This is a genomic window from Streptomyces sp. NPDC019396, assembly GCF_040632375.1.
GTDB lineage: Bacteria > Actinomycetota > Actinomycetes > Streptomycetales > Streptomycetaceae > Streptomyces.
In genome coordinates this window covers 113,878-169,057 of record NZ_JBEYBS010000012.1, presented here as the reverse complement: position 1 = coordinate 169,057, position 55,180 = coordinate 113,878, and the positions used below count along the sequence as shown (strand labels likewise).

The following is a 55,180-nucleotide window of genomic DNA, read 5'->3' as shown; positions in this document are numbered from 1 at the left end:
TCTCTCTCGTGGATGACGGCGAGACGGTGTGGGCGCACGTGGAGCCGGGCACCCAGGACGCCCTCATCGCCTACCTGGAGTCGATGAAGTTCTTCTACCGGGTGGAGGTGGCCGACCGTACGGACGAGTTCGCCGTCGTCCATCTGCCGGCCGGTTCGATCGCCGAGGCCCCCGAGGGGGCCGTCGTACGGGAGACCCCGCAGGGCCGCGACCTGTTCCTGCCGCGGCGGGACCTGGAGGCGTACGCGGCGGCCAACGGGCCCGCGGCCGGGGTGCTGGCGTACGAGGCGCTGCGCGTGGAGGCGCACCGCCCGCGGCTCGGCTTCGAGACGGACCACCGGACGATCCCGCACGAGATCGGGTTGATCGGGAGCGCCGTGCACCTTCAGAAGGGCTGCTACCGGGGTCAGGAGACCGTGGCACGCGTCCACAACCTGGGGAAGCCGCCGCGGCGGCTGGTGTTCCTGCACCTGGACGGCAGCGAGGTGCACCTGCCGGGGCACGGCGCGCCGGTGCGGCTGGCCGCGGACGGGGACGAGGGCCGTCAGCTGGGCTTCGTCACGACATCGGCCCGCCACCACGAGCTGGGCCCGATCGCCCTGGCGCTGGTGAAGCGGAACGTACCCGTGGACGCCGAGCTGCTGGCAGGGAACACGGCGGCGGCGCAGGAGACCGTCGTCGAGCCGTAGATCGCTGCTCGACCGAGACTCCACTCGACCAGAACCCGAACGGGAATCGATCAGATCCCGGTCAAAGCACGATCAGACCTCGATCAGAACCGTGAACGGGCCCTGGTTCGTGAGCGAGACCCGCATGCTCGCTCCGAACCTGCCCGTCTCCACCCGTGCCCCGAGAGCCCGCAGCTGTGCCACCACCTCGTCCACGAGCGGCTCGGCGACCTCGCCGGGCGCGGCGGCGTTCCAGGTGGGGCGGCGGCCCTTGCGGGCATCGCCGTAGAGGGTGAACTGCGAGATCACCAGCAGCGGTGCGTCGATGTCCGAGCAGGACTTCTCGCCCTCCAGGATCCGCACCGACCACAGCTTCCGGGCCAGCTGCGCCGCCTTCTCCGGGGTGTCCTCGTGGGTGACCCCCACCAGCACACACAGCCCCTCGCCGACGATCTCGCCCACCGTCTCGCCGGCCACCACGACGCCCGCGCCGTCGACCCGCTGTACCACCGCTCGCATGAGGACCAATCTACTGGCGGGCCTCTGTCCGGGCGTATCCATGTGTATCCGGGGCTGAACGGGTGCAGAGCACCTGCGTACGAACCGCCCGCAATGGCACCATGCACGGAGTCGGTGCTTCCCCACTGCCCTCCGGGCCGGGGGAGACCCCATGCACCGGTCGAGGGGATCAGGCAATGAGCACATCAGGCGCCGGGCAGTCGTCCGGCCCCGTTCCGACGACCATCCGTAGTGGTGCGAGCGCGGTACGTCCGCCCGTGCAGCGCACCGCCGACACGCTTCACGAGCTGAAGGAACCCGACCTCGGCGCGCTCGGGCTGCCGGAGCTGCGGGCGCTGCGCCGTGATTCGCAGCGCGACGAGGCGGATCTGAGTTACGTACGGCGTCTGCTGCACGGCCGCATCGACATCCTGCGAGCCGAGCTGTCACGGCGCAGCGAGTCGCCGGTCGCCGCACCGGAGGACCCGGCCGCGCCGACGGAAGGCGGTCCGAACACGCAGGCGTCCTCGCATGCGGGCCACGCGGGTCCGGACGCCGCCGTCGTGGACCGGCTCTCGGCGATCCTCACCGACCCGCCGTCGCGGCGGGGCAATTCGGCCCGTCATGTGACGATGTCCGCCCCGCGCGGCGAGGCGTACGGGCAGTTCGCCGCGGCGATGCTGGCCGAGGTGGAGCTGTCCGACCTTGACGCCCGCACGGACGAGGAACTCCACTCCGCCATGGGTCGCCTGGCGCGGTACGAGCAGGAGGTGTCCCGGCAGCGGGTCGAGCTCCAGCGGACCGTGGACGAGTGCAGCACCGAGATCGCCCGCCGATACCGCGAGGGAGAGGCACAGGTGGACGACCTGCTCGTCTGAGGACGCCCGCGCCGAGGCGTTCCTTCCGGACGGGCCCGTGTCACGAAGGAATGCCTCCCGCAGCGGGCGGGTCGGACGATGCCCCCTGCCCTCACATGCGGAGCCCGGGCGGGAATCCGGTCCAGCGGAGCTCAGCCGGAAGGTGCCCCATGGCGTTGGAGAACACCACGGACGCGGGCCGGTCGGGTGCGTACCGGATCACCGTCAGGGCGGCATTGCCGAAGTTGAGGCCCAGCCAGCGCCAGCGGGGGGCGTCGACGGCGGCCCGGACGAGCCAGCCGATCAGGAAGTTGTGGGTGACCACCAGCTCATGGCGCGGCTCATCGCCTTCGACGGGCCCGGTGAACCTGTCGAGCGCGGCCTGCGCCAGTGCGGGGCCCTGCTCCCGCGCCCGGGCCGGGAACCGGGCGATGAACTCGATCATGCCGTCCGCGTACGCGGCGGAGGGTTCCTCGGGGAGCTCATCGCGCCCGGGGACGTACGGGATGTAGTCCCCGGCTGGTTCGCACGCGTGCAGGGGCACACCCGGGAGGCGGTCGCCGATGAGCCGGGCCGTCTGCGCGGCCCTCGGCAGTGGCCCGTGGTGGATCGCCGAGAGCGGGGTGCTCCGCAGCCGCTCACCGAGCAGTCCGGCCTGGCGCCTGCCGTTTTCCGTCAGTGCGCTCTCGTCCGCTGTCGCCTCGCCGTGCCGGGCCAGGTAGAGATACCGGGCGGCTGTGGTGGTCACGTGGGTCCTCCTGGCGGCGTTCATGATCGTGCCGATGGCATGCCGGGAGGGACGCGTCGGTGTGCGGGGCGGTTCCGTGACTGCCCGCGCCGCCGTGACGGGGGCTCAGTCCAGCCAGATGAGCATGCCGTCCCCGCCCCGTGCAGCCGCGTCGAAGAACGGCACCAGGGCCTCGTAGTGCTCGCGCACCCAGTCCAGTGACTCCCCCCGCTCCCAGACGATGACCGGGTAGATGTCCGCCGCCGCCAGCTCATCGGGGCCGACGCCGGCGACGAGATCGTCCCCGCTGATCCGTATGAGCCCTTCGGCGGCCACCTTGACCCGCTCGGGCGTGAGATAGCGGGGTGGACCGTACCCCCAGTCGTCGGCGCCGGGTATCTCCTCCTCGCCGTGGACGACGTCGACGGGGAAACCCACCCGGCGCAGGAGGAAGCCAAGCGCGTCCCACGCCTTGTCGGTGTCGAGGCAGCGGCTGCCGCCCCCGCCGTCGCCCCCGTCGAGCTCTGCCTCCACCAACTCGTCGACGAAGCCCAGCGCCCACTCCGGATCGCGGATGACCCGCGCCAGCTCGGCCGGGCTGACCCGTGCGTACTCACCGATCATGCTCATGAGTGGATCGTAGAAGCGGCCACTGACAACGCCGTGGGCGGCCTCATGCAGCCGGCGGATCCGGCGGTCGGCTCATCGGGGCACAGGCCGTGCCCGGCGTGGCCGTTGCGGGCCTCAGCGGAGACGGCCCGCTTCGGTCACGGCGCCCAGTCCTGCCCTCCGCAACTGCGGGCGACGACACCGGCGAAGACCCGGGCGAGCGGACTGAGCGCATCCCAGCGGCGGACCGCCCAGCCGACCGGCAGCGGGGGCAGGTCGGGAATGGGGACGAGGCGCAGGGGCCCCCCACCGGGACCGTGACCGGAACCGTCACCGGACAACCGCCAGCCGGGCATCACCGGCACCACCGCGTGGCCGAGGCCGAGCTCCGCCAGCAGGAGTGCGGTGTCCCAGTCGGCGACGCTGGTGTCGGGGCTGCTTCGCACACCGAGCTCGGCGAAGGCAGCGTCGAGGCGGGCGCCCGAGGTGGAGTTCTGGGGCAGCCGGATGAGACTGATGTCGGTGAGGTCCGCCGTGCCGACCTGGGCTCGGGCCGCGAGGGGATCATCGGGGCTGACGGCCAGTACCCAGGGCAGGAACACGACCGGCCGCTGCTCGATGCCGCGCACCGGGCCCCCGATGGTGACCCAGGCCAGGTCGAGGTTGCCGGAGGTGAGAGCGTCGAAGCAGTTGCGGCTCGAGGTCTCCGTCTGGAACTCCAGGCTGACCTTCGGGTAGCGCCGCCGGAAGGTGACTATGGCCTCGGACATGAAGTGCCGCACCGTCGTGCCGCCCGTGGTGACGCGTACGGAGCCGCTGTCGCCGCTGACCAGGTCCCCGAGGCGGCGCAGGGCCTGATCAAGCCCGTCGATGCTGATCGACGCGGCATCCAGCAGGACTCGTCCCGCGTGAGTGGGGACGACCCCTCGCGGCTGGCGCTCCAGGAGGCTCATACCGGCCTCCCGCTCCAGCCGTTTCACACGCTGGCTCACCGCTGACTGTGTGCAGTCGAGTTCGCGTGCCACCGCGCTGAGGCTTCCGGCCCTGCACACGGCGACGAAGACGCGGAGGTCGTCCAGAGTCATGAAACCCAAGTTAGCGCTTGGGGCTGGAGCAAAGTGCCGCGGATCGGCTGGGGTTCACCGTCCCATGCCGGTCAAGTGCGTGTTGCTGCCACCAGGTCGGACCACGAGGCCGTGCTCACCCCTCGCGCACGGCGGCGTCAGTGAGGATCGCCTGAAGCCGTGCCCGGCATTCGGCCACGAAGGCGGGGAAGGTGCTCCAGTAGTACGAGACCCCGCTGACGCCCACCGCGATCGCCCAGGCGCGGGCGCGGGCCCATGTCGCATCGCCAAGGCTCAGAGCGTCCCAGTAGGCCTGTCGTGCCCGGGGCGGCAGATCCCAGACCGGGGCGTGCTCTGCGTCGGGGAAACCGATCGAGAGTCCGCCGAAGTCGATCACCGCGTGCAGCCTGCCATCTCTGACCAGGATATTGCTCGGCTTCAGGTCGCCGTGCAGCCACACCTCCCGGCCTGCGGGCTCGGGCAGCGCGAGCGCAGCTCGCCACAGCCGTTCCAGTGCGTCCACGTCGATGTCGGCACCTAGTCGGCGGCAGTCGTCGAAGCATCCACGGACCCACTGGTCGCACGGCCCCAGGCTGCCCCCGCGGTACCAACCGAGCCCGTCGTCCGCGCGAGTCGCCCCCATGAGGCCGGCTCCGTGCAGTTCCCGTACGACCGCCGCCAGGTCCGCCCCGAAGGCCGCCCAGTCCCGGACGGTGCCCGGGCCCGGTTCGGCACCGTCGATCCAGCGGTAGACGGACCAGGGGAGAGGGAACACGTCGTCGGGTGCTCCTGCATGGACGGGTTCGGGAATCCGGCATGGGAGGTGCGGCGCCAGGCGCGGAAGCCACTCCCGCTCCTTCCGTACGGACTCCCCGTTGCCGGCGGTCCGCGGCAGCCGCACGAGCAGCTCATCGCCCAGCCGGTACATGGTGTTGTCCGTGCCCGCACCCGCGGGTGACAGCGAGAGGCCCGCCCACTCCGGGCGCTGCGCCTTCAGCAGGGCGCGGACGACGGTCTCGTCGGCGGGGATCTCGTTCTCGTGAAGGGCCACACCGGGAGTCTCACCGCTGGACGGCCCGCGAGCCAGCGACTTTCGGCGGCACCCGGCGCAAAGCGCCGCACCGCCGAATTCGAAGACCCGGTGGACGTGTTCACGGCGTGCGCCCGCGCGCTGGCGGCCGCCGCAGCCGCCGCAGTGGCCACTGAGGGCGCTCAATCGTGGTCGAGCAGCGGTGCGACCTCGTCCCGGAGCTGCTCGAAGCACTGGTAGTGCAGGCCGCTCAGCCCCGCCGCCCTGGCTGCCTCGACGTTGGGCAGGGTGTCGTCGACCAGCAGGCAGCGTGTCATGTCGGCCCCGGCCTGCCGGGCAGCTATGGCGAAGACACGCGGGTCAGGCTTGGCGACCCCGATCCGAGCGGTGTTGATCACCGCGTCGAAGGCGTCGGTCAGCCCCATCGAGGCCAGAGAGGACTCGAGCCGGGTGGTGGCGTTGGAGACCAGGACCACCGGCACCCTGCTGCGTAGCGCGGCGAGCAGATGGACGACATCGGTGTCGATCCGTCCCGTGAGCGCACTCCACGACCCGACCAGGTCCAGGGCTCGGGCGGGGGACCCGCAGTCGGGTGTCAGAGCCTCCGCGACCTTGCGCCGCCACTGTTCGTCGCTGAGCCGTCCCGTGATGGCCGCGTGCAGCAGCGGGCCGTTGAACGCCGCACCGGCCAGGGTGCCTTCGGTCAGTCCCCAGGCGCGGTCCAGTGCGCTCATCCCGTCGGGGTCCCACAGGTGTACGACTCCGTCGAAGTCGCACAGAACAGCGTCGAACGGCAGTCCATTCATGGGGTGTGATCATGCCACTGGACTGTCTGCCGCGGCACGGGCTCGCCCCGCTCCACCCCCGTGGTCGAGGGCGGCGTGCACATCGCCCGGTACCTGATCGGCATCGCCGACAGGGCGCCCGGGCTGACGCTCCTGGAACGGACGGTCAACGGCCGGCCGGGCCTGGTCGCCCAGCACTCAGGTGTCACCGTGACCGTGGCGGCGTTCGACCTCCCCGGCGGCCGCATCAGCCGCATCTGGGCGGTCCGCAACCCGGAGAAGCTTCGCCCGTGGACCGGGAACTGAGTGAGGACCGAGAGCCCTGGCCCCGATGACGGCCGTCTGTGGGGCGGCGGCAGGTCCGACGCGTCGTGGCGTCATATGACGCCAAGGCTGGCTCCGAATGGCGCCATGCGGCATCACCCGGTGCCATTTGGGTGCCATTCCCTGCTCCTGAATCTGCCTGAGCGTATCTGGGGCCAATATGGCTCAGCTTGTCATCCTTGCATTTTCCCTGTTCAGAGCGCATTCGCTCACGGGTGACGCGGAAATGGCACTCCGTGCGCTTGCGCATGGCGCCATAGTGGTGCCATGATGGCGTCATGGACCTCACCCCGTATGTCGACACCCTCCGCCGTGAGCTCGCGGTGGCCGCCGAAGCCGGCGGGGACGACGCCCGTGCGCTGGCCGAGCGGCTCACCGCTCCGCTGGAGTCCGCGACCCGGCTGACCATGCTCAATGTGCTCTCCGCGGCGATGGACGAGATCACCCGCGAGCTCGCCCCCGGCTCCGTCGACGTACGGCTGCGCGGGCTGGACCCCGACTTCGTGGTGACGCTTCCGCCCGTGGGCGGCGGCCCCGCGGAAGCGGTGGCCGCGGCCGTCGAACCGGTCAAGGCGCACTCGCCTGCGGAGAGCGACGAGGGCGGCACCGCCCGCGTCAATCTGCGTCTGCCGGCCCATCTCAAGGCGCGCGCCGAGGAGGCCGCGAGCCGCGAGGGCCTTTCGGTCAACGCATGGCTGGTGCGGGCCGTATCGGCCGCGGTCGACGGCGGCCCCCAGCCCCGTACGACGGAGAAGGCCCGCAGCGTCGGACAGAGCTTCACGGGCTGGGTGCGCTGACCGCGCGCACCACCCGCCCCACATCACTTCACCCACACCACGTCCCACCAGCAGGGACGCCCACAAGACCCAAGAGGACGGGACACCCATGCCTTCTTTCGACACTCCCGAACCGATCTCGGCCACCGCGCACGTGGAGGCCGGTTCCATCCAGTTCACCGCGGGCGACCGCATCGACACCCTCGTCGAGGTGCGGCCCCGCGACCCGAAGCGGGACCAGGACGTGCGGGCCGCCGAGCAGACCGAGGTCACGTACGCGAGCGGCGTTCTGACGGTCAGGACGCCCAAGCAGCGCTACCTCTTCGGGCGCACCGGCACCGTCGATGTGGCGGTCGAACTCCCCACCGGCTCGCGCGTCGACATGACCGGCGCCTGGGCCCAGGTACTGGGCGAGGGCCGGCTCGGCGAAGTCCGGGTGAAGACCTCTGCGGGTGATGTGCGCCTCGACGCGACCGGGCCGCTCCACCTGACCGCCTCCCACGGCTCGATCACCGTCGATCGGGTCGAGGGTATGGCCGAGATCACCACCAGCTCCGGCAGCCTGCGCGTCGGCACCGTCGACGGTCCCGCCGTGCTGAAGAACTCGCACGGCACCACGACCGTGGGCATCGCGACCGGCGACCTGCGGGTGAGCGGGGCCAACGGCGACATCGACATCACGCGCGCCGAGGGCTCGGTCACAGCCACCACCGCACACGGCACTCTGCGTGTCGCGGAAGTCGCCCGCGGAACCGTCCAGTTGGAGACCTCCTACGGCGCCATCGAGGTCGGCGTCCGCGAGGGCACAGCCGCCTGGCTCGACGTCAGCTCGGGCGCCGGCCAGGTGCGCAACACCCTTGAGGCGTCGGGGACTCCGGAGGAGGCCGAAGACACGGTCAGGGTCCGTGCCCGGACTCGCTTCGGCAACATCGACGTGCGCCGCGCCCGGGCCTGAGCGCCGGCCTCGCCGATTGCCTCACTTCCCACCGTCCGCTCCTCACTCCCCAGTCACTCCAGCCTTCGAACGGGAGGGCTTCATGCCTTCTTCTGTCATGCCCACGTCAAGGCGTCACGACGGTTCACCGTTGTCCGCTGCCGTCTCCGCCGTCGGTCTGCGTAAGTCGTACGGCGACAAGACCGTGCTCGACGGTATCGATCTGCACATTCCCGCCGGGTCCGTGTTCGCGCTGCTCGGGCCCAACGGCGCCGGCAAGACCACCACTGTGCAGATCCTGTCCACGCTCATCGCCGCCGACGGCGGACAGGCCCAGGTGGCGGGACACGATGTCGCCACATCCCCGGACGGGGTGCGCGCGGCGATCGGGGTCACCGGTCAGTTCGCCGCGCTCGACGACCTGCTCACCGCCGAGGAGAACCTGCTCCTCATGGCCGACCTGCTTCGTCTCGGCAAGCGTGAAGGGCAGTCCCGTACCCGGGAGTTGCTTCAGCGGTTCGATATCGCGGATGTCGCGCACAAGCGGGCCGCGACCTTCTCCGGCGGTATGCGGCGCCGGCTCGACCTCGCCATGACGCTGGTCGGCGACCCCCAGGTGATCTTCCTGGACGAGCCGACGACCGGGCTCGATCCACGCAGCCGCCGCACCATGTGGGACACGGTGCGCTCGCTGGTCGCGGGCGGCACCACCGTCTTCCTCACCACCCAGTACCTGGAGGAAGCCGACCAGCTGGCCGACCGGATCGCCGTACTCGACGGCGGCCGGATCGTCGCCGAAGGCACCGCCGACGAGCTCAAGTCGCAGATCCCCGGCAGTCACGTACGGCTGCGGTTCACCGACTCCGCCGAGTACGAGCGCGCAGCCGCGGCCTTCCCGGGCGCGGCCCGCGACGACGAGAACCTCGCCCTCCGGGTGGCGGGTGACGGCGGCCTCGACGCGCTGCGCGGCCTGCTCGACCGGCTCGACGCCGCCGGTATCCAGGCCGCCGACTTCTCCGTGCACACCCCCGACCTCGACGATGTCTTCCTCGCCCTGACCGGCCACGGCACCGGCAAATCCGGTGACGGCACCGCCGCCGCCCCGCTCCACGTCAAGGAGACCCTGCGATGAGCACCCTCACCTACGCCGTGCACGACTCGATGACGATGCTGCGGCGCAATCTGAAGCACGCGATCCGCTATCCGGCCGTGGGATTCGGCAGCGCCATGATGCCGATCCTGATGCTGCTGCTGTTCGTGTACGCCTTCGGTGCCTCACTCGGCGCCGGGATCGGTGGTGGCCGGGACGCCTACCTGGAGTACCTGACGCCGGGCATCATCATCATGGGGGTGGCCGCCGGTTCGATGTCGACGTCGATCGCGGTCTGTTCCGACATGACGGAAGGCATCATCAACCGCTTCCGCACCATGAACATCACGCGTTCGTCATTCATGACGGGCCATGTCATCGGCAGCGTGATCCAGACGATGGTCAGCGCCGTCCTGGTCGTGGGCGTCGCCCTCGCCGTCGGCTTCCGCTCGGACGCGACCGCGCTGGAATGGCTCGCCGCCGCAGGTCTGCTCGCGGCCATCGCGTTCGCGGTGACCTGGCTGTCGGCGGCGCTCGGCCTGATCTCCAAGACCGTCGAGTCCGCGAGCAACAAGCCGCTGTTGGTCCAGTTCCTGCCATTCCTCGGCTCCGCGTTCGTGCCGGCCGACTCGATGTCCCCTGGCCTGCGCTGGTTCGCCGAGAACCAGCCGTTCACACCGATGACCGAGACGCTGCGCGGCCTGCTCTCCGGCTCGGAGATCGGCAACAACGGCTGGATCTCGCTCGCCTGGTGCGCCGGCATCGCCCTGGTCGGCTACGTGTGGTCGCGCTCCCTGTTCAACAGCACCACCAAGCGCTGAGAACCCGCACTCGGTCCCGCGCGAGGACCGATCCACCCGCCGCCGGCCCAGGTATCCGCCCCGATGGTGGCGTGAATGCCCGGGTCGGCGGCGGGCCGCCGTTGCCTGGGTGCGCGGCACCGGCCGTTCGCAGGGTCTGGCCGGGCAGGTCACGGGAGGACTGCGCGCGCCGCGGGCGGCGCGTTGGGAACACTTTTGCAAGCGTCCGCTTGCAAAAGTTAGCGATAGTGTCGCAGTATCGGGGTATGGCATCACTCAACGTCGGCAATCTCGGCGAGTACCTTCGCGAGCAGCGGCGCACCGCGCAGCTGTCGCTGCGGCAGCTTGCCGAGGCCGCCGGGGTGTCGAATCCGTACCTCAGCCAGATCGAGCGCGGGCTGCGCAAGCCCAGCGCCGAGGTGTTGCAGCAGGTCGCGAAGGCGCTGCGGATCTCGGCGGAGACGCTGTACGTACGGGCCGGAATCCTGGAGGAGCGGGAGCCGGACGAGCTGGAGACGAGGGCCGCCGTCCTCGCCGACCCGTCGATCAACGAGCGGCAGAAGCAGGTGCTGCTCCAGATCTACGACTCGTTCCGCAAGGAGAACGGCTTCGACGCCGATAGAGAGAGGGACGACACCGCCGGTGCCGCTGGTGACGGCCTCCGCAAGGGCGCGCCAGGCGGTGTCGATGGGCAGAAAACCGATCAATTCTGACCGACTGACCGACTCTGATTCAGACTTTGCGATCCGGGAGGACCCCAGTCATGGCCATCGCTGATGACCTGCGCAAGACGTTCACCGACCCGACCCCCCTGTACTTCGCCGCCGGCACCGCCGATCTCGCGGTGCAGCAGGTCAAGAAGGTGCCCGGGCTGATCGAGCAGCTGCGGGCCGAGGCGCCCGCGCGGTTCGAGGCAGTGCGGGAGGCCGACCCGAAGGCCGTGCAGGCGAAGGTGACCGCACAGGCCAAGGAGGCCCAGGCCACCGTTCAGGCCAAGGTCACCGAGGTGATCGGGAGCATCGACACCGATCTGCGGAAGCTGGGCGAGACGGCCCAGGACCTGGCGCTGCGCAGTGTGGGTGTGGCCGCCGAGTACGCGGTGCGGGCACGCGAGACATACGAGAAGGTCGCCGAGCACGGTGAGCAGGCCGTGAAGTCGTGGCGCGGTGAGGCCGCCGAGGAGATCGCCGAGATCGCCATCGCGGTCGAGCCCAAGGGCGACGCGCCGAAGAGCGACGAGGCGAAGGCGAACGGCACCTCGGTGAAGTCCGCTCCTGAGGCGAAGCCCGCCGCCGAAGGGCAGCAGAAGGCCGCCGCCCCGGCTCCCCGCAAGGCTCCGGCCCGCAAGCCTGCCGCCAAGAAGAGCTCCCCGTCCACCGGGAAGTAAGCGCGTACCGCGTCCGGGCACCGGGGGCACGTCTCCGGTGCCCGGGTCGTTGTCAGGGCAGGCCGGGGTACCTTGGCCGCGAGGCGCTCACCATCACTCGTTAGGCGGTGCTCAGGCATGTTGCTCGACCGATTCGACGCGTCGCTGTTCTTCTTCCTCGATCTGGCGATGCTGCTGCTCGCGCTGGTCGCGCTGGGCATCGCCGCGTTCGCGCGTGAGGACGCCTACCGGGCCGCGAACAAGCAGTCCAAGATGTTCTGGCTGATCCTGCTGGGTGTCACGGTCGCGGTGAACCTCTTCATCCCGATGCTGTTCCTCCAGCTCGCGGGGCTGATCGCGTCGATCGTGTTCATGGTCGACGTACGCCCCGCGCTCCGGCAGGTCTCGGGCGGCGGCGGCCGGCGCGGCGGGTCCAGCAGCGACGGGCCGTACGGCCCCTACAACGGAGGACGCTAGCCGCCGCCGTTCATCCGGCTAGCGCGTCCGGTCCAGCAGCAGTACCGCCAGGTCGTCCGTCAGGTCCCCGCCGTTCAACTCGCGCACCTCGGTCACCGTGGCGTCCAGCAGTGCCTCGCCGCGCAGCCCGGCGTCGAGCCCGCGGTTGACCATCTCGACCATGCCCTCCTGCCCCAGGCGGTCGCCGCCCGGGGACGTCCGGCCCTCGATGAGGCCGTCCGTGTACATCATCAGGCTCCAGGCCCCGCCGAGCTCGACCTGGCGACGCGGCCAGCGGGCGTTCGGCAGCAGGCCGAGGGCCGGGCCGCCGTTCTCGTACGGCAGCAGGCGTGCGGCCTGGCCCCGGCGGGCGATCAGCGGAGACGGGTGGCCCGCGAGGCACAGACCGGCCCGGCGTCCGTCCGGGGCGATGTCGACCGTGCAGAGCGTCGCGAAGATCTCCTCGCTCTCCCGCTCGTGCTCCAGCACCTGCTGGAGGGTGGACAGCAGCTCGTCGCCGCACAGTCCCGCGAAGATCAGCGCACGCCAGGCGATCCGCAGCTCCACTCCGAGCGCAGCCTCGTCCGGGCCATGGCCGCAGACGTCGCCGATCATCGCGTGGACGGTGCCGTCCGCGGTACGGACCGTGTCGTAGAAGTCACCGCCGAGCAGGGCCCGGGAGCGTCCGGGCCGGTAGCGGGCGGCGAAGCGCAGGTCGGAGCCCTGGAGCAGGGGCGTCGGCAGCAGTCCGCGCTCGAGGCGGGCGTTCTCCTGCGCCCGCAGTCGTGATTCGGCCAGTTTCACCTGCGCCGTGTCGGCCCGTTTGCGCTCGACGGCGTACCGGATGGCGCGGCTCAGCAGCCTTCCGTCCAGCTCGTCGCGGAGCAGGAAGTCCTGTGCGCCGACCCGTACGGCCTCGGCGGCGCGCTCGGCGTCCGCCTCCGCGGTCAGGGCCAGCACGGCGTGCCGCGGCGCGAGGCGCAGCACGTGCCGCAGCACCGCGAGCTCGTCCCCGGGGTCCTTGGCGTCCCCGTTCGGGACCCGGCAGGGCAGCGCGAGGTCGACGAGGATGCAGTGCACGTCGTCGGTGAGCAGCCGCTCGGCCTCGGTGAGGTTGCGTGCGGTGCGGATGCGGACGCGGGTCCCCGCGGCGCCGAGCAGCTCGGGGACGGTGAAGGTGCCCGCCGGGTCGTTCTCGATGACGAGCAGGGTGAGGTAGCCACCGCCCTGCGTCTCGGGGACGGCGTTCGGGGTGACGTCCGTGGCATCGGAGATGTGCGTGACGTCCGTGACGTCCGTCATGTGCGAGGGACCGGTGGTGGCCGGTACGGCGACGGGTGAACCGGTCCGCTGGCGCGGAACGGGTACGGGCATCGAATCGGTTTCCTTCCCTCCCCCCGGCGCGACAGGTCGACGAACGACGTCCTGCCAGACGGGGACCATAGCGGTAGGGAACGGTGCAACGGAATGGCGTTCTCTGAAGACCCAAGAGCATATGCCGCGTAGCGGGAGCTAGTTGCCCCAAGGGTGATGACGAACGTCACGCGTTTGCGGTGAGCCAGGTCACGTGAGGGCCGGTGACCGGCCTCACTTGGTGTCAATTCAGGGCATATCGATGGGCCGGTCGGCGATTTGGGTGTGTATGGAAGTCCTCGTTCCCTCTGTCGCTCGCCCTCGCTCCTCGCGCGGGCGGTGCTTTTGCCGCTCCGTCTCAGGGGCTCGCCGGCGCTCCGTCTCGGTGACCTGTCGACCTCCGCAGGCGGATCGGGCAGCTCGCCGGCCCGTGCCGCGTGGGGACGGGCGCGGCAGGGGGTGCCGGAAAGCCCGCAGGCGAGGCGGCTTCGCCCTGCGAATCGTCCAACGCCGGGGAGTCGAGGGCGCGCAAAGCTGACGGCGGCCTCGGCCCTGCCGTTGACGCGCTTGAGCGCCTCGGCCGGGAAGCCGGCCCGGTGGCCGGGGCCCGGGTGAACCCCGCACGCCTCCGAGGCGGCCTCTGCTCGGTGGCGGCGGCACCAGAAGGCCCAGGTGTCCGGGTCTCCGGTGTCCGACCCTATTTGTCCGGGCGTACGACGCCGAGGATCACCATCGAACCCGCGCCCGTGATGGTCACATTCCGCCCCGGCCGCGGGGCGTGCACGATCGCCCCGTCACCCAGGTACATCCCGACGTGGCTCGCGTCGGCGTGGTAGATGATCAGATCGCCGGGGCGCATGTCCTTGACGTCGACACGCGGCAGCAGGCGCCACTGCTCCTGCGAAGTCCGCGGGATGGTCCGCCCCGCCGCCGCCCAGGCCTGTGAGGTCAGACCCGAGCAGTCGTACGAGCGCGGGCCCTCGGCGCCCCATTCGTACGGCTTGCCGATCTGCGCCGTGGCGAAGGCGATGGCCTGGCGGCCCTTCTCACTCGCCCTGCCCTTGGCTGACTTGAGGATCCCGGACCCCAGCCAGCTCGCCTGCGCCCGGTAGGCCGCCTCCTGTTCGAGCTTCAGCAGCCGTTCCCGCTCCTTCTTCTCCAGCTGCGCCTCGATCTTCTCGGCGGCGGCGATCTGCTGGTTGATCTCCTTCTTGGCCTTCTCCTGCTTGACCCTGTTGGCCTCCAGCTTGGTCCACTGGGCGCTGGCCTCCTTGGTGTACGCCTCCAAGTCGTCCTGGGTCTGAGCGAGTTCGCCCATGAGGTCATGGGTGGCCTTCTGGCCCTGCCGGAAGCGGCCGATGCCGTCGAGGAACAGCTGCGGGTCGTCGGTGAGCATCAGCTGGGCCTCGGGCGGCAGCCCGCCGCCGCGGTACTGGGCGCGGGCGGTCGCGCCGGCACGGGCCTTGAGGTCGGCGATGCGGTCCTGGCCCCTGACGATCTCCTGGGCCAGCTTCACGATCTCGGCCGACTGCTTCTTGGTCTGCTCCTCGGCGAGGTTGTACGCGTCGGTGGCGGACGCCGCCTTGGCGTAGAGGCCTTCAAGCTCCAGGCGGATCGCTTCGAGGGACTTCTTGGGGGGCGTGCCCGGCTCGGGTGCGGCGGGAGCCGCGGGTGAGGCTGGGGCGGCAGTGGCTGCGAAGGCCGTCCCGGGTACGGCCAGCAACGTCACGGCGCAGACCACGGTGATCGCGGCTGCGGCACAGCGGCGTCGGTTCACAGACTCCCCCTCCGGACAACACCGTCATGTCACGCGTGTCACACAGAATATGATTGACCGTCAGTAACTTAGCTACAACGACGCGATGGTGCCATGCCCTGTGGAAAACCGACAGGGGCATCTGCCGGTCACACACATCCCGTCCATCGCGTGTCCATATCGTTCGTTCCGTCCATCCGTCACAGACGAACGAACCCCCCATCACGTTCCCTTGGGTCGCGATTCCTCTCCGGGGCGCCGCCTGCCGTTCAGCGGAAACCGGGCGCCAGCGCGGACCACTTCACGGTCACTTCGCCCTGCCGCCACCGCCGCAGCCCGTCGGAGCCCGTGCCGGTCAGCGGCCAGTCGGCCGACAGATCCCGTACCGTCCTGATCCAGCGCTGCCGCGCGCCCAGTGAGGCATACGGCGCGGCCGCCGCCCACGCCCGGTCGAAGTCGCGCAGAAACGCGTGCACCGGCTCGCCCGGCACATTGCGGTGGATGAGCGCCTTGGGCAGTCGTTCCGCCAGGTCCGACGGCCGGTCCAGCGAGCCGAGCCGGGTCGCGAAGGTCACCGTGCGGGGCCCTTCGGGGCCCAGGGCCACCCACACATGGCGCCGGCCGATCTCGTCGCAGGTGCCCTCCACCAGCAGGCCGCCTGGCGCGAGCCGGGCGCACAGGCGCTGCCAGACGGCGGCGACCTCGTCCTCGTCGTACTGCCGCAGCACATTCGCCGCCCGGATCAGCAGGGGTCGCTGCGACAGGGGGATCTCGAAACCGCCGTGCACGAACCACAGTCCCTCGCGCTCGTAGGGGCGGGCGGCCGCGACCCTGGCGGGCTCGATCTCGATGCCGACGACCTCGGTGCGCGGTTCGGCTGTACGCAGCCGCTGCATCAGCTCGACGGCGGTCCAGGGGGCGGCGCCGTACCCGAGGTCCACCGCGACGGGGGCGGCGTCCGAGCGGCGCAGGACCGGACCGTGCACGGCCGCGATCCAGCGGTCCATGCGGCGGAGCCGGTTCGGATTGGTCGTCCCACGGGTCACCGCGCCCACGGGTCGGGTTGGGGGCGGGGTGGGGCGCGGCGGCATGAGAAAGAGGGTAAAGGAGGTGGAAACGAGATCCCGTCCGCGCGACACGCCCGACCTGCTTGGCAATGTTTAGGCAAAGTGAGTCGCTGAAGGGAAATGGAAGCGGGCGCCACTGCTGTTGAGGCGCTTGCAGGGACGTACGTGCCCCGCCGAGCCATGCCCGCACGTCGAGCCATGACTCGCAGCCCACACCCGCACCCCGTACAGCCCACAGCCCAGCCCAGAGCACCAGCCACAGAGCCCGAGCCCACGCCCGGAGAGGACCGTCCACGTGAGCCAGTACGTGTCCCGGCTCGCCGGCGCCCTGGCGGCGCCGCAGCGGCGGCGGTTCACCGGCCTCACCGGCCAGCACCGCAGACCGCGCCGTATAGCCATGCTGAGTGTGCACACCTCCCCCCTGCACCAGCCGGGCACGGGGGACGCGGGCGGCATGAACGTGTACATCGTGGAGCTCGCCAAACGGCTCGCCGCCATCAACATCGAGGTGGAGATCTTCACCCGGGCGACCGCGGGCGGCCTCGCCCCCCTCGTCGAACTGGCGCCCGGTGTGCTCGTCCGGCACGTGGACGCAGGGCCCTACGAGGGGCTGGCCAAGGAGGACCTCCCCGCCCAGCTGTGCGCCTTCACCCATGGCGTGATGCAGGCATGGGCGGGACACCGCCCCGGCCACTACGACCTGGTGCACTCCCACTACTGGCTCTCCGGGCATGTCGGCTGGCTCGCCGCGGAACGCTGGGGCGTACCGCTGGTGCACGCCATGCACACCATGGCCAAGGTCAAGAACGCCGCGCTCGCCCAGGGCGACACTCCTGAGCCGTCGGCCCGGGTCATCGGCGAGACCCAGATCGTGGCCGCCGCCGACCGGCTGATCGCGAACACCGCGGAAGAGGCGGGCGAGCTGGTCCACCACTACGAGGCAGACCCCGCCAAGGTCGCCGTCGTGCACCCGGGTGTGAACCTGGACCGCTTCCGCGTCGCGGACGGCCGCCGTGCCGCCCGGGCCAGGCTCGGGCTCCCGCAGGACGCCCTGATCCCGCTCTTCGCCGGCCGTATACAGCCGCTCAAGGCCCCTGACGTGCTGCTGCGTGCGGTCGCGCTGCTGCTGGACGAGGACCCGGCGCTGCGCCGCCGCATGGTCGTACCGGTGGTCGGCGGGCCCAGCGGCAGCGGCCTCGCCAAGCCGGAGGGCTTGCAGAAGCTGGCGGCCCGGCTCGGTATCGCCGACGTCGTGCGGTTCTGCCCGCCTGTCACACAGGGGCAGCTGGCGGACTGGTTCCGGGCGGCTTCCGTGCTGGTCATGCCCTCGTACAACGAGTCCTTCGGACTGGTGGCCATCGAGGCCCAGGCGACCGGCACTCCGGTCGTCGCGGCGGCCGTGGGCGGTCTGCCCGTGGCCGTGCGCGACGGGGAGACCGGCCTGCTCGTCCCAGGCCACGACCCGGCCGACTACGCGCGCGAGCTGCGCCGTTTCGCCGACGACCCGGGGCTCACGGACCGGATGGGCGCCGCGGCGGCGCGGCACGCCCGGGGATTCGGCTGGGACACGGCGGCGGCGGGGACCGCCGAGGTGTACACCGCAGCGATGCGGGAGCGCGCGATGCGGGAACGGCGCCGTCACGTACGCTCCCACCATGGCTGACGTTGAGGAGATCTCCGGGATCGTCGAGGCGTATCTGAAGGACGCCGAACTCCAGTGGGAGAGCCCCGCGCCGGGCACGTACGTCGTCACGCTCCCGGGCACGCGCAAGCTCTCCACGACCTGCTCACTCCGTGTCGGCCGGCACTCCCTCTCCCTCAACGCCTTCGTCATCCGCCACCCGGACGAGAACGATGCGGGCGTCCACCGCTGGCTGCTCGAGCGCAACCTCAAGCTGTACGGCGTGGGTTACGCGGTCGACCAGCTCGGCGACGTCTACCTGACGGGACGGCTGCCACTCGCCGTCGTCACCCCCGAGGAGCTGGACCGGCTGCTGGGAACGGTCCTGGAGGCCGCCGACGGCGACTTCAACTCCCTGCTGGAGCTGGGCTTCGCGAGCGCGATCCGCAAGGAGTACGCCTGGCGGGTCGCGCGTGGCGAGTCCACGCGCAACCTGGAGGCGTTCACCCGGCTGATCCAGGCCCAGCCCCAGGCCCAGCAGCCCCAGGCCCAGTCCTCGGCCCCGGCTCAGGCCCCGGAGGGCAACGAGCCCTAGACGGTGGTCCTCACGGGATCCGCGGCCTTCTTGGTCTTCCCTGCCGCCATGGCCACCACGGGCTCGGCGGGCTCCGATGACTGCTCCGGTGCCTGCCCCCGCTCCGGCGGCAGCCCGCGCATCAGCAGCCAGTACCCGAGCGCCGCCACCGTGCCGAGCGCCGCGCACGAACCCCACAGCCACGCGGTGCCGAAGTGGTCGATCACGTACCCCGCCATCAGCGGGGCGACCAGCGCGGCGAGTGACCAGGACAGGGAGTAGACGCCCTGGTAGCGGCCACGGCCGTGGACCGGGGACAGCCGGGTCACCAGACCCATCTGGGTCGGCGCGTTCACGATCTCGGCCAGCGTCCATACGCAGACGGTCAGCGCGTAGACGCCGATCGATCCGGCGAACGCCGTGAGCCCGAAGCCGTACCCCCCGAGCAGCGCCGAGGTCACCAGCAGCCGCCGTGGGTCGCGGTGCTCGATGAAACGGGTCACCGGGATCTGGAGGAGCACGATCAGTACGCCGTTGGCGGCGATGACGACCCCGTAGTCGGACGGCGACCAGCCGCTGAGCCCCATGGTGACCGGCAGGCTCACCGTGCCCTGCATGAAGAGCAGGGCGATGAGGAAGGACAGCCCCACGACCCCCATGTACCGCCCGTCCCGCAGCACGGTCCCGAGCCTGACGGCGGGCTCCGTCCGCTTGTCCGCCCCGGCTTCCCCGTCATCGCCGTGCTTCGGCCGGGACTCGGGCAGCTTCACGTAGACCAGCACCGCGCAGGCGAGGGTGAGTGCGGCCTCGCCCAGGAACCCTGCGAGGTAGCTGTGCTCGGCGACAAGCCCGGCGGCGACGGCGGAGATCGCGAAGCCCAGGTTGATCGCCCAGTAGTTCAGCGAGAAGGCGCGCACCCGGTCCTCGGGCCTGACGATGTCCGCGATCATCGCCTGCACTGCCGGCCGGGAGGCATTGCTGGACATCCCGACCAGGAAGGCCACGGCGGCGATCGCCACCGGGCCCTCCACGAAGCCCAGCAGCGCCGTGGACAGCGCGGTCGAGAGCTGGGCGATCAGCAGCGTGGGCCGCCGCCCCAGCCGGTCCGCCATCACCCCGGCGCCCAGTGACGAGACCACGGAGCCGAGGCCGTCCAGGGCGACGACGAGCCCGGCGTAGGAGGCCGAGTACCCGCGATCCAGGGTGAGGTAGATGGCCATGAAGGTCGCGACGAAGTTGCCGAGACGGTTCACCAGGGTGTTCATCCACAGCCACCAGAACGCCGGGGGAAGACCCGAGACGCTCTCCTTCAGGGCGTGTTTGAGCGCGGCTGCGGACATGGGATCCCCCGGGCGGTGGTGAGTGGCGCATCAGCGCTGGTAAGTGGCTCAATGGCGATCGGCAACTTACGCGCCCCTGTGCTCGGAGGGCTACCCAATTGACGCCGGACGTCAATCGTCGGCCGTCCGGACCGTCTATTAGGCTCGGGACCATGGCCGACGCGACATACAAGCTGATCCTCCTCCGCCACGGCGAGAGCGACTGGAACGCGAAGAACCTGTTCACCGGCTGGGTGGACGTGAACCTCACCGAGAAGGGCGAGAAGGAGGCAGTCCGCGGCGGTGAGTTGCTCAAGGACGCCGGCCTGCTCCCCGACGTACTCCACACCTCGCTCCAGAAGCGTGCCATCCGCACCGCGCAGCTCGCCCTGGAGTCCGCCGACCGCCACTGGATCCCGGTGCACCGCTCCTGGCGCCTCAACGAGCGCCACTACGGCGCCCTCCAGGGCAAGGACAAGGCCCAGACCCTCGCCGAGTTCGGCGAGGACCAGTTCATGCTGTGGCGCCGCTCCTACGACACCCCGCCCCCGCCGCTCGCCGACGACAGCGAGTTCTCGCAGGCCGCCGACCCGCGCTACGCCTCCATCCCCCCGGAGCTGCGCCCGCGCACCGAGTGCCTGAAGGACGTCGTCGTCCGGATGCTCCCTTACTGGTACGACGGCATCGTCCCTGACCTCCTCGCCGGCCGCACCGTTCTGGTCGCCGCCCACGGAAACAGCCTCCGCGCGCTGGTCAAGCACCTGGACGGCATCTCGGACGCCGACATCGCGGGCCTCAACATCCCCACCGGCATCCCGCTCGCCTACGAGCTCGACGCCGACTTCAAGCCGGTCAAGCCGGGCGGCACGTACCTCGACCCGGACGCCGCGGCGGCGGCCATCGAGGCGGTCAAGAACCAGGGCAAGAAGAAGTAAGCAGCAGCCCGCGAAGGAAGCAGCAGTCCGCAGCGGTAAACGGCGGACGCAGCGCTGACCAAGGCCTCTGCCTGCGGTTTCTCCGCTGGCGGAGGCCTTGGTGCCGCGCGTGTGCTCTCTGGCTAGGCCGGCGGAGCGGCACGTCTCACGAGCGAAGGGCCCCGCCCCAGGCGGATGGTGCACTGCCTGGGGCGGGGCCCATCGTCGTGTGCTCTGCCGGTGTGGTCAGCCGCCGCACTGGCACGGCGCGCCGGACTGGCAGCCGCAGCCGCAGCTGGAGCCGCAGCCGCAGGCTCCGAGGATCGGCAGTTGGCGCGATGGGGGCACCACTTCAACGGACACGTTCTGCTCACGCACGTCGGTCGCGGGGGAATCTGCCATGCGGTCGTCCCTCCTCCTGGGCGTACTCGTGTCGCCTTACCCCATTGCATGCCCACTCAGCCGGGCGCATCAACGGCGCACGGAAGTGCGGCTTCGCGTTACGCGCCCTCGACCGGTCCGGTGTCCGCCTGGAGCTCGTCCGCGTGCTCGCCAGTCACCAGGTAGACCACGCGCTTGGCCACCGACACCGCGTGGTCGGCGAAGCGCTCGTAGTAGCGGCCGAGCAGGGTCACGTCCACGGCCGTCTCGATGCCGTGCTTCCAGCGGTCGTCGATCAGGTGCTGGAACAGCGTCCGGTGCAGCAGATCCATCTCGTCGTCGTCCGTCTCCAGCTGCAGCGCGAGATCCACGTCCTTCGTGATGATGACCTCGGCGGCCTTCGCCATCAGACGCTGGGCGAGCTGCCCCATCTCCAGGATGGTGGCGTGCAGGTCCTGGGGGACGGCGGTGGCCGGGAAGCGCAGCCGGGCCAGCTTGGCCACATGCTGGGCCAGGTCGCCCGAGCGCTCCAGGTCGGCGCTCATCCGCAGCGAGGTCACCACGATGCGCAGGTCCGTGGCGACGGGCTGCTGGCGGGCCAGCAGGGCTATGGCGCGGGCCTCCAGGTCGTGCTGGAGATCGTCGACCTTCTGGTCGGCGGCGATCACGGTCTCGGCGAGCTTCAGATCCGCGTCGAGGATCGCGGTCGTGGCACGCCCGATCGCCGATCCGACCAGCCGGGCCATCTCGACCAGGCCCTCGCCGATCGAGTCCAGTTCCTCGTGGTACGCGTCCCGCATGGGAAGTCCCTCTCTAGATACGAACGAACCCTGGGTGGGATGAGTGGGTTGAGCCTCCCACGGTGGGCTGAGCCTCCCACGCCGCCACGGTCGCCCCCGTACGCGTACGGCCCCTCCCGCCTAAGTGAACCGCCACTTTCCCCTCAGTGAACTCTGGGCGACGAGTGCCGGAGGTGCCACCCGGATGGCTGGGAGAGTGTCCCCGGGCACGCATAACCTGGACGGCATGGACGTGAACGCGGCGGTCGCCGCATTGGCCGCTATCGCCGGGGTGTGCACCGGCGTGATCGCCATGCTGGCGTTCCGCTGGAGCGAGCGCGACCAGGCCAGGCCCACCCGTACCTCCCTGCACACGGACGCCGCGCTGCCGCCCGGCGTCGACACCGTGCTGTCCGTGCTCCGCTCATCCGCGGTCGTCCTCGACGAGAGCGACTCCGTGGTCAAGGCGAGCTCCGCCGCCTATGCCCTCGGCCTGGTCAGGGGCGGGAAGCTGGCCGTGGAGCAGATGCTGCACATGGCCCGCGACACCCGCCGGGACGGAGAGATACGGCAGGTCGAGCTGGACCTGGACCGGCGCGGCACCGGCCGTGGCGAGGCGCTCGCCGTCTCCGCCCGGGTCGCCCCGCTGGGCTCCCGGCTCGTGCTGCTCCTGGTCGACGACCTCACCGAGGCCCGCCGTATCGAAGCGGTGCGGCGCGACTTCGTCGCCAATGTCAGCCATGAGCTCAAGACACCGGTCGGTGCGCTCTCGCTGCTCTCCGAGGCGGTCATGGACGCTTCGGACGACCCCGAGGCGGTCATGCGCTTCGCGGGCCGTATGCAGATCGAGGCCACCCGCCTCACCAATCTCGTACAGGAGCTCATCGACCTCTCGCGGGTGCAGAACGACGACCCGCTCGAGGACGCAGAGCCGATCCGGGTCGACGAGCTGGTCGCCGAGGCCATCGACCGCTCCCGGCACACCGCCTCCACCAAGCAGATCACCATGGCCGCGGGAGGCACCGCCGACCTGTACGTCTGGGGCAATCGCGGCCAGCTTGCCGCCGCACTCGGCAACCTCGTCGAGAACGCGGTCAACTACTCCCCGGCCCGCACCCGCGTCGGCATCGCCGCGCGCCGTGTCCCGGCGCACGGTGGGGACGCGATCGAGATCGCCGTCACCGACCAGGGCATCGGCATCTCCGAGAAGGACCGCGAGCGGATCTTCGAACGGTTCTACCGGGTCGACCCCGCCCGCTCCCGGGCCACCGGGGGTACGGGCCTCGGCCTGGCCATCGTCAAGCACGTGGCCGCCTCGCACGGCGGGGAGGTCACGGTGTGGAGCACCGAAGGTCAGGGCTCCACCTTCACCCTGCGGCTGCCCGAGGCCGGTTCCGTACGGGACCGCGCGAACACCGGCGCAGAGGCCGCCACGCTCACTGCCGTCGCTGTCGACGGTGCCGATGAGATCGTCGACGACGCCGACAGCGCTGACATCGTCGACGACGCCGATGGTGCCCATGACGGGGCGTTCGACCCCGAACCGGACGCCGCTCCCCACCACCACCCCGGTCCAGCACCCAGGACCACCACACGCGAACCACTGCCTGCCCCGGAGGTCCTTCCGTGACCCGAGTGCTTGTCGTTGAGGACGAGGAGTCCTTCAGCGACGCTCTTTCCTACATGCTCCGCAAGGAGGGCTTCGAAGTCGCCGTCGCGACCACAGGGCCCGAGGGACTTGACGAGTTCGAGCGCAACGGCGCCGACCTCGTGCTTCTCGATCTGATGCTGCCGGGCCTGCCCGGCACCGAAGTCTGCCGCCAGCTGCGCGGCCGGTCCAACGTCCCCGTGATCATGGTGACCGCGAAGGACAGCGAGATCGACAAGGTCGTCGGCCTGGAAATAGGAGCAGATGACTATGTGACGAAACCCTTCTCCTCGCGGGAGCTCGTCGCCCGGATCCGTGCCGTGCTGCGGCGCCGCGGTGAGCCGGAGGAGGTGGCACCGGCCGCGCTCGAGGCCGGTCCGGTCCGGATGGATGTCGACCGCCATGTCGTCACGGTCGCGGGCGCGAAGGTCGACCTGCCGCTCAAGGAGTTCGACCTGCTGGAGATGCTGCTGCGCAACGCGGGCCGGGTGCTGACCCGCATGCAGCTGATCGACCGGGTCTGGGGCGCGGACTACGTGGGCGACACCAAGACCCTCGACGTCCACGTCAAGCGTCTGCGCGCCAAGATCGAGCCGGACCCGGGCGCCCCCCGGTACCTGGTCACGGTGCGAGGCCTCGGGTACAAGTTCGAGCCGTAGGCAGGCCCGGGCCCGGACAGGGCCTGATCACGACGTAATGGCGGCGCCCCACCGGATGGATGGCGGATTCTCGGGATCCTCCGCCGGGTGGGCGCCGCCGTATGTGTGCGTGTTCCGCGAGCGTCAGTGCTCGGTGCCGGCTTCCGTGCCGTCCTCGGTGCCGTCGTGGGACGACGGCTCCGCCTCCTCACCCTCGCCGCCGTGCCCGGCTGCCGGGGCGCTCGGGCTGGACGCGGGGGCCGACGGGGAGGCCGGGGGCTGCGGGATGGCCGAGGGGCCGTACTCCGTGAAGTAGCTGCTGGCCGGCACGACGAAGGCGTCGATGCTGACGTCGCCGGTCTCGCTGAAGCGGAAGACGACCTTCTGCGGCTCGCCGTCCTGGCCCGCTTCGCGGCCGTTCTCGATGACGGCGGACGCGTTGCCCTTGCCGCCGAGAAGCACCGAGCCACCGGCCGGCACGGTGAGTGCACCGCTGCCCTTGGCCGGGCTCAGCTTCACGGTCAGCTTGGTGCCGGGCAGCGTGATCGACTCGAGGGTCTGCTCCTTGGTGCCGTTGTTGAACACCGTCCCCGAGACGACCGCCGGACCCTCTGCCTTGATGTCGGGCTGGGTGATGACCGTTGCGTTCTGGATCTTGATGTCGCCGACCGAGGTGGCGGCGTTGTCCGGCTTGATCGCCAGCGTCTGCGCGTCATTGCCCGCGCCGCAGGCGGTGAGCGAGGCGACCGAGATCATCAGGGCGGCGGCGGCGATGGCGCCGCGCCGAAGGCTGCGGGCGCCCCCGGGCGACGTATGGGGGAGGCTCACGGCGGCGGCAACTCCTTGTGCGGGCGGACGGGCTGAAGGTCTTACAGGTCTTGCGGGGCTGACGAGTGCTGCTGGGGTCGTACAGCGGGCTTAGGTTACCGACCCGCGGTCGGCGTCCCGCACCCGACCCGCCCCTGATGCGATCACGCTCCCCTCAGTGCTTCCTCGCGCCGCCCCCCAGCACTTCCCCGTTTCCGCCCCTGCGTGCTTGCACCCGACACCCTTTGTGCTTGCCCCCGCCACCCTCTGTGCTTCCCGGGCCGGCTCCGTGTGAGCCCTGTGCCTGGACTCCTGCGCCCGAAGTCGGCCCCGCCGACTGATTTGGTCCGCTGTTCACATTAGGCCGGTGATCGGGCCGGGGATCGGAGTGGTGATCAATTCCGCAGGCCATCACACATTCCGCACGGAAAACCGTCGACGGTACCCCCGGATGGCTCTTCGTGATCAATTCGGATTCCTTCCCGACACCCCTCCGCTCGGGTGACCGATCCTCGAACGGAGTATGGGAAGTCGATCACCGAGAACCGGGCAAATCGGGACGTTTGTCGGCTTTGGTGAGGGTTGTGGTGTGCGTAACGTGCACGTTTCTGGGTGCCCACGCAGCCGCTCCCACCTGCGAATACCCCGTTCCGGAAGGCGTCCGCAGCACGTCCGGGTTGCTGTTGTCAAGCCCCGAGATATGCCCTGACCTGCGAAAACGCCATTCAGAAGAAGCCGTTCTCGTGTTACTCTGGATAGCCACGGAAGGGGTACCTGTCACATGACGTTCAAGGTTGGCGACACCGTGGTCTATCCCCATCACGGGGCCGCGCTGATCGAGGCCATCGAAACTCGCCAGATCAAAGGCGTGGACAAGACCTACTTGGTGCTCAAGGTCGCCCAGGGCGACCTGACGGTTCGTGTGCCGGCGGACAATGCGGATCTCGTTGGTGTGCGCGACGTGGTCGGGCAGGACGGGCTTGACCGGGTCTTCGACGTACTGCGTGCACCTTACGCGGAGGAGCCCACGAACTGGTCCCGTCGCTACAAGGCAAATCTTGAGAAGCTCGCTTCCGGCGATGTCATCAAGGTCGCCGAAGTGGTGCGCGACCTGTGGCGCCGCGAGCGCGAGCGCGGACTCTCCGCAGGTGAGAAGCGCATGCTCGCCAAGGCCCGCCAGATCCTGGTGAGCGAGCTGGCCCTCGCGGAGAACACCAACGAGGACAAGGCCGAGGCTCTGCTCGACGAGGTCCTCGCGTCCTGACGCCAGCGCCGCCCCAGACGGTGTCGGCGCTGTTCCGCGCCACTCACCCGTTCACGGTGCAGACGCAGACGGACAAGAATCAATGCCGCGGTGCCCGCTGACCAACTGATGAGTTGCGTCGCCGGGCACTGCGGCATGTTCGTACGATCGCCCTCGAACCGCGTACATACCCGCGTACTCGTACCCGACGTGTCCTACCCCTGACCCCTGATACCGATACCCGACTTCCCCCGTCCGTCCCGACCTCGCGGCCTTATGGCATCCGGCGAACTCACGGCGCCCAGCGCGACTCGCCCGACCAAACGTCACGGAAGGTTCTGGTCAAGGCGTCGTGCCCGGCGCTCCCCCCGAACCGGAGACTTCAGCCGGGGGTACCTCCCAGGCCATACCCACTCCAGCCGAGGACACAAACCTGACCGAGGCCATCCAAGCCCTGGTCATGTCGATTCGGAGGGGTGCCGGGGAGTCTCGGGAGTTTCGGGGGGAGTCCTCGACCACCGGAGTGGAACCGATGTCAGACCACACGCGCACCGGCCGCACCGCCGCGGTGATCCCCGCGGCAGGCCGGGGCGTTCGGCTCGGCCCGGGCGCGCCCAAAGCGCTCCGCACGATCAGCGGCACCCCCATGCTGATCCACGCCGTAAGGGCCATGGCGGCCGCCAGAGCCGTCTCGCTCGTCGTCGTGGTCGCCCCGCCGGACGGCGCCCCCGACGTCAAGCACCTGCTCGACGCGCACGCGCTCCCCGAGCGGACCGACTATCTGGTGGTGCCGGGCGGCGAAACCCGCCAGGAGTCCGTACGCCGCGGCCTGGACGCCCTACCCGAAACGGTCACCACCGTCCTGGTCCACGACGCGGCTCGTCCGTTGGTCCCCGTCGACACCGTGGACGCGGTGATCGAGGCCGTACGGGACGGGGCTCCGGCGGTCGTCCCCGCGCTGCCGGTCGCCGACACCGTCAAGCAGGTCGAGCCGCGCGCCAAGGGCGAGCCCGAGCCGGTCGTCGCCACTCCCGAGCGTGCCCTGCTGCGCGCCGTGCAGACCCCGCAGGGGTTCGACCGTGACACGCTCCTGCGCGCCCACGAGGCCTTCGCCGCCGTGAGCGGCGACGGCGCCACGGACGACGCCGGAATGGTGGAGCGGCTCGGCGCGCCCGTCGTGGTCGTGCCCGGCCACGAGGAGGCGTTCAAGGTGACCCGCCCGCTTGACCTCGTGCTCGCCGAGGCAGTACTCGCCCGCAGGAGGGCCAACGATGGCTTCTGACAGCTCTGCCCCCGCCCTGCCGCCCATGCCGCTGATCGGCATCGGCACCGACGTCCACGCCTTCGAGGCCGGCCGGGAGCTGTGGTGCGCCGGGCTGCTGTGGCCCGGCGAGGACGGCCTCGCCGGGCACTCCGACGGCGATGTCGCGGCCCACGCTGCTTGCGACGCCCTGTTCTCGGCCGCGGGAGTCGGCGACCTCGGTGCCCACTTCGGCACCGGACGTCCCGAGTGGTCCGGGGCCTCGGGGGTCGCCCTGCTCGCCGAGGCCGCCCGGATCGTGCGTGCCGAGGGCTTCGAGATCGGCAATATCGCGGTCCAGGTCATCGGGGTACGGCCGAAGATCGGCAAGCGCCGCGACGAGGCCCAGCAGGCGCTGGGCGCGGCGGCCGGTGCGCCCGTCTCCGTCTCAGGCACCACCACCGACGGTCTCGGGCTGACCGGCAGGGCCGAAGGGCTGGCAGCGATCGCCACGGCGCTGGTCTTCCGCGCGTCCTGACGTGGTGCGGGCGGGTGTGTGGGGTAGACGCGGAGGTGACGTTCCACCACTCCTGTGATCGCCGTGGTCCCCGGGATCGCGGCGATCCATGTGATCACTGTTGATCCGCGTGGTCTGCGTTGATCCCCGTGCACCGAGTTCCGGAAGGAAAACAGCACTGTGACCGCCTCGCTCAGCGACAAGCTCAAGGAACTGCTCGACAGCCCCCAGTTCGTGAACATCGCCACGATCCAGCCCGACGGCAGCCCGCAGGTCTCTCCCGTCTGGGTGAAGCGGGACGGGGACGACCTCCTGATCTCGACGACCGTCGGCCGCCGCAAGGAGAAGAACCTCCGGCGGGACCCGCGGGCCACCGTGGTCGTGCAGCCGTTCGACGCGCCGTACACGTACGCCGAGATCCGTGGCACCGCCACCCTCACCACCGAGGGGGGTCAGGAGCTGATCGACGAACTCTCCCTCAAGTACACCGGCAAGCCGTACGCCGAGTTCAACCCGGCGGCCGGTCAGGACGCACCCCGCGTGGTCGTCCGGATCACCCCGCGCAAGGTCGTCGGCGCGCTCGCCTGAGCCGGCGGTCACGGGCTCCCCGTGGTCCGCGAGCTCTGCGCGCTCCGCGTCGTCACAATCCGCCCCGCGTCCCGTAAACGGGCGCGGGGCACTGCCCGGGGCCCACTACTCTTGAGTGGTGACTATTCGGCTGTACGACACCAGCGCCCGGCAGATCCGTGACTTCGTCCCGCTCACGCCGGGTTGTGTCTCGATCTACCTGTGTGGCGCGACCGTGCAGTCCGCCCCGCACATCGGGCACATCCGGTCAGGACTCAACTTCGACATCATGCGCCGCTGGTTCGCGTACCGCGGCTACGACGTCACGTTCGTCAGGAACGTGACGGACATCGACGACAAGATCATCACCAAGGCCGGCGAGCAGCACCGCCCCTGGTGGGGCATCGGCTACGAGAACGAGCGCGCCTTCAACGCGGGCTACGACGCACTCGGCTGCCTGCCCGTCACGTACGAGCCCCGGGCCACGGGTCATGTCCCCGAGATGATCGAGATGATGCGCGGCCTCATCGAGCGCGGCCACGCCTACGCCGCCGAGGGCAACGTCTACTTCGACGTGCGCTCCTACCCGGGCTACCTGGAGCTGTCCAACCAGGACCTCGACGACCTGCGCCAGCCCTCCGGCGAGGGCGAGACCGGCAAGCGCGACCCGCGTGACTTCGCGCTCTGGAAGGCCACCAAGCCCGGCGAGCCGTCCTGGGAGACCCCCTGGGGCCGGGGGCGTCCCGGCTGGCACCTGGAGTGCTCGGCCATGGCGCACAAGTACCTGGGTTCCGCCTTCGACATCCACGGCGGCGGCATCGACCTGATCTTCCCGCACCACGAGAACGAGATCGCCCAGGCGAAGGCCTTCGGCGACGACTTCGCCTCGTACTGGGTGCACAACGGCTGGGTGACGCTGGCCGGCGAGAAGATGTCGAAGTCCCTCGGCAACTCGGTGCTCGTCTCCGAGATGGTCACCAAGTGGCGCCCCATCGTGCTGCGCTACTACCTGGGCACCCCGCACTACCGCTCGATGATCGAGTACAGCGAGGAGGCCCTGCGCGAGGCCGAGTCCGCGTTCGCCCGCATCGAGGGCTTCATCCAGCGGGTCACCGAGAAGGCGGGCAAGCCGATCGCCCCCGCGGCCGAGGTGCCCCCGGCCTTCGCGGAGGCCATGGACGACGACCTCGGGGTGCCGCAGGCCCTCGCGATCGTCCACACCGCGGTGCGCCAGGGCAACTCCGCACTGGCCGCCGACGACAAGGATTCCGCGGTCGAGCGGCTCTCCGAGGTACGGGCCATGCTCGGGGTACTCGGGCTCGACCCGCTCGACCCGCGCTGGGCGGGTGAGACCGACCGCGGCGACGATCTGCACGGCGTCGTCGACTCGCTCGTGAGCCTGGTGCTCCAGCAGCGCGAGGCGGCCAGGTCCCGCAAGGACTGGGGCACGGCGGACGCGATCCGGGACCAGCTCAACCAGTCCGGCCTCGTGATCGAGGACGGCCCCGACGGCCCGCGCTGGACGCTCGGACCGCGCTGACCAGCGACAGTGTGCCGCCCGGGGCTCTGGGCGGCACACTTTGTTACGTGCGCGACGTACACGTGCACGCGTAGACGGACTTCGTAAGCGAAGTAAGCGACGTAAACGAAGTAAACAGACGAACGAACTCAAAGATCCAGGGAACAGGTAGTCATGGCCGGGAACAGCCAGCGCAGGAACCGTCGCACGTCCAACAAGAAGGGCGCGACGGTCGGCAGCGGTGGCAACCGGCGCCGCGGCCTCGAGGGCAAGGGCCCCACGCCGCCCGCCTCCGCGCGCAAGGGCCATGTGAAGAACCGGGTCGCCAACGCCAAGGCCAAGCAGGCCCAGCGCCGCCCCGTCGCCCGCCGCGGCGGCAAGGGCTCGTCCGAGATGGTCGTCGGCCGCAACCCCGTTTTCGAGGCACTGCGCGACGGCGTGCCGGCGACGATGCTGTACGTCCAGCAGTTCATCGACAACGACGAGCGGGTGCGCGATGCGCTGCAGCTCGCCGGGCAGCGCGGCAACATCCACCTGATGGAGGCCCCGCGCGCCGAGCTGGACCGGATGACGGGCGGGCTCAACCACCAGGGCCTCGTGCTCCAGGTCCCGCCGTACGAGTACGCCCACCCCGAGGACCTCGCGGCAGCCGCCTTCGACGACGGTGAGGACCCGCTGATCGTCGCACTCGACGGCGTCACCGACCCCCGCAACCTCGGCGCGGTCGTCCGCTCCGTCGCGGCGTTCGGCGGCCATGGCGTGGTCGTACCGGAGCGCAGGGCGGCCGGTATGACGGCCGGAGCCTGGAAGACCTCGGCCGGCACGGCGGCCCGCACCCCGGTGGCCCGCGCCACCAATCTGACCCGCGCCCTGGAGGCGTACCAGAAGGCCGGAATCACGGTGGTCGGCCTGGCTGCGGACGGCGACGTCGAGCTCGGCGAGCTCCCGGCGCTGGGCGGCCCTGTCGTCATCGTCGTCGGCAGCGAGGGCAAGGGCCTGTCCCGCCTCGTCGGTGAGACCTGCGACTTCCGGGTGCGCATCCCGATGCCGGGCGGCGCGGAGTCGCTCAACGCGGGCGTCGCGGCGGGTGTCGTGCTGTACGAGGCGGCGCGCCGCAGGAGCTGAGCAGGGCGGGGGCTGGAATCATTCCTGGTCAGGCGATCTTGACGGGCCTCGGACATTTCGAGCCCGTCAAGGCAGTGTCCTATCGACAAGTCACTCGGTTAGATGAGTGTGGACACCAGAACGCCCCGGCCCGGGTTCGACGAGACGCCCTTGAGCATGGTCAAGGTGAACTGCGATCCCGCGCAGGTCATCGTGAACCACGCCAGCTTCCGGGTGAAGCTCGGCCAGAGCCAGACCGTGCGCGGCGCGCGCGGCATGGCGGACACTGCCAGGATCCCCGTGGTCGGTGGCACGCGCGCGGGGGCGCGCCGTCGTACACCCGTTGTGTGGAGCGGGAGATCCGCACCGGGCGACCCGGGGGCGACCGGCCTGCTGCAGGCCGTGCGCAATTCCGGCTCCGCGTACACGGACCCGCACGCGGGCGCGCACGCCGGTGACGCGTACGGCAGTGGCCCGTACGACGGCGGCGCGTACGACGCCGGGACCACCGGATTCCGCGGCACGGACTACGACCGGCCCGACCTCGGCTCCGGCGATCCGGCCATCACCGGTGCCACACAGGTGCTTCCCCGAGTCGGGCTCGGCTCCCGCCGTGGCGGGGCCGACGACACCCGGCCCTCGCCGGTCCTGGGCGGCGGAGGTCCGCTGCTGCCGCACATGCGGCGAGCGGCCGACGCCTACGACGCGTACGAGCCCTACGGCCAGGAGGCCGAGGAAGAGCCCGACTTCACCTATGTGATTCCCCAGCGGGAGCAGGCCGCCGACGCCGCCGTCCGGCACGCCTACTACCCCGGGCGCCGGATGAACCTCGGCGTCGTGCTGCTTCCTCTCCGGGTGTTCCTGGGCTTCATCTCGATCTACGCGGGCATGGGCAAGCTCTGCGACCCCGTCTACTTCGACGGCGGCGAACGCGGCTCCATGGTCAAGTGGCTGCACTCGCTGGACCCCTGGGCGATCGCCGGGCCACTGCGCGACTTCGCGCTCTCGCACCCGGTCGGCGCCGGGCTCACCCTGGCGTTCCTCCAGGTCGTCGTGGGCGTGCTCACCGTCCTCGGACTCTGGCAGCGGATCGCCGCCGTCGTCGGCGCCCTGCTCTCCGCCGCGCTGATCATGACGGTGAGCTGGCGCACCGCCCCGGTCTACGACGCACCGGACATCATGACCCTCGCCGCCTGGTCGCCGCTGATCATCGCGGGCGCCCCTGTCTACTCCGTCGACGGCCGCCTCGCCGGCGAAGCCTGGCGGACCCTGGGCCCGCGCTCCGAGCTGGCGGACCTCCGCCGCCGGGTGCTGCGCCGCGGCGGGATGCTCGCCGCGGTCGTGGTCGGGCTGACCCTGCTGGTCGGCTCGATGCTGGGCGGGGCCGTGCGCTCGTCGGAGCTCGTGACGGTGCCGGGTCCGAACGTGGACCCCACCAACCACCTGCCCGGCTCCCCGCTGCCCGAGGAGTCGGGGGAGCGCCATCCTTCTCAGGAGGCCAAGCGGCGCCCCGAACCCACCAAGAGCCAGTCCAGCAGCCCCGCGGCCGAGCGGACCGAGCCGTCGGATGCCGCCTCCGAGTCCGAGAGCACGGGGCAGGCGGGCACCCCCAGCGAATCGCAGGGCACGGGCAGCGAGTGGCAGCCGCCCTCCCAGTCGCGGCCGGCCGAGCCCCCGTCGGACAGCTCCGGCCCCTCGACGAGCGGCGGCGGCTCAGACTCCGGTGGCGGTCAGGGCAGCGGTGGCAGCACAGGCGGCGACGGCGGCTCCCGCAGTGGCGGGAGCGGCAGCAGCGGGGGCAACAGCAACCCGATCGGCGGCCTTCTGGGCTGACCTCCGGTATGCGCGGAGCCCCGGCCACCTCAGGGTGGCCGGGGCTCCGCGCATACGGGGAAAGGCGCTTCAGGAGCCGTGTGCCGCCAGCTCCTTGGCCGCCTCCGTCAGGTCCTTCGCGGTGTCGATGGCTCGCCAGTACGCCCCCTGCGGCAGCGGGAACCCGGCCAGCGCACGTTCCCGCGCCAGCCGCGGGAACGTCGTACGCTCATGGTCGCCCCGGTCGGGTAGCAGGCCGGTGAACTCCGCGGAGAACACGTACACGCCCGCGTTGATCAGGTACGGGGACGGCGGCGACTCGATGAAGTCGAGTACATGCCCGAACTCGTCGGTCTCCACGGCCCCCCACGGAATGCGGGGACGGGCGAGGGCGAGCGTCGCGGTGGCGTCCCGCTCGGCGTGGAAGGCGGCCATCTCGCGCAGGGAGAAGCGCGTCCAGATGTCGCCGTTGGTGGCGTACCAGGGCTCGTCCGGGTGCGGGAGGCTCTTGGCGGCGTACTTGAGGCCGCCGCCCCGCCCCAGCGGCTCCTCCTCGACCACGGTGGTGACGCGCAGCGGCAGCACGGCGCTGTCGAGCCACTCCTGGAGCACTTCGGCGAGATGCCCGCAGGACACCACGACGTCGGTCACGCCCTCTTCGGCCAGCCAGGAAAGCTGATGGCCGATGATCGGAATCCCGGTCCCGGGAATCTCGACCATCGGCTTGGGGCGGTCGTCGGTGTAAGGGCGCAGTCGCGAGCCCTGGCCGCCCGCCAGGACCACGGCCTGCGTCGGATACGCATGCATACGGGCACGATATGCGGTACCACGTGGATCACTTCGACGGGTCCCGGGTTATCGGGCCATCCGGGCGTAGACAGCGGTCAGCTGCCCTGTGCCTGCTGCGAGACACCGGCGGCGAACGACGTGTCGCAGACGGGCCGGGAGTACGACTGCGCCCGTGTCGGACCGTAGTGCTCCACCGCGGCGCGCCCGAGCTCCCGCGCGATCGTCATGCAGTGCTGCGCGAGCGACGGACGCTCCTCGACCTCGCGCTGGAGGTGGGTGAGCGCTGTACCCGGGTCCTTCTCCTGGAGCTCGGCGAGCAGCTTGTCGCGCAGAACGTCCTGCGGCGCACGGGACTTGGCGGGGACCGATACATTCTGCGAAGACGCGGTGAGCATCTGCGACTCGCTGTGACGCCCGGCCCAGGGGACGCTGGTGACCGCGAGAGTTCCTGAGAGCACCAGGACGACGGGCAGGACGAGGGCGAGGGAACGGCCGATACGGCGGGGTGTGGTGGTCACGCAGGCGAGCGTAGCGGCCAGTAGTGATTTGGCGACATTTGGTCACCCTTCCGAGGGATCGTTCGAGTGCATATTTCGAATAGGGTGTTGACGCGGCGGGGTGAACTGTCCGATCTGCCGGGGTATTTACGGGCGCATGGGAACGGCCCCTCCTCGCCGAAGCGAGGAAGGGCCGCCCACACAACTCCCCGGAGGGGATGCTCAGTCGCTGAGGCGCTCGCCCGTCGACGTCGAGAAGACATGCGTCTCGCCCGGCTGCGGTACGACATGCAGCTCGGCGCCCTTGGCCGGCACGTTCCGCCCGCTCACCCGGACCACCAGGTCCTTCGGCTCGCCGTCGACCTCGGCGCTTCCGTACACGTAGCCGTCCGCACCGAGCTCCTCGACCACGTTGACCGTCATCGCGAGACCGGCGGGCGCGTCCATCGTGCTCTTCGACAGCGCCTGCGCGGCGGCACCGTTCAGCTCGACCACATCGAAGTGCTCCGGCCGCACGCCGACCGTCACCGTACGGTCGCCCCGGTCGGCGGCTGCGGCCAGCGCCTCACGCGAGACGGGCACCACGCTGTTGCCGAACCGCACACCGCCGTCGGTGATCGGCACCTCGACCAGGTTCATCGCCGGAGAGCCGATGAACCCCGCGACGAAGAGGTTCGCCGGCCGGTCGTACATGTTCCGCGGGGTGTCGATCTGCTGGAGCAGCCCGTCCTTCAGCACCGCCACCCGGTCGCCCATCGTCATGGCCTCGACCTGGTCGTGGGTCACGTACACCGTGGTGATCCCGAGCCGGCGCTGGAGCGAGGCGATCTGCGTACGGGTCGACACGCGCAGCTTCGCGTCCAGGTTCGACAGCGGCTCGTCCATCAGGAACACCTGCGGCTCCCGCACGATGGCCCGCCCCATCGCCACCCGCTGCCGCTGACCACCGGACAGCGCCTTGGGCTTGCGGTCCAGGTACTCGGTGAGGTCGAGGATCTTCGCCGCCTCCTCGACCTTCTGCCGGATGGTGTCCTTGTCCACCCCGGCGATCTTCAGCGCGAAGCCCATGTTCGCGGCCACGGTCATATGCGGATAGAGCGCGTAGTTCTGGAACACCATGGCGATGTCCCGGTCCTTCGGCGGGAGGTGGGTGACATCGCGGTCGCCGATGCGGATGGCTCCGCCGTCCACGTCCTCCAGGCCCGCGAGCATCCGCAGGGAGGTGGACTTGCCGCAGCCCGACGGGCCGACCAGGACGAGGAACTCCCCGTCCGCGATCTCGATCTCGAGCCCGTCGACGGCGGGCTTGGTGGAGCCCGGATAGATCCGGGATGCCTTGTCAAAGGTGACAGTGGCCATGCTGATGTGTCCCTTCACCGGCAGGAACGTGCCGGACGATCCGAGTAAAGGAAGGATGGGTCCAGTCCACCAGGGTGAACGTCCAGGTGACGGTACCTGGCGAGGTCCGTTTTGTCAGCAGCCTCCGGGCAGTGGAATTCTCGGACGGGTCCGCTCGAGTCCGGTTACAATCTTCCGCAGCGCCTCCTTAGCTCAGCTGGCCAGAGCACCGCTCTTGTAAAGCGGGGGTCGTCGGTTCGAACCCGACAGGGGGCTCCAGGGTCAAAGGCCCCCAGCCGCTCGGCTGGGGGCCTTTGACATCCACGTCCGACATCGACGACGGCGGTCACTCGCGGACGGGCCGCCGCTTGAGCAGCCGGTCCAGGCGACTGATCGTCTCCCGCTGCTTGTCCTGCACCCCATCCGTGAAGACGTCCGCCGTCAGGCGATGGCTGAATGCGTCAGGAATCGGACTCCACCCGTTCTGGGACGAGTTGGCCTCCGGTGAGTGTCCGACCGCGCGACGACGGCGACGCACAACGGCGGACGAGCGCGCGCGGACCGTCAGTGGGGATGGGGACGACGCCCCGAGCGCCCGTCGGTCCCGCCGTCAGCGCCGCCCCGCGATCTTGTTCGCGAGGGTCGCGATCCGGTCCGTCTCCGTGCTGCGCCCCGCGAGTTCGCGGCGATCGGCGGTGCGGAAGGCGGCGTACAGGGCATGGACGCCGAGCCAGCGCAAGGGTTCGGGTTCCCACTTGCGGACCTTGTGGTTGACCCAGGGCAGGGTGGTCAGGTCCGTAGTGCCGGACTGGCCGGAGTCCTGCTGGATGAGGTCGCGCAGGGTGCGGGCGGCGAGGTTGGCGGTGGCGACGCCGGAGCCGACGTAGCCGCCGGCCCAGCCGAGGCCGGTGGAGCGGTCGAGGGTGACGGTGGCGCACCAGTCGCGGGGCACGCCGAGCACGCCGGACCAGGCGTGGTCGATGCGGACGCCTGCGAGCTGAGGGAAGAAGCGGGTGAGGATGGCGCGCAGGTCGTCGATGGTGGCGGGCTGGGTGCGGCCGTCGTTGTCGGTGCGGGAGCCGTAGCGGTAGGGGATGCCGCGTCCGCCGATGGCGATGCGGTTGTCGGCGGTGCGCTGGGCGTACATGTAGGCGTGGGCCATGTCGCCGAGGGTTTCGCGGCCCTCCCAGCCGATGGCGTCCCAGAGCGCGGCCGGGAGCGGCTCGGTGGCGATCATGGAGGAGTTCATGGGGAGCCAGGTGCGGCGCTGGTGGGTGAGGGAGGCCGTGAAGCCTTCGGTACAGCGCAGTACGTAGGGGGCGCGAACGGTGCCGTAGGGGGTGACGGCGTGTTTGGGCTTGATCTCGGTGACCGGTGTGGATTCGTGGATGGTGACGCCGAGTGCTTCGACGGCGGCGGCGAGTCCGTTGACGAGCTTGACGGGGTGGATCCGCGCTCCGTGGGGGGTCCAGCTGGATCCGACGGCTCCGGCGACGCGGATGCGTTCGGCGGTGGCGCGGGCGCCGTAGAGTTCGCGGTCCTTCTCGCCGAAGGCGATCTCCACGGTGTGGAAGTCCCTGAGCCGCGCGAGTTGGGCGGGGGTGTAGGCGACTTCGAGTACGCCGCCGTGGTGCACGTCGGCGTCGATGTTCTCGGCGCGGGCGGTGTCGATGACCTCGGTGACGGTGTTGTTCATGGCCTGCTGGAGGCGTACGGCGGCTTCGTGGCCGTGCACTCTGGCGTAGCGGTCGCGGCCCGCGATGCCGTTGTAGAGCCAGCCGCCGTTGCGTCCGGAGGCGCCGTAACCGCAGAACCTGGCTTCCAGCAAGGTGATGTTGAGGAAGGGCACGGCCTTCTTGAGGTAGTACGCCGTCCACAGGCCGGTGTATCCGCCGCCGACGATGCAGACATCGGCAGAGGTGTCGCCGGGTAGGGGTTCCCGGGGTGCGGGGACGCCTTCCTGCGCGTACCAGAACGATATGCCGCCGTTGACGGTGCTCATCTCTTCCCTGCCCATGCGTGATCCGTGTGTGCCCGGACGTTACTGCTCCGGATCGGTTTTGGCGATGAGCGAGCGGGAGCGGTCCGTTACGCTCCGTTGATGATCGAATGATGCGGAGGCGCTGATGGCGCCGCCGATCAGGTGGAACGGGGAAGCCGTCGCTTCCGGGTGCGGGGCGGGCGGGGCTGTGTGAGTCTTGCGGCGTGGCCGGGGGGCCGGGGGTGCTGACGAGGGAGATGGTCATGGACCAGCTCGGAGACAAGCCCGAACAGATCCGGAAGCATCTGGAAGAGGAGAAGCAGCGGCACGCCCGTGAGGCGGGCGCTTCCCCTGGCGGTGGCGACGGGGCGTCGCGCGAGGCGCCGGGTGAGGACGCGTACGACGATCTGTCGGACGAGTCCCTGGGCGATCTAGGCGACGTGATCAGGAACGAGTCGTACCGGGGTGGGCCGGAGCAGGGGTAGCCGCTCCGGCTGCCTGTTCAGACCCGCGCGGGTACGAGGCGGCGGTTCACCGCCCGGACCGCGAGCATGGCTGCTTCGATGCCGCTGTTGAACGACACCTCGGAGAGCACCCCGGGGGCCGCGACCTGGTCCCCGGCGAGGAAGACACCGTCGCCGCGGTCGACGCGGGGGCGGTCCCGCCAGGTCGTGCCCGGCGGGTCCACGGCGCCGGTGCGGCCGTTCGCGACGGAGGTCCGCCGCCATGTGGTGCGTGCGCGCCAGTCCGGGAAGCCGAGGTCGAGCAGGCGTTCCGCGCGGGCGACGCCGTCGGCCTTCGACTCCCCAGGGGCGATGGGGAACTGCGCCTGGACGAGCTGTTCCCCCTCGGGGGCGAGGCCGGGGTCCTGAGCGGTGAACCGTTCGATCCAGCCCGGAGCGTCGAGGTCGGAGATGGCGAACAGGTCGCCCCTGCGGCTCCTGAGCGCCAGGTCCAGCAGGGCCGTACGGCCGCTGTCCCAGCGCAGGCCGTCGTCCCCGGTGAGCCTGCGGGCGGCGTCGAGCGAGGTGGCGACGATGACCGGGCCGTCCTCGGGGAGTGTCCGGACGCGGGCGCCGATCTCGATGCGTACGCCGTTGTTCCAGGCGTGCGCGAGCATCCGCTCGGCCATGGAGCCCCAGCCGCCGCGCACGTACCGTGCCTCGGGCGGAAGCTTGGTGGCGCGCCGCAGCCGCGCGTGGACGAAGGTGGCGGAGAGCGAGCCCGGGTCGTGGTGGAAGAGGGCCACGGCGGCGTGGTTGGCGGCGGCGCGGGCGCCGTCCTCGCCGACCTGTCCGGTGGCCCAGCTCAGGAAGTCGCGGTCCACGGGGGCCTGTTCCGGTGTGCGGCGCAGCAGCCGGAGCAGGGAGAGGGGCGGGGTCCTGCGGAGTGTGCCGCGGTGGTGCAGCCGCAGCCGGGTGACCTCGCGGGGCGGGAGCGGGGCGAGCGGTCCGATCAGACCGCGCCGGGCGAGCCAGCTCCAGTGCGGGCCGCCGCTGTAGAGGGCGTGGGGGCCGTCGTTGGTGCGGTAGGGGCCTGCATCGGTGCGGGCGCGGCCACCGGGGGTCTGGTGGGCCTCGTACAGGGTCACCCGGGCGCCCGCTTCGGCGGCGGTGATGGCTGCGGTGAGACCGGCGAGGCCGGCGCCGATGACGGTGATACGGGGCTTGCTCTTGGTCTTCACGTTCTTCACTGGACGCTCCGTCTTCACTGGACGCTCCGTCGGGTCGCGGTGTCACGGTGTTGCAGAGGAGACGGCGTGGGCGGGCCGCTTTGTGACATGCGGCGGCGGTCCGGAGCCGGGTGTTGTCAGTGGTGTGCGTCACCATGGGGCCCATGGCGCACAGGACGAGGAAGAAGCCGGGCGACTCCCAGGTGGCGGCGGCCCGGCGGCCCGAGGTCAGGCTGCCGCCGCTGCGTCCGTACGAGGACGGGCGGGGGCTGGAGCCCGACGGCGACTACGACGGGTTCGAGCTGGCCGGCCTGGATCTGTCGGGCCAGGAGGGGGCCGGGGCGCGGTTCCTGGACTGTGCGCTGAGTGAGTGCGTGCTGGACGAGACCTCGCTGGTCAACGCCCGGTTCATCGACTCCGTGCTGACGGGCGTCCGGGGTGTGGGGACCGATCTTTCGGGGGCGTCGCTGCGGGATGCGGAGGTGGTGGACGCGCGGATGGGCGGGGTGCAGCTGCACGGTGCGGTGCTGGAGAGAGTGCTGGTGAGGGGAGGGAAGTTCGACTACCTGAATCTGCGCAGCGCCCGGCTGAAGGACGTGGTCTTCGAGGGGTGTGTGCTGTCCGAGCCCGACTTCGGCGCGGCGGAGCTGATACGCGTGGAGTTCCGGGACTGTGCGCTGCGACAGGCGGATTTCAGCGGCGCCAGGATGCAGGACGTGGATCTGCGGCAGGTGGCCGAGCTGGACATCGCGCGGGGAGTGGAGCGGCTGGCGGGTGCGGTGATCAGCCCGGCCCAGCTGCTTGATCTGGCTCCGGCGCTGGCGGCGCAGATCGGGGTGCGGGTGGAGGGCTGAGGGGCGCTCGGGTTACGGGCGGGCAGCCGGGGTGCGCGGGAAGCGGCTCTGAAGGTCCCAGATGGCGGGGTTGTCGGCGAGGCCGTCGTGCAGATCGGTGAGGTCCCCGACCAGATCGTGCAGGAAGTCGCGTGCCTCGCGGCGCAGTTCGGCGTGGCTGAAGGTGAGCGGCGGTTCGTCGCCCGGCATCCAGTCGGCCTCGATGTCCACCCAGCCGAAGCGGCGCTCGAAGAGCAGGCGGTCGGTCGACTCGGTGAAGTCCAGCTCGGCGTGCTGGGGCCGGGACGCGCGGGAGCCGAGGGGGTCGCGGTCGAGCAGCTCGACGATGTCGCACAGTGCCCAGGCGAAGTCGAGGACCGGCACCCATCCCCAGGCTGTGGACACCTCGCGGTCCTCCTTGGTGTCCGCGAGGTAGACGTCACCGCAGAAGAGGTCGTGCCGCAGGGCGTGCACGTCGGCGTGCCGGTAGTCGGTCTGCGGAGGGTCAGGGAAGCGGCGGGAGAGGGAGTAGCCGATGTCGAGCACGCCCTGATGGTGTCACGCCCGCTCGCGCGGCTGTCACGCGCGTGCCCGTGATCTCCCGCGGTCCGGGAACCAGGTCTGCCCGGTTCCCGGACCGGCAGCCGGCCTCAGGCGCGTGGGGCTTCAGCCGTACCGCGGCGGGCCGCCCGGGTGGCCAGTACCTCCAGGGTCCGCTCGCACCAGCGGACGTTCTCCTCCTCGAAGGCGCGTCCGCGCATCAGCGTCAGATACGGGCCGACCCGCTCCTCCTCGCTCAGGTACTCGTCCTCGGAGCGGCCGTCCAGCATGTGGTCGCGCAGTCGCTCGTAGCGGGCCAGCTTGCCTCGTGCCCACTCCAGGCGCTCCTCGAGCAGCCCGCGCACCGTCTCCGGGTCGGCTTCGTCCACGGCCTGGATCTTGACCATCAGCTCGTCGCGGATCGTCGTGGGGCGTGGCGGGGCCACGACGAAAGCGCGCAGGGCGGCCTGTCCGGGCTCGGTGAGGCTGAACATCCGCTTGTTGGGGCGGCGCTCCTGCTGGACGACGCGCGCGGCGATCAGCCCGTCCGTGGCCAGCCGGTCCAGCTCCCGGTACAGCTGCTGCGGCGTCGCCGGCCAGAAGTTCGCCACGGACACGTCGAAGACCTTGGCCAGGTCGTAGCCGGACGCCTCGCCCTCCAGGAGGGCCGCGAGGACCGCGTACTTGAGAGACACCTGGACACGCTAACACCGAAGTGATTACTCTCCTTCGCACCTACTCAACAAAGTGACTATCGAGGGTGTCCAAGGGTAAGGGGCCGCGTTGCGAGCCGAGCTGCCCATGGAGCCCACGGGACACCACTGACCCCTCGGAGCCCAAGGGTCAAGGAAGGATCCGCCATGCATCCGTTCCGCAAGGCCGTAGAGTCCGGCGACCACGCCGACATCCCCGCGCTGCTCGCCGAGGACGTCGTCTTCACGAGCCCCGTCGCCTTCCGCCCGTACGAGGGCAAGGCGATGACCACCGCGATCCTGCGCGGCGTCATCCGCGTGTTCGAGGACTTCCGCTACGTACGCGAGATCAACGGCGCCGACGGGCGCGACCACGCGCTCGTCTTCACCGCTCGGGTCGGTGACCGCGAGATCAACGGCTGCGACTTCCTGCACATGAACGAGGACGGCCTCATCGACGACTTCATGGTCATGGTCCGGCCGCTGTCGGCGGCCCAGGCGCTCGCGGAGGCGATGGGCGCCCAGTTCGAAGCGATCGGCCGGGAGGCCATGGCCCTGGCCGGAGCCGGCGTCGACACCGAAGCCGGAGCCGGCGTGGACGCCGAAGCCGAAGCCGAAGCCCAAGCCGAAGCCGGCGCCGAAGCTGGCGTGGACGCCCAAGCCGAAGCCGGCGCCGAGTCCGGGGCTTCCGGGTCATGAGCGGCGGCGACCTCGATTTCGACGTCGTCGTCATCGGCGCCGGCAACGCCGGCCTGACCGCGGCCACCACCCTCCAGCGGGCCGGCGTCCGCACCCTTCTCGTCGAGCGCCACAGCGTCCCCGGCGGCTGTGCGACCTCCTTCCGGCGCGGCCGGTACGAGTTCGAGGTCGCCCTGCACCAGCTGTCCGGGCTCGGCGCGGAGGGCCAGGCGTTCTCCCTGCGCCCGCTGCTCACCTCGCTGGGCGTCGCCGAGCAGCTGGAGTTCGTCGAGGAGCGTGACCTCTACCGTGCCGTGGTCCCCGGGGTGTACGACGTGACGCTGCCCGCGGACTGGGCGGGGGCGCTCGACGTGCTCGACGCGGAGTTCCCCGGCAACCGCGCCCGTATAGAGAGGTTCTTCGACCTCGTACGCAACGTCACCTTCTGGCAGGTCGCCGCGATGGACGGCCTGCCCGCCGAGCAGGTCGACCCGCTGCTGTTCCGCCAGGGCCTGCGGCCCTTCAAGGACGTGCTGGACGACCACTTCGACGACGAGCGCCTCAAGTCGGTGCTCGGCGCCTACTGGGGCTATCTCGGACTGCCCCCGTCCCGGCTGCCGTTCCAGGACCTGGCGCTGGTGCTGTTCGCGTATCTGGAGTTCAAGCCCTGGCACATACGCGGGGGTTCGCAGATGCTCTCGCGGGCGCTGCTGGACTCGTTCCTGCGCGCGGGCGGCGAGGTCCGGTTCCACACCGCGGCCGCGGCCATCCGCACCCGCGGCGGGCGGGTCGCGGGCGTCAGGCTGGACACCGGCGAGCGCGTGAGCGCCGCCGAGGTGGTGTCCAACGTATCCCTCCCCGCGACCTATGCCATGCTCGAAGGCCTGCCCGCCCCCGCTGCCGCCGCCCGCGACCTCGGCACCCGGCGGCCCGGCATCTCCGGCTTCGTGCTGCACATGGGCCTGGACGCCACCCCCGCCGAGCTCGGCTTCACCGCGAGCACCAACTTCGTGAACGTCGACATGGACGACGACCGCACCTTCGCGGCCATGCGCGGCCTGGAGCCGGTGCGAGGGATCGTCGCGTCCTCGTACGACGTCGAGCCCATCGGCTTCGCTCCGCCCGGCGCCAGCCATGTGAGCCTGATGACGCTCCAGTACGCGGACGCCTGGCAGGCCCTGCCCCCGGCCGAGTACGCCCGTGCCAAATTCGCCTACGCCGAGGGCCTGCTGGACCTACTGGAGACCGTCACCCCGGGCGTGCGGGACGCGATCGAGGAGGTGGACGTGGCCACCCCGCTGACCATGGAGCGCTACCTGGGCCACCCGGGCGGAGCGTTCTACGGCTATGAACAGGACGCCGCCGACGGCTGGCCGTTCCGCGGGATCCAGCGCGAGAGCCATGTGCCGGGGCTGCATCTGGCGGGTTCCTGGGTGGGCATGGGCGGGTTCCAGCCGACCCTTCAGTCGGGGGCCGCCGTTGCGGGCCGGCTGCTCGAGTCCAAGGGAGCGTACGCATGAAGCACCCGTTGGCCGCGCACTACGACGGCCACGACGAGATCCAGGCGGAGATCGACCGCCGGGCCGCCCGGCCCGTCCAGGAGGTGCCGACCGGGACCGTCGAGCGCCACCACCCCAGGCGGCTGAGGCTCGTCGTCGACGAGATCCGCATCGAGACGGCCAGCACCCGCACCTTCCGGCTGCGCCGTGAGGACGGGAAGCCGCTGCCGCCCTTCCTGGCCGGGCAGTACGTCAACGTCTTCACGGACGGCACGAGCCGCCCGTACGCCATCGCCTCCGGCCCCGCCGAGCACGGGCGGCACTACGACCTGACCGTGCGGCGCGTCCCCGGGGGCAGGATCAGCAATCTGCTCATCGACACCCTGGCCGTCGGTGACCGGCTCACCACCACCGGCCCCATGGGCACCTTCCACCACAATCCGCTCTTCCACGGCGATGACCTCGTCTTCCTCGCCGGGGGCTCGGGCGTGGTCCCCGCCATGAGCATGCTCCGCGCGATCGCCGCGAGTGACTCCTCGCGCCGACTCCACCTGGTGTACGGCTCGCGCGACACAGAAGACGTCATCTTCCGCGACGAACTCGACGCCCTCGCCTCGGCCCACCCCGACCGCGTCCGGGTGGACCATGTGGTCGGCGGACTGCTCACGGCCGCGACGATCGGCGAGCTGGCCGGTCCGCTGCGTGGCCGGATGGTGTACGTATGCGGGCCGCAGGCGATGTATCCGTACGCGCTGGAGCAGCTCACGCGGCTCGGGCACCCGCGCCGCCGGGTCCGCTTCGAGGCCAACGGCGCGCCTTCCCGCCCCGAGGCCCAGCCGCACTGGCCGGTCGGCGCGGACGGCACGGAGCGGGTGACGGTCACCGCGTGCGGTACGCGCTTCCGTACGCCCCGCAACCGCCCGCTGCTCGACGCCCTGGAGGACCACGGTGTCCGACCCGAGGCGGCGTGCCGGTCGGGAGAGTGCGGGATGTGCCTGGTGCGGGTGGTCAGCGGCGAGGTGCACACGGCGGAGGAGGCCCGGCTGCGGACGGCGGACGAGCGGTTCGGCTACACGCACAGCTGCGTGGCCTATCCGCTCACGGACGTGGAGATCGAGGTCTGAACCGCCCCGACCTCCGGAATCCGACATTCCAGGCATAGGATCGCTGACGTGCCCCCGCGTCAGCGATCCCTCCTCCGTACCGCCGTCACCGTCGTCGCCCTGATCACCCTCGGCGGCACCGCGTGCACCGCACCGGAGAGCCTCGGCGCCGGGGTCAAGGGCACACCGGGCGCGGCTGGTCTGCGCGACCCGTACTTCCCCAAGCTCGGCAACGGCGGTTACGACGTGAGCCACTACGCGCTCACGCTCGACTACGACCCGAAGACGCGCCACCTCGCCGGCACGGCCACCATCACCGCGCGCGCCACCCAGGACCTGAGCGCGTTCAACCTCGACCTCCACGGCATGACCGTGCACGCCGCGACCGTCGGCCGGGCCCCCGCCGCCGTGAACCGCTCCGGCGACGAGCTGACGCTGCGCCCGCGCGAGGAGATCGCCAAGGGCAGCACCTTCCGTACCGTCGTCCGCTATTCCGGCTCCCCGCTGACCATCACCGACCCGGACAAGTCCCGTGAGGGCTGGCTGAATACGGCGGACGGCGCGGTGGCCCTGGGCCAGCCGACGGGCTCGATGGCCTGGTTCCCCGGCAACCACCACCCCAGTGACAAGGCCACGTACGAGACCACGGTCACCGTCCCCAAGGGCCTGACCGCCGTCTCCAACGGTGAACTGCGCTCGCAGCGGCCCACCCCCGACGGGAAGCGCACCACTTTCGTCTGGCGCTCGGCCGAGCCCATGGCGAGCCACGCGGCGACCGTCGGCATCGGGTCGTATGTCACCAGGTCGTACCGCCCGGTGGACGGCGGCGTCCCCGTCTACACGGCCGTGGACAAGACCGTGGCCCCGCGCACCGCGAAGCTGCTGGCCCGCATCCCCGAGCTGATGGACTGGGCGGTCTACAACTTCGGCCCGTACCCATTCTCTTCGACGGGCGCGATCGTCGAACGCTCCGACGACGCCGCCTACGCCCTGGAGACCCAGAGCCGTGCGGTCTTCCCGGAGGGGTCCTTCGACCCGGAGACCCTCGTCCACGAGATCGCCCACCAGTGGTTCGGAGACTCCGTCACCCCGGAGACCTGGCAGGACGTCTGGCTCAGCGAGGGCTTCGCGACGTATGCGGAGTGGCTGTACCGCGAGGACTTCGAGAACGACCCCGCGAGCGAGAGCTTCCGCGAGGCGTACGACACCGAGTCCAGCTGGGAGTTCCCGCCCGCGGAGCAGCCGGACGCCGAGCACGTCCTGGGTGAGCCGGTGTACGAACGGGGCGCGATGGTGCTGCACAAGATCCGCGAGGCGGTCGGGGACGACGCGTTCTACGACATCGTGCAGGGCTGGGCGAAGGAGCACCGCCACGGGAACGCGTCGACGGACGACTTCATCGCCTATGTGGAGGGGAAGTCGGGCAAGGACCTGACGGCGCTGTGGGACACCTGGTTGTACGGGGAGACCAAGCCGGAGCAGCCGTGACTTCGTCGAGGCCCCGCTCTCGGCGTGGGGGGAGGCTGCGGACGACCGTCGCGGGGCTGTTCGAGCCGGGGTTTCTCTCTGAACAGCGCCTGGGGACGTTCTGGGCGGGCCCGCGAACGGCAAGGCCGACCGTCATGACGCCGGGTAGAATTTCGCCCCCACCTCAGCGAGGGCGGGTGAGTGGGATTGAGCCAGGTGCCTGAGTGGTTCTGGGAGACGCTGGATGCGACCAGGCCGCGTTTGTCCGCTCTGGAGGCGTGGCTGGAGTCACGGCCAGGAGAGACTCTTGAGGCGTTCGCGCTGGCCTACCTGGATGCGGCAGGCTCTCTGGTCGACTTTTCCGAAGGCGTGAGCGTCGACGGAGAGGTCTGGTCCGAGGACGGCACCGAGGATCTGTGCATGTGGGTGGTCGGTCAGGGCCGCGGGCTCTGGCACTCGGTGATGACGGGCGAGTGGGAGCTGGCAGAGGCCGCGCGGGCATATCTGGGGCGCTCGTCGCCGCTCAGCAGAGAAGTGACGCAGTTGGACCAGGAGGTCTCTGATCCGGAACATCTGGGGTATCGGTCCCCGGAATCCATCGTCTACGGGGTGTATCGAACGCGTTTTACGACGGACCTGTACGAGCGGCTCTCGGGCGGATGAGTCACTGGCTCGTCCCTTTGCGGACCGTGCGGCTGGCTCGCGGAATGACCGCAGGGGCCAGACCTGAGGTCTGGCCCCTGACCCGGGCGGGGTAGGTCAGACGTTGACGCCGAAGTCCTGGGCGATGCCCACCAGACCCGAGGCGTAACCCTGGCCCACCGCGCGGAACTTCCACTCCGCGCCGTTGCGGTAGAGCTCGCCGAAGACCATCGCGGTCTCCGTGGCGGCGTCCTCGCTCAGGTCGTAGCGGGCGAGCTCGGCGCCGCCGGCCTGGTTGACGATGCGGATGTAGGCGTTGCGCACCTGGCCGAAGTTCTGGGTGCGGTTCTCGGCGTCGTAGATGGAGACGGGGAACACGATGCGCTCGACGTCAGCCGGGAGGCCCTGGAGGTTGACGTTGATCTGCTCGTCGTCGCCGCCACCCTCGCCGGTGCGGTTGTCGCCGGTGTGGACGATGGTCTGGTCCGGGGTGGACTTGTTGTTGAAGAAGACGAAGTGGCCGTCGGAGACGACCTTGCCGCCCGCGTTGACCGCGATGGCCGAGGCGTCGAGGTCGAAGTCGGTGCCGGTGGTGGTGCGGACGTCCCAGCCGAGGCCCACCGTGACGGCGGTCAGGCCCGGTGCCTCCTTGGTGAGCGAGACGTTGCCGCCCTTGGACAGGCTTACAGCCATGGGGAAGTCCCTTTCCTGGTTCCTGGTCGAGTGGGTACCTCACCCTTCCTAACGCAGATGTCGGACGAGGTGGTTCCCCGCGGGGCCGTTTACCCGCGGATACGCGAAAAGGGAGTGACGCGGCGCGCTCGCCGGGGCGAACATAGGACGTATGTCCGGTCCCTATCCCATCCGTGGCTCCGTCTCCCTACCGGAGGCCGAGCTCATGTGGCGTTTCTCGCGCTCGTCGGGTCCGGGCGGCCAGCACGTCAACACCAGCGACTCGCAGGTCGAGCTGCGCTTCGACCTCGCCGCGACCCAGGCGCTGCCCGAGGTGTGGAAGGTCCGCGCCCTCGAGCGGCTCGCGTCGCGGCTGCACGACGGCGTGATCGCCGTACGCGCGTCCGAGCACCGCTCGCAGTGGCGCAACCGCGAGACTGCCGCGGTGCGGCTGGCCGCGCTGCTCGCCGAGGCCACGGCGCCGCCGCCGCGCCCGAGGCGGGCCACGAAGATTCCGCGCGGAATCAACGAGCGGCGGTTGCGTGAGAAGAAGCAGCGCGCGGACACGAAGCGGGGGCGCAGCGGCCGGGATTGGTGAGGCCGGGCCCGCAGGCCCCCGGACTCGCAGCCCGGGCCCGCAGGCAGCAGGCCGTCCGACTCGCAGCTCGGGTCCGCAGGCTCTTCGATGGGCCCCGGTCCCGCAGGTCCCCGGTCCCGCAGGGTCCCCGGCCCCTCAGGTCCCCGGCCCCTCAGGTCCCCGGTCCCGCAGGTCCCCGGGCACGCAGGCTCTCAGCCCAGGTGGCGGTACCTTCCGCGGAAGTAGGCCAGCGGGGCGCCGTCCCCGCCGGGCAGGCCCGCCTTCAGCACGCGGCCGATGACCAGCGTGTGGTCGCCCGCCTCCACCCGCTGTTCCGTACGGCACTCCAGCGTCGCCAGCGCGCCCTCCATCAGCGGCGCCCCGCATACCTCGCCCCTGGTCCAGGGGATGTCCTCGAACAGCAGCCGGTCGCTGATGCGTCCCTTCATCGCGAACCGGCCCGCGATCTGCCGCTGGCTCTCGGAGAGCAGCGAAACCCCCCACAGGGGCTGTTCGGCGAGCAGGTCGTCCATGCGCGAGCCGTTGCGCAGACTCACGAGCACCAGCGGCGGGTCCAGTGAGACCGAGGTGAACGAGGTCGCGGTCATGCCGGCGTCCTCGCCGCGCGGGCCGTCCTCGGTCAGGGCGGGCTCATGGGCGGTCACCAGCACTACGCCCGCCGCCAGGCGGGCCAGGGCGGCGCGGAACTCGTCGTTGCTCACCCCCTCAGGATGGGGGATGGCTTCGGTGAAAGGGGCTTGAGTCGTCGGGAGCACAACCGGAACGCTAACCTCGTCTCCATTGCGGCCACATCGGGCCAGGGGACCAGCCGGGTCCTAGGACCACGGGTAGGACCACGGTCCGGAATTTGCGTTGACGAACGTTCGTTGAACGTTCGGAAACAGCGAGCTCCCCGATTCAACCGCTCATCATTTAATGTGACTTGAGTCACAGAGGGCGGTATTTGTTGACCCTGTGTACCGAGTGGGCAGCGCGCTGTGATTCAGTGGCGTGGACAGACCATCGAGAGGACCGATTGAGAACCCTGGAGTCACGTTAGCTGTAGAGGTCTCGGGGAGAGCGAGCGATGGAGACCGAGTCGGAGCCGTACGTCCGTCTTGCGACTCTGCGGCAGCTGCATCAGGTCGTGACGGACCTCAATACGGCCCGCAGCCTGGCGGACACGTTGCAGTCCGTTGCCGACGGCATCGTCGTCGGCCTTGGCTACCAGCTGGCGTGCGTCAATCTCGTACGTCCCGACGGGGATCTCGTCGTCGCCGCCTTCGCCGGTGACTCCGCCGCCGAAGCCCTGATCACCGGCCGCGTCGGTTCCCGGCCCTCCTGGGAGCGCAGGCTGTCCATGGGGGAAGCTTGGGGCGACCTCCGGTTCATACCCCACACCGAGGGTTGGGTGCTCCTCGAGGACGACGTCCCGCAGTGGTACACCGAAGGACCCGAGCCCCGCTTCGAGGGCGAATGGCACCCCCAGGACCGGCTGTACGCGCCCATGTACGCGTCGGGCGGCGGCCGTGAGCTCCTCGGCGTGATCTCGGTCGACAAGCCCCGCAACGGCCGCCGGCCGGGCGCCTGGGGGCAGGAAGCCCTCCAGATGTACGCCTCGCAGTCCGCCATTGCGATCAGCAATGCCCGCCTCCGGGCAAACATGCAGCGCGCCCTGGTCCGTCTCGAGCGTGAGCAGCAGGCCCTGCGGGCCAGTGAGGAATCCTTCCGGCAGGCCTTCGAGTACGCCCCGAGCGGTATGGCCATCGCCGAAATGGGCGGGGACCAGCACGGGCGGCTGCTGCGCACCAACGACGCCCTGTGCCGGCTGCTCGGCCGGCCCGCGTCCGCGATGCGCCGCTACTCCTTCGCCGACCTGGTCCATCCGGAGGACGTCGGCACCCTGCTCCGTACCTCGGCCGAGGGCGGCCGCGCCGAGCTGCGGCTCGGGCGCCGGGACGGTTCGTACGTCTGGGTCTCGCTGCGCAACTCCGTCGTCGCCGACACCACCGACGGGCCCCGCTTCCTGTTGACCCACGTCGAGGACATCGAGGAGCGCAAGCGCCATGAGCTCCAGCTCGCGCACCGGGCCAGCCATGACGCCCTGACCGGTCTGCCCAACAACGCGGAGCTGCGCGCCCGGCTCAGCGCCCGGCTCTGCGACAACCCCGGGCGGTCCGGTCCCGGGTCCGGGTACGGAGCCGCGTACGGCGGATACGCGGACACGGACGGTTACGAGCACCACGGCTACGGCAACGGACCCGCGGACGGCCACCACCCCGGCTACGGGCACGGCTTCGACTTTGATCTGCATGTTTCGGGCGGGTCGTATGACCACCATGTGCACGCCGTCGCACCGGACGGTGAGCACGACGACGGCGCCAAGGGCCTGGCCGTGCTCTTCTGCGACCTGGACGGCTTCAAGTCGATCAACGACCGGTTCGGGCACAACACCGGGGACGCCGTTCTGGTCGAGGTCGCCCGCCGCCTCACGACCTGCGTACGCGACGGGGACACCGTTGCCCGGCTCGGGGGTGACGAATTCGTCGTCCTCGCCGACGGGCTCGCCGCGGCCGATGCCGCTGACCTGGCCGTACGCTTGCGCAGCGCGATCATCCCGCCGATCCGGGTGGACGGCAGGGCGGTCCGCGTCGGGGCCAGCTTCGGTATCGGCTGGGCGGTGTGCGGGATGTCCGTCGAGGAAGTCCTGCAATCGGCTGACCAGCGGATGTACATCGAGAAGCGGTCGCGCTCGAAGATCCACCGTCGCGCCGGATAGTTCCCCGAAGCCGGACCGGGGCGGGAACCAGCGGCGCGTTTGGCCCGTCCTTGGAGTGACCAGGACGGGGTAGGCTCGCCCGGTCGGCGACGGCTGGCGAGCGAGGATAGGAGTGACCCAGGGATGACGGCCGGGAACAACGGCGCGAGCACGCCTGAGGACGACGATCCGTTCGGCTACCTGTATGCGGACGGGCAGCGCCAGACGGGCGCAGCACCTCCCAGGCAGGGCGGCTACGGCTACCCCGGCCCGGCCGCGCAGCCCGGTGTGCCCAGGACCTCGTACAACCAGGTCAGGACGGTCGGCGAGCGCCAGTACGGCCAGGTCCCGCAGCAGCAGTCCTACGGGCAGCAGGGCCAGCAGCCCCAGGGACACGCGCATCAGCCGAACCCCCAGTACGCGGCCCCGGAGACCTACCCCGGCGGCGCTCCCACCCGCCAGACACCGGTGCCCGGCTCGGGCGGCTACGACGACGGTGGCCGCAGCCGTGGCCCCAACACCCGGGGACTGATCGCCGGCGCCATCGCGGTCGTCGCGGTGGTCGTCATAGGGATCAGCGTGGCCCTCATCACGAGTGGCGGAGACGACAAGGACCCGAAGGCCAACCAGAGCGGCGCCCCCGCGGAGCAGGTGAAGCCGAGTGACGACGCGTCCAAGGGCGGCGACCAGGAGAGCCCGCCCGCCGAGCTGCCCAAGCAGAACGCCGCGACGCTCCAGCTCGCGCCTCCGGCGACGCTGGGCACCCAGATCAAGGGCGCGAAGGGCACCAACGGCGCCTATGTGCAGTTCAACGGCCCCGGCGGAGCGGCGAGCTGGTCGGTGAACGTCCCGGCCGACGGCACGTACACGCTGTTCATCACCTACAGCGTGCCCGGCAAGGACGCGAAGACCTCGCTCACCGTCAACACCGAGACGCCGCGTTCGATCAACATGTCGAACTTCGCCAGGGCCAAGGAGGGCGACTGGGAGAAGGGCTGGACCCGCACCTACTCCTACGTCAACCTCAAGAAGGGCACCAACACCCTGAAGATCTCCTGCGAGCAGGGCGACTCGTGCGACGCGCTGCTCGACCAGGTGTCGCTGAAGCAGGGCGAGGCGAAGAACCCCGACTAGGACACCCTGCTCGGACGAAGACCCGGAACGGCCCGTCGGTGAACCGTCGGGCCGTTCGCGTGCGTGCCAGGTCCTGGACGTGACGCTTCGACGCTCAAGGCTGTCCGTCGCCCGGTCAGGACCCGGGACTCAGCCGCAAGGTGCAGGGCGCACTGATTGTGGCCGTGTGCAACCGCTCGCCGCCACGCGCCAGCAGCTCCCGGAGTCCGTCCATCTGTGGCCGTAGTGGCCACTTTTCTCTGTAAATGCCGGGCGCCCGTTGTGCCGAAAGAGGGTGCCATCCAGGGCCGCCGCCGTGCCCTACCCGCCTTTAGATACCGGCCGAGGGCGGCCAGGACCTCGATGCCTCAGGCCTCCTAAGAGCTCGTAACACGATCTTGGTGAGATGCTCTGGTCAGCCGTGACCGGTGTGACGAGTCGGCCGTTCGTGGTGGTGTGAGTACTCGGCCGTGGATCGTGGACGACGACTTGTGGGCACTGATCGAGCCGCTGCTGCCGCCCTGGCCGACGAGGTCGCCAGGGCCGCGACCGGTAGCTGACCGGCTGTGCCTGCAGGGCATCTTGTACGTGCTCTGCAACGACATCGCCTGGCAACTCCTGCCCCCTGAGCTGGGCTTCGGCTCCGGTCAGACTTGTTGGCGAAGGCTGGAGCGTTGGCAGCAGGCAGGGATCTTCGACCAGTTGCACCGCATCCTGCTCGCCGAGCTGAACGCGGCCGGCCGCCTCGACTGGTCCAGGGCGTGCATGGACGGCTCGCACATCCGGGCGAAAAAAGGGGCGCCGACACCGGCCCGTCGCCGGTCGACCGGCGGAAGACGGGCAGCAAACACCACCTGATCTGCGACGGACGCGGCACCCCGCTCAAGGTCATCACGACCGCGGCGAACGTCAACGACGTCACCCAGACCCTCGCCCTGGTCGACGGCATCCCGCCGGTGGCAGGTCGTCCCGGCCGACCCCGCCGACGTCCCCAGGCCTGCTCGGCGACAAGGGCTACGACTCCAACCCCAACCGCGATGAACTCCGCAAACGCCGGATCCTGCCCGTCATCTCCCGCAAAGGAGCCCCGAACATCAAGGACATGGGCAAGCTCCGCTACGTCGTGGAGCAGACCTTCGCCCTGCTCCACCAGTTCAAACGACTCGCCGTCCGATGGGAACGCCGCACCGAGTTCCACGACGCGTTCGTCTCCCTCGCCTGCAGCCTCATCTGCTGGCGACGCCTCAACAAACCCGACTCATGATCGTGTTACGAGCTCTAAGGGCATGGGACTCCTTTGTGTGTGCCTGGCCATACGGCGCCGAACAGCCGTCGTCTCGGCCACGCGCCTGGGGCGTGGCCGAGACGACGAATCATTCAACTGAGCGGATTTCAGCCGTTCAGGAGCTTGGATCTGTAGGAATGGAGAATCTTCGGCCATTCGGAGCCGTCCCGCAGATCATCGTCCAGCATGAGCACCGTGGGCTGGCTCTGCGCCGCGACACCGTAGAGCATCCGCGCCACGGAATCTGTGAGCAGGTTGTCATAGTCGAATGAGCCTTCGAATCCCAACCAGGCGACCCGGGCTCCCCGCTCACAGACCTGCTCAAGGCACGATTCGAGGTATGGCCCGAGCGCGGCAGGCAGCGTGACGAAGGACAGGTCGTATTCGACCACCTGAAGACCGTTCAGGATGAACTCAACGTCCTCGAGGTGGTACGTGGTGATTCGGTCTGGGGAACACCCATCGATGTCAAAGGTGAGATCGATGGGCTCGGCGGAAGGGGCTGCTGCAAACAGGCTGATGACTGTCTCGTCGTCATCCCAGCACAAGGCTTTGAGGAGACGGCTCATTCGAGCCCCCAGTTGGCGATTTGGCTGGGGCTGGGGACCACGGCCGTAAGGACTTTGCCCGCGTACGGTCCCTCCTTCGCGACGAACAGGACGACATGCTTGCCGTCGACCTTGCCGGCGAACGCTCGGGTCAACGTGTTGGACTTCATGCTGTCAAACGCCTTGGTGGGGTTCGTGAGGATGTGGCTGGTCATATCCTGGAACAGCTGGACGCGCTTCTCGAGACTGCCCCCGGAGGGAATCACTCCTGCAATCTCGAGATGTCGAATGGCATGGCCTCCTTTCTTGTTCATGCCCTGGTAAGCAGTGGCCACCGTGTCTGCGGAAAACCCACAGACTGCGTTCTCATTGTGCACCAGGACCGCAGTCTCGCCCACTAGCGCGTAGTACGTGTGGAGGTCGTTGACTGTGAGGTTGTATGCGGGCTGAAGCGTCTTCCAGTGGTGGACAGCGGAGATCGCCGCGGTTTTGCCATCTGCCTTGAGCAGGGTGTCACCGGGCCTCAGGTTGGCGGCGTCGGTCCACTTCTGAGCCTGCTCAGACCAGAAGGGGTGGTGATCGGTCGCAGTGAGGGAGCCGCCTCCGGCCGCGGGGTCGAGCGTGATGCCGGTGAAGTCGCGGTCGTCCGGTGTGTAGATGGTCGCCTCTACCCGGCGTGGTCCGCTGGATCCGGTGAGTGGATCGGCTGCTTGGACGTAGTCGCCGGTCCTGATCTGTTCTATGGGCCGTGTTGAACCGTCTCCCATCAGGACGCGTGTGCCGGCGGGAAAGCTGTGCTTCTTGGGCTTGGCACAGGAAGGCGTTTTCTTCCACAGGTTGGAGAGTTCGTCGAAGAGTTTCTTGGCTTTCGGGCCGAACTTCTTGCTGTATTTTGCCAGTTTCGCCGGTGTGGTGAACCATCCGGCGACTGGTGCCATCGACGCGCAGGCGAGGCCCGCATCCGTCCATATGTCTTCGCCGCCGGTGGGGGAGAAGAAGTCCCAGATTCCCTCGATGGCGTACGCCGCACAGCTGATGCCGTCGGCGGGTTCGCCGATCACAGGGATCATGCCGAAGGCGTCGAGTATTGCGTGGGTGATGTCGAGCCGTGTGTGGAAGGACGGGTCGATCAAGAGCATCTTGAGGGTTGGGCCGACTTTGTCGAGGAACTCGCCGAGTACGTCGAAAGCCCGCTTCCTCAGGTTTTCCTGTGCCTGCTTTTGGTATTGGGCGATCATGTGGCGCTGGACGGCGTCTTTGTAGATGCCCTTGGCAGCATCGGCGCTGGAGCCCGCGTTGATCGCGGACTGGCGGGCTTCCTCCGCCGCTTTGTAGGCGCTTCGGGCGTATTCTTCGGCGGCCAGCGCGCTGGCTTGCGCCGAGGCGGCGGAGTAGTTCGCTTGCGCGGCGCTGGCTTCCGCGTCGGCTTCCGCGTCGCGTGCGGTTTCGGCGAACTTGGCCGCGTTGGCGGCGGACTTGCTGGCGCGGTCGGCTGAGTCGTTGGCCTTGGTGGCCCAGTCGGCTGCCTCGGCAGCGTACTTGCTCGCTGTTTTGGCGTGGCCGGTGGCGTCGTCGGCGTGGCCTTGCGCGGTGGCGGCGGTTTCCGCGGCTTCGTAAGCGTCCTGGTAGGCGCGGGCTGCGATGCCACTGGAA

53 protein-coding genes, 1 tRNA gene and 3 pseudogenes (2 of these 57 running past the window's edge) are annotated in these 55,180 nt (G+C 70.1%); 34 read left to right on the top strand and 23 right to left on the bottom strand.

The genetic code is table 11. From position 1 onward, the window contains the following. Positions 1 to 689, top strand: the 3' portion of a protein-coding gene (locus ABZ532_RS16470; protein ID WP_361283201.1) for a folate-binding protein. Its footprint begins 292 nt before the window's first position; only the last 689 of its 981 coding nucleotides appear in the window; its start codon lies beyond the left edge, outside the window; its stop codon occupies positions 687 to 689. A 72-nt stretch (positions 690 to 761) separates the two neighbouring features. On the opposite strand, the gene dtd is transcribed toward ABZ532_RS16470, so the two are convergent. Further along, entirely contained in the window at positions 762 to 1,187 is a 426-nt protein-coding gene (gene dtd / locus ABZ532_RS16465; RefSeq protein WP_361283199.1) for a D-aminoacyl-tRNA deacylase, read from the bottom strand. 176 nt (positions 1,188 to 1,363) lie between these two features. Here dtd and ABZ532_RS16460 point away from each other — a divergent pair, with 176 nt between their 5' ends. After that, on the top strand, positions 1,364 to 2,044 hold the full coding sequence (locus ABZ532_RS16460) for an AmfC protein (protein ID WP_361283197.1): 681 nt from the start codon (positions 1,364 to 1,366) through the stop codon (positions 2,042 to 2,044). Between the two features lie 91 nt (positions 2,045 to 2,135). Here the strand turns inward: ABZ532_RS16460 and ABZ532_RS16455 are convergent, their stop codons facing one another. From ABZ532_RS16455 to ABZ532_RS16435, 5 genes are all read right to left on the bottom strand, one after another. Then, complete coding sequence (locus ABZ532_RS16455; RefSeq protein WP_361283195.1) at positions 2,136 to 2,771, bottom strand: histidine phosphatase family protein; 636 nt, start codon at positions 2,769 to 2,771, stop codon at positions 2,136 to 2,138. 105 nt (positions 2,772 to 2,876) lie between these two features. Beyond that, positions 2,877 to 3,380, bottom strand: coding sequence for a YfbM family protein (locus ABZ532_RS16450; protein ID WP_361283193.1), 504 nt, complete (start codon positions 3,378 to 3,380; stop codon positions 2,877 to 2,879). Between the two features lie 137 nt (positions 3,381 to 3,517). Next, positions 3,518 to 4,444, bottom strand: coding sequence for a LysR family transcriptional regulator (locus ABZ532_RS16445; protein WP_361283191.1), 927 nt, complete (start codon positions 4,442 to 4,444; stop codon positions 3,518 to 3,520). A 115-nt stretch (positions 4,445 to 4,559) separates the two neighbouring features. Then, positions 4,560 to 5,474, bottom strand: coding sequence for an aminoglycoside phosphotransferase family protein (locus tag ABZ532_RS16440; RefSeq protein WP_361283189.1), 915 nt, complete (start codon positions 5,472 to 5,474; stop codon positions 4,560 to 4,562). A 161-nt stretch (positions 5,475 to 5,635) separates the two neighbouring features. Beyond that, positions 5,636 to 6,259: an HAD-IA family hydrolase gene (locus ABZ532_RS16435; protein ID WP_361283187.1), complete on the bottom strand. Its 624-nt coding sequence runs from the start codon at positions 6,257 to 6,259 to the stop codon at positions 5,636 to 5,638. A gap of 63 nt (positions 6,260 to 6,322) precedes the next feature. Between ABZ532_RS16435 and ABZ532_RS16430 the strand changes: the two are divergent. The 8 genes and pseudogenes from ABZ532_RS16430 to ABZ532_RS16395 all read left to right on the top strand — a co-directional run. Continuing rightward, positions 6,323 to 6,544, top strand: a pseudogene (locus ABZ532_RS16430) (RNA polymerase subunit sigma-24); the annotation flags it as partial. 296 nt (positions 6,545 to 6,840) lie between these two features. Further along, a complete protein-coding gene (locus ABZ532_RS16425) occupies positions 6,841 to 7,359 on the top strand; it encodes a toxin-antitoxin system HicB family antitoxin (protein WP_361283185.1) in 519 nt (172 codons plus the stop codon). Positions 7,360 to 7,447: 88 nt separating this feature from the next. Then, positions 7,448 to 8,293, top strand: a complete 846-nt coding sequence (locus tag ABZ532_RS16420; protein ID WP_361283183.1) for a DUF4097 family beta strand repeat-containing protein — start codon at positions 7,448 to 7,450, stop codon at positions 8,291 to 8,293. Positions 8,294 to 8,375: 82 nt separating this feature from the next. Beyond that, on the top strand, positions 8,376 to 9,404 hold the full coding sequence (locus ABZ532_RS16415; protein WP_361283181.1) for an ATP-binding cassette domain-containing protein: 1,029 nt from the start codon (positions 8,376 to 8,378) through the stop codon (positions 9,402 to 9,404). Then, the gene (locus ABZ532_RS16410) at positions 9,401 to 10,183 is read left to right on the top strand and encodes an ABC transporter permease (protein WP_361283179.1); all 783 of its coding nucleotides are present in this window, start codon (positions 9,401 to 9,403) and stop codon (positions 10,181 to 10,183) included. Before ABZ532_RS16415 ends, ABZ532_RS16410 begins: the two co-directional genes overlap by 4 nt. Positions 10,184 to 10,428: 245 nt before the next feature. Beyond that, a complete protein-coding gene (locus tag ABZ532_RS16405) occupies positions 10,429 to 10,875 on the top strand; it encodes a helix-turn-helix transcriptional regulator (protein WP_361283177.1) in 447 nt (148 codons plus the stop codon). 50 nt (positions 10,876 to 10,925) lie between these two features. Next, the gene (locus ABZ532_RS16400) at positions 10,926 to 11,549 is read left to right on the top strand and encodes a hypothetical protein (RefSeq protein WP_361283175.1); all 624 of its coding nucleotides are present in this window, start codon (positions 10,926 to 10,928) and stop codon (positions 11,547 to 11,549) included. A 117-nt stretch (positions 11,550 to 11,666) separates the two neighbouring features. Further along, entirely contained in the window at positions 11,667 to 12,005 is a 339-nt protein-coding gene (locus ABZ532_RS16395) for a DUF2516 family protein (protein ID WP_361283173.1), read from the top strand. Positions 12,006 to 12,023: 18 nt separating this feature from the next. On the opposite strand, the gene ABZ532_RS16390 is transcribed toward ABZ532_RS16395, so the two are convergent. The 3 genes from ABZ532_RS16390 to ABZ532_RS16380 all read right to left on the bottom strand — a co-directional run bounded on the left by ABZ532_RS16390 (position 12,024) and on the right by ABZ532_RS16380 (position 16,184). After that, the gene (locus tag ABZ532_RS16390) at positions 12,024 to 13,358 is read right to left on the bottom strand and encodes a fused response regulator/phosphatase (protein WP_361283171.1); all 1,335 of its coding nucleotides are present in this window, start codon (positions 13,356 to 13,358) and stop codon (positions 12,024 to 12,026) included. Between the two features lie 676 nt (positions 13,359 to 14,034). Then, complete coding sequence (locus tag ABZ532_RS16385) at positions 14,035 to 15,114, bottom strand: NlpC/P60 family protein (RefSeq protein ID WP_361283169.1); 1,080 nt, start codon at positions 15,112 to 15,114, stop codon at positions 14,035 to 14,037. A 248-nt stretch (positions 15,115 to 15,362) separates the two neighbouring features. Beyond that, positions 15,363 to 16,184, bottom strand: coding sequence for a class I SAM-dependent methyltransferase (locus tag ABZ532_RS16380; RefSeq protein ID WP_361283167.1), 822 nt, complete (start codon positions 16,182 to 16,184; stop codon positions 15,363 to 15,365). 304 nt (positions 16,185 to 16,488) lie between these two features. Here ABZ532_RS16380 and mshA point away from each other — a divergent pair, with 304 nt between their 5' ends. Then, a complete protein-coding gene (mshA, locus tag ABZ532_RS16375) occupies positions 16,489 to 17,823 on the top strand; it encodes a D-inositol-3-phosphate glycosyltransferase (protein ID WP_361283320.1) in 1,335 nt (444 codons plus the stop codon). Next, the gene (locus ABZ532_RS16370; RefSeq protein WP_361283165.1) at positions 17,816 to 18,376 is read left to right on the top strand and encodes a YbjN domain-containing protein; all 561 of its coding nucleotides are present in this window, start codon (positions 17,816 to 17,818) and stop codon (positions 18,374 to 18,376) included. Before mshA ends, ABZ532_RS16370 begins: the two co-directional genes overlap by 8 nt. Here the strand turns inward: ABZ532_RS16370 and ABZ532_RS16365 are convergent. After that, positions 18,373 to 19,695 (bottom strand): MFS transporter, encoded by a 1,323-nt coding sequence (locus ABZ532_RS16365; RefSeq protein ID WP_361283163.1) that lies wholly within the window; start codon positions 19,693 to 19,695, stop codon positions 18,373 to 18,375. The genes ABZ532_RS16370 and ABZ532_RS16365 overlap by 4 nt on opposite strands. 152 nt (positions 19,696 to 19,847) lie before the next feature. Between ABZ532_RS16365 and ABZ532_RS16360 the strand changes: the two genes are divergently transcribed. Next, positions 19,848 to 20,609 (top strand): phosphoglyceromutase, encoded by a 762-nt coding sequence (locus ABZ532_RS16360; RefSeq protein WP_361283161.1) that lies wholly within the window; start codon positions 19,848 to 19,850, stop codon positions 20,607 to 20,609. Between the two features lie 479 nt (positions 20,610 to 21,088). Here ABZ532_RS16360 and phoU read toward each other — a convergent pair whose 3' ends face one another. Beyond that, positions 21,089 to 21,769 carry a phosphate signaling complex protein PhoU gene (gene phoU, locus ABZ532_RS16355; RefSeq protein WP_361283159.1) on the bottom strand — a complete coding sequence of 227 codons (681 nt, stop codon included), beginning with the start codon at positions 21,767 to 21,769 and terminating at the stop codon, positions 21,089 to 21,091. A 226-nt stretch (positions 21,770 to 21,995) separates the two neighbouring features. Between phoU and ABZ532_RS16350 the strand changes: the two genes are divergently transcribed. Both ABZ532_RS16350 and ABZ532_RS16345 read left to right on the top strand, forming a co-directional pair. Beyond that, positions 21,996 to 23,378, top strand: coding sequence for an ATP-binding protein (locus tag ABZ532_RS16350; RefSeq protein ID WP_361283157.1), 1,383 nt, complete (start codon positions 21,996 to 21,998; stop codon positions 23,376 to 23,378). Beyond that, positions 23,375 to 24,055: a response regulator transcription factor gene (locus ABZ532_RS16345; protein ID WP_361283155.1), complete on the top strand. Its 681-nt coding sequence runs from the start codon at positions 23,375 to 23,377 to the stop codon at positions 24,053 to 24,055. Before ABZ532_RS16350 ends, ABZ532_RS16345 begins: the two co-directional genes overlap by 4 nt. Positions 24,056 to 24,178: 123 nt before the next feature. Here the strand turns inward: ABZ532_RS16345 and ABZ532_RS16340 are convergent, their stop codons facing one another. Next, a complete protein-coding gene (locus ABZ532_RS16340) occupies positions 24,179 to 24,790 on the bottom strand; it encodes a DUF461 domain-containing protein (RefSeq protein WP_361283318.1) in 612 nt (203 codons plus the stop codon). A gap of 832 nt (positions 24,791 to 25,622) precedes the next feature. On the opposite strand from ABZ532_RS16340, the gene ABZ532_RS16335 reads away from it, so the two are divergent. The 7 genes from ABZ532_RS16335 (at position 25,623) to ABZ532_RS16305 (ending at position 32,864) form a co-directional block, all read left to right on the top strand. Next, a complete protein-coding gene (locus tag ABZ532_RS16335; RefSeq protein WP_017945956.1) occupies positions 25,623 to 26,105 on the top strand; it encodes a CarD family transcriptional regulator in 483 nt (160 codons plus the stop codon). A gap of 511 nt (positions 26,106 to 26,616) precedes the next feature. After that, entirely contained in the window at positions 26,617 to 27,366 is a 750-nt protein-coding gene (gene ispD / locus ABZ532_RS16330; protein ID WP_361283153.1) for a 2-C-methyl-D-erythritol 4-phosphate cytidylyltransferase, read from the top strand. Then, complete coding sequence (gene ispF / locus ABZ532_RS16325; RefSeq protein ID WP_361283151.1) at positions 27,356 to 27,862, top strand: 2-C-methyl-D-erythritol 2,4-cyclodiphosphate synthase; 507 nt, start codon at positions 27,356 to 27,358, stop codon at positions 27,860 to 27,862. Before ispD ends, ispF begins: the two co-directional genes overlap by 11 nt. A 159-nt stretch (positions 27,863 to 28,021) precedes the next feature. Then, positions 28,022 to 28,429, top strand: a complete 408-nt coding sequence (locus ABZ532_RS16320) for a PPOX class F420-dependent oxidoreductase (RefSeq protein WP_361283149.1) — start codon at positions 28,022 to 28,024, stop codon at positions 28,427 to 28,429. Between the two features lie 118 nt (positions 28,430 to 28,547). Beyond that, positions 28,548 to 29,948 carry a cysteine--tRNA ligase gene (gene cysS, locus ABZ532_RS16315; RefSeq protein ID WP_361283147.1) on the top strand — a complete coding sequence of 467 codons (1,401 nt, stop codon included), beginning with the start codon at positions 28,548 to 28,550 and terminating at the stop codon, positions 29,946 to 29,948. A 153-nt stretch (positions 29,949 to 30,101) separates the two neighbouring features. Continuing rightward, the gene (gene rlmB, locus ABZ532_RS16310) at positions 30,102 to 31,052 is read left to right on the top strand and encodes a 23S rRNA (guanosine(2251)-2'-O)-methyltransferase RlmB (RefSeq protein ID WP_361283145.1); all 951 of its coding nucleotides are present in this window, start codon (positions 30,102 to 30,104) and stop codon (positions 31,050 to 31,052) included. Positions 31,053 to 31,154: 102 nt separating this feature from the next. Beyond that, entirely contained in the window at positions 31,155 to 32,864 is a 1,710-nt protein-coding gene (locus tag ABZ532_RS16305; RefSeq protein ID WP_361283144.1) for a DoxX family membrane protein, read from the top strand. A 69-nt stretch (positions 32,865 to 32,933) separates the two neighbouring features. Here the strand turns inward: ABZ532_RS16305 and ABZ532_RS16300 are convergent, their stop codons facing one another. The 3 genes from ABZ532_RS16300 to ugpC form a co-directional block, all read right to left on the bottom strand. After that, the gene (locus tag ABZ532_RS16300) at positions 32,934 to 33,650 is read right to left on the bottom strand and encodes a nucleotidyltransferase family protein (RefSeq protein WP_361283142.1); all 717 of its coding nucleotides are present in this window, start codon (positions 33,648 to 33,650) and stop codon (positions 32,934 to 32,936) included. A 77-nt stretch (positions 33,651 to 33,727) separates the two neighbouring features. Further along, on the bottom strand, positions 33,728 to 34,150 hold the full coding sequence (locus tag ABZ532_RS16295) for a hypothetical protein (RefSeq protein ID WP_361283140.1): 423 nt from the start codon (positions 34,148 to 34,150) through the stop codon (positions 33,728 to 33,730). Positions 34,151 to 34,351: 201 nt separating this feature from the next. Then, on the bottom strand, positions 34,352 to 35,488 hold the full coding sequence (gene ugpC, locus ABZ532_RS16290; protein ID WP_361283138.1) for a sn-glycerol-3-phosphate ABC transporter ATP-binding protein UgpC: 1,137 nt from the start codon (positions 35,486 to 35,488) through the stop codon (positions 34,352 to 34,354). 181 nt (positions 35,489 to 35,669) lie between these two features. Between ugpC and ABZ532_RS16285 the strand changes: the two genes are divergently transcribed. After that, a tRNA-Thr gene (locus ABZ532_RS16285) sits at positions 35,670 to 35,746 on the top strand. A gap of 331 nt (positions 35,747 to 36,077) precedes the next feature. Here ABZ532_RS16285 and ABZ532_RS16280 read toward each other — a convergent pair. Beyond that, positions 36,078 to 37,469 (bottom strand): FAD-binding oxidoreductase, encoded by a 1,392-nt coding sequence (locus ABZ532_RS16280; RefSeq protein ID WP_361283316.1) that lies wholly within the window; start codon positions 37,467 to 37,469, stop codon positions 36,078 to 36,080. Positions 37,470 to 37,711: 242 nt separating this feature from the next. Between ABZ532_RS16280 and ABZ532_RS16275 the strand changes: the two genes are divergently transcribed. Continuing rightward, entirely contained in the window at positions 37,712 to 37,933 is a 222-nt protein-coding gene (locus tag ABZ532_RS16275; RefSeq protein ID WP_361283136.1) for a hypothetical protein, read from the top strand. Between the two features lie 17 nt (positions 37,934 to 37,950). Here the strand turns inward: ABZ532_RS16275 and ABZ532_RS16270 are convergent, their stop codons facing one another. Beyond that, positions 37,951 to 39,132 (bottom strand): FAD-dependent oxidoreductase, encoded by a 1,182-nt coding sequence (locus tag ABZ532_RS16270; RefSeq protein ID WP_361283314.1) that lies wholly within the window; start codon positions 39,130 to 39,132, stop codon positions 37,951 to 37,953. A 152-nt stretch (positions 39,133 to 39,284) separates the two neighbouring features. Between ABZ532_RS16270 and ABZ532_RS16265 the strand changes: the two genes are divergently transcribed. Then, complete coding sequence (locus tag ABZ532_RS16265) at positions 39,285 to 39,974, top strand: pentapeptide repeat-containing protein (RefSeq protein ID WP_361283134.1); 690 nt, start codon at positions 39,285 to 39,287, stop codon at positions 39,972 to 39,974. Between the two features lie 12 nt (positions 39,975 to 39,986). On the opposite strand, the gene ABZ532_RS16260 is transcribed toward ABZ532_RS16265, so the two are convergent. Both ABZ532_RS16260 and ABZ532_RS16255 read right to left on the bottom strand, forming a co-directional pair. Continuing rightward, a complete protein-coding gene (locus ABZ532_RS16260; protein ID WP_361283132.1) occupies positions 39,987 to 40,499 on the bottom strand; it encodes a hypothetical protein in 513 nt (170 codons plus the stop codon). Between the two features lie 104 nt (positions 40,500 to 40,603). Then, on the bottom strand, positions 40,604 to 41,188 hold the full coding sequence (locus ABZ532_RS16255; protein ID WP_361283130.1) for a PadR family transcriptional regulator: 585 nt from the start codon (positions 41,186 to 41,188) through the stop codon (positions 40,604 to 40,606). Between the two features lie 165 nt (positions 41,189 to 41,353). Between ABZ532_RS16255 and ABZ532_RS16250 the strand changes: the two are divergent. From ABZ532_RS16250 to ABZ532_RS16230, 5 genes and pseudogenes are all read left to right on the top strand, one after another. Further along, positions 41,354 to 41,716, top strand: a pseudogene (locus ABZ532_RS16250) (nuclear transport factor 2 family protein); the annotation flags it as partial. 164 nt (positions 41,717 to 41,880) lie between these two features. Then, positions 41,881 to 43,383: an NAD(P)/FAD-dependent oxidoreductase gene (locus ABZ532_RS16245; RefSeq protein ID WP_361283128.1), complete on the top strand. Its 1,503-nt coding sequence runs from the start codon at positions 41,881 to 41,883 to the stop codon at positions 43,381 to 43,383. Continuing rightward, positions 43,380 to 44,486 carry a 2Fe-2S iron-sulfur cluster-binding protein gene (locus ABZ532_RS16240; protein WP_361283126.1) on the top strand — a complete coding sequence of 369 codons (1,107 nt, stop codon included), beginning with the start codon at positions 43,380 to 43,382 and terminating at the stop codon, positions 44,484 to 44,486. Before ABZ532_RS16245 ends, ABZ532_RS16240 begins: the two co-directional genes overlap by 4 nt. A 99-nt stretch (positions 44,487 to 44,585) precedes the next feature. After that, positions 44,586 to 45,953 (top strand): M1 family metallopeptidase, encoded by a 1,368-nt coding sequence (locus ABZ532_RS16235; RefSeq protein ID WP_361283312.1) that lies wholly within the window; start codon positions 44,586 to 44,588, stop codon positions 45,951 to 45,953. A gap of 180 nt (positions 45,954 to 46,133) precedes the next feature. Continuing rightward, positions 46,134 to 46,595 carry a hypothetical protein gene (locus tag ABZ532_RS16230; protein WP_361283124.1) on the top strand — a complete coding sequence of 154 codons (462 nt, stop codon included), beginning with the start codon at positions 46,134 to 46,136 and terminating at the stop codon, positions 46,593 to 46,595. 96 nt (positions 46,596 to 46,691) lie between these two features. Here ABZ532_RS16230 and ABZ532_RS16225 read toward each other — a convergent pair whose 3' ends face one another. Next, complete coding sequence (locus ABZ532_RS16225; RefSeq protein WP_361283122.1) at positions 46,692 to 47,267, bottom strand: TerD family protein; 576 nt, start codon at positions 47,265 to 47,267, stop codon at positions 46,692 to 46,694. Between the two features lie 142 nt (positions 47,268 to 47,409). On the opposite strand from ABZ532_RS16225, the gene arfB reads away from it, so the two are divergent. Further along, positions 47,410 to 47,844, top strand: coding sequence for an alternative ribosome rescue aminoacyl-tRNA hydrolase ArfB (gene arfB / locus ABZ532_RS16220; protein ID WP_361283310.1), 435 nt, complete (start codon positions 47,410 to 47,412; stop codon positions 47,842 to 47,844). A 191-nt stretch (positions 47,845 to 48,035) separates the two neighbouring features. Here arfB and ABZ532_RS16215 read toward each other — a convergent pair whose 3' ends face one another. Then, positions 48,036 to 48,545, bottom strand: a complete 510-nt coding sequence (locus ABZ532_RS16215; RefSeq protein ID WP_361283120.1) for a flavin reductase family protein — start codon at positions 48,543 to 48,545, stop codon at positions 48,036 to 48,038. 365 nt (positions 48,546 to 48,910) lie between these two features. Here ABZ532_RS16215 and cdgB point away from each other — a divergent pair, with 365 nt between their 5' ends. The 3 genes and pseudogenes from cdgB to ABZ532_RS16200 all read left to right on the top strand — a co-directional run bounded on the left by cdgB (position 48,911) and on the right by ABZ532_RS16200 (position 52,958). Then, positions 48,911 to 50,602, top strand: coding sequence for a diguanylate cyclase CdgB (cdgB, locus tag ABZ532_RS16210; protein ID WP_361283118.1), 1,692 nt, complete (start codon positions 48,911 to 48,913; stop codon positions 50,600 to 50,602). 123 nt (positions 50,603 to 50,725) lie between these two features. Then, positions 50,726 to 51,715, top strand: coding sequence for a carbohydrate-binding protein (locus ABZ532_RS16205; RefSeq protein WP_361283116.1), 990 nt, complete (start codon positions 50,726 to 50,728; stop codon positions 51,713 to 51,715). 435 nt (positions 51,716 to 52,150) lie between these two features. After that, positions 52,151 to 52,958, top strand: a pseudogene (locus tag ABZ532_RS16200) (IS5 family transposase). 128 nt (positions 52,959 to 53,086) lie between these two features. Here the strand turns inward: ABZ532_RS16200 and ABZ532_RS16195 are convergent. Together ABZ532_RS16195 and ABZ532_RS16190 are read right to left on the bottom strand one after the other, a co-directional pair. Beyond that, positions 53,087 to 53,548: a hypothetical protein gene (locus tag ABZ532_RS16195; protein ID WP_361283114.1), complete on the bottom strand. Its 462-nt coding sequence runs from the start codon at positions 53,546 to 53,548 to the stop codon at positions 53,087 to 53,089. Continuing rightward, on the bottom strand, positions 53,545 to 55,180 hold the end of the coding sequence (locus ABZ532_RS16190) for a polymorphic toxin-type HINT domain-containing protein (protein ID WP_361283112.1). 2,402 nt of this gene lie beyond the right edge of the window; only the last 1,636 of its 4,038 coding nucleotides appear in the window; its start codon lies beyond the right edge, outside the window; it ends in the stop codon at positions 53,545 to 53,547. Before ABZ532_RS16190 ends, ABZ532_RS16195 begins: the two co-directional genes overlap by 4 nt.

What these genes read in the sequence shown, in the direction of transcription:
- rlmB (WP_361283145.1), top strand. Translation starts at nt 30,102, where the DNA reads ATGGCCGGGAACAGCCAGCGCAGGAACCGTCGCACGTCCAACAAGAAG.
- ABZ532_RS16400 (WP_361283175.1), top strand. Translation starts at nt 10,926, where the DNA reads ATGGCCATCGCTGATGACCTGCGCAAGACGTTCACCGACCCGACCCCC.
- ABZ532_RS16380 (WP_361283167.1), bottom strand. Translation starts at nt 16,184, where the DNA reads ATGCCGCCGCGCCCCACCCCGCCCCCAACCCGACCCGTGGGCGCGGTG.
- ABZ532_RS16300 (WP_361283142.1), bottom strand. Translation starts at nt 33,650, where the DNA reads ATGCATGCGTATCCGACGCAGGCCGTGGTCCTGGCGGGCGGCCAGGGC.
- ABZ532_RS16265 (WP_361283134.1), top strand. Translation starts at nt 39,285, where the DNA reads ATGGCGCACAGGACGAGGAAGAAGCCGGGCGACTCCCAGGTGGCGGCG.
- ABZ532_RS16460 (WP_361283197.1), top strand. Translation starts at nt 1,364, where the DNA reads ATGAGCACATCAGGCGCCGGGCAGTCGTCCGGCCCCGTTCCGACGACC.
- phoU (WP_361283159.1), bottom strand. Translation starts at nt 21,769, where the DNA reads ATGCGGGACGCGTACCACGAGGAACTGGACTCGATCGGCGAGGGCCTG.
- ABZ532_RS16415 (WP_361283181.1), top strand. Translation starts at nt 8,376, where the DNA reads ATGCCTTCTTCTGTCATGCCCACGTCAAGGCGTCACGACGGTTCACCG.
- ABZ532_RS16340 (WP_361283318.1), bottom strand. Translation starts at nt 24,790, where the DNA reads ATGATCTCGGTCGCCTCGCTCACCGCCTGCGGCGCGGGCAATGACGCG.
- ABZ532_RS16245 (WP_361283128.1), top strand. Translation starts at nt 41,881, where the DNA reads ATGAGCGGCGGCGACCTCGATTTCGACGTCGTCGTCATCGGCGCCGGC.
- ABZ532_RS16360 (WP_361283161.1), top strand. Translation starts at nt 19,848, where the DNA reads ATGGCCGACGCGACATACAAGCTGATCCTCCTCCGCCACGGCGAGAGC.
- ABZ532_RS16425 (WP_361283185.1), top strand. Translation starts at nt 6,841, where the DNA reads ATGGACCTCACCCCGTATGTCGACACCCTCCGCCGTGAGCTCGCGGTG.
- dtd (WP_361283199.1), bottom strand. Translation starts at nt 1,187, where the DNA reads ATGCGAGCGGTGGTACAGCGGGTCGACGGCGCGGGCGTCGTGGTGGCC.
- ABZ532_RS16195 (WP_361283114.1), bottom strand. Translation starts at nt 53,548, where the DNA reads ATGAGCCGTCTCCTCAAAGCCTTGTGCTGGGATGACGACGAGACAGTC.
- ABZ532_RS16275 (WP_361283136.1), top strand. Translation starts at nt 37,712, where the DNA reads ATGGACCAGCTCGGAGACAAGCCCGAACAGATCCGGAAGCATCTGGAA.
- ABZ532_RS16240 (WP_361283126.1), top strand. Translation starts at nt 43,380, where the DNA reads ATGAAGCACCCGTTGGCCGCGCACTACGACGGCCACGACGAGATCCAG.
- ABZ532_RS16370 (WP_361283165.1), top strand. Translation starts at nt 17,816, where the DNA reads ATGGCTGACGTTGAGGAGATCTCCGGGATCGTCGAGGCGTATCTGAAG.
- ABZ532_RS16405 (WP_361283177.1), top strand. Translation starts at nt 10,429, where the DNA reads ATGGCATCACTCAACGTCGGCAATCTCGGCGAGTACCTTCGCGAGCAG.
- ABZ532_RS16205 (WP_361283116.1), top strand. Translation starts at nt 50,726, where the DNA reads ATGACGGCCGGGAACAACGGCGCGAGCACGCCTGAGGACGACGATCCG.
- ABZ532_RS16365 (WP_361283163.1), bottom strand. Translation starts at nt 19,695, where the DNA reads ATGTCCGCAGCCGCGCTCAAACACGCCCTGAAGGAGAGCGTCTCGGGT.
- ABZ532_RS16410 (WP_361283179.1), top strand. Translation starts at nt 9,401, where the DNA reads ATGAGCACCCTCACCTACGCCGTGCACGACTCGATGACGATGCTGCGG.
- ABZ532_RS16225 (WP_361283122.1), bottom strand. Translation starts at nt 47,267, where the DNA reads ATGGCTGTAAGCCTGTCCAAGGGCGGCAACGTCTCGCTCACCAAGGAG.
- ABZ532_RS16350 (WP_361283157.1), top strand. Translation starts at nt 21,996, where the DNA reads ATGGACGTGAACGCGGCGGTCGCCGCATTGGCCGCTATCGCCGGGGTG.
- ispD (WP_361283153.1), top strand. Translation starts at nt 26,617, where the DNA reads ATGTCAGACCACACGCGCACCGGCCGCACCGCCGCGGTGATCCCCGCG.
- ABZ532_RS16305 (WP_361283144.1), top strand. Translation starts at nt 31,155, where the DNA reads ATGAGTGTGGACACCAGAACGCCCCGGCCCGGGTTCGACGAGACGCCC.
- ABZ532_RS16435 (WP_361283187.1), bottom strand. Translation starts at nt 6,259, where the DNA reads ATGAATGGACTGCCGTTCGACGCTGTTCTGTGCGACTTCGACGGAGTC.
- ABZ532_RS16395 (WP_361283173.1), top strand. Translation starts at nt 11,667, where the DNA reads ATGTTGCTCGACCGATTCGACGCGTCGCTGTTCTTCTTCCTCGATCTG.
- ABZ532_RS16445 (WP_361283191.1), bottom strand. Translation starts at nt 4,444, where the DNA reads ATGACTCTGGACGACCTCCGCGTCTTCGTCGCCGTGTGCAGGGCCGGA.
- ABZ532_RS16335 (WP_017945956.1), top strand. Translation starts at nt 25,623, where the DNA reads ATGACGTTCAAGGTTGGCGACACCGTGGTCTATCCCCATCACGGGGCC.
- ispF (WP_361283151.1), top strand. Translation starts at nt 27,356, where the DNA reads ATGGCTTCTGACAGCTCTGCCCCCGCCCTGCCGCCCATGCCGCTGATC.
- ABZ532_RS16420 (WP_361283183.1), top strand. Translation starts at nt 7,448, where the DNA reads ATGCCTTCTTTCGACACTCCCGAACCGATCTCGGCCACCGCGCACGTG.
- ugpC (WP_361283138.1), bottom strand. Translation starts at nt 35,488, where the DNA reads ATGGCCACTGTCACCTTTGACAAGGCATCCCGGATCTATCCGGGCTCC.
- ABZ532_RS16390 (WP_361283171.1), bottom strand. Translation starts at nt 13,358, where the DNA reads ATGCCCGTACCCGTTCCGCGCCAGCGGACCGGTTCACCCGTCGCCGTA.
- ABZ532_RS16280 (WP_361283316.1), bottom strand. Translation starts at nt 37,469, where the DNA reads ATGAGCACCGTCAACGGCGGCATATCGTTCTGGTACGCGCAGGAAGGC.
- cdgB (WP_361283118.1), top strand. Translation starts at nt 48,911, where the DNA reads ATGGAGACCGAGTCGGAGCCGTACGTCCGTCTTGCGACTCTGCGGCAG.
- ABZ532_RS16450 (WP_361283193.1), bottom strand. Translation starts at nt 3,380, where the DNA reads ATGAGCATGATCGGTGAGTACGCACGGGTCAGCCCGGCCGAGCTGGCG.